Below are 57671 nucleotides of genomic sequence, written 5' to 3'. Positions count from 1 at the left end.
GCGTCGCCAGCACTGACCACTGCTCGGTGAGGGTCCGCTGGATGTGCTTGACCCGGGCGATGGATTTGAGCGCCGGTTGCAGGGAATCCTCGCGGATGAGGCGGCATGCGGATTCGAGCTCGTGGATGACGAGCTTGAACCAGAGTTCGGTGGTCTGGTGCTGGATGATGAACAGCAGCTCGTCGTGATGCTCCGGGCGGCTCACCGGGTGCTGCGCGGTGAGGAGCCGCTGAAGATCGAGATAGGAGCCGTAGGACATCCGGTCCCGGAAATCGCGCTGGATCCCCTGCTCGATCTCGCGCTCATTGCGTGCAGTGGCGCTGTCCTCACGAGGTTGTGCGTCCATGGCTGCAGCCTATTGCGCTTTTGGCGCGGACGGAAGGGTTCCGCAATATGCTGCCTCTGCGGACTGGGCATCGCCGCGTGCCGGTTCGCTCCCCGTCGCCGTTTACAGTGAGAGCACGTCCGGCGAAGGTGCCGGTGCGAGGCGAGGGGGACGGCCATGGGCGATGACGGCGGCAACGAGAACGGCGACGGCACGGTGCGGGTGGATCTGTCCCGCATCGGCGACGGCGTGGCCGTCCTGACGATCGATCGCACCGCGAAGAAGAACGCGCTCTCGGCTCAGCTGCGCACCCGGCTGGCGGCTGCGCTCGCGGAACGTGCCGCCGACGAGCGCTGCCGGGTCACGGTCCTGACCGCCGCCGGTGACCTCTTTGGCGCCGGATTCGATCTGCACGAGTTCGGCGTGCTGGACGAGCGCACCATCTGGTCCTCCGCCGATGCGCTCCACCAGGCCCTCCTGCACCATCCGGTTCCCGTGATCGCGGCACTCGAAGGCCCCGCCTACGCGGGCTCGGCGGACCTCGCGGTGATGGCGGATCTGCGCATCGGAACGCCGCGCACGCTGTTCGCGCACCCCGAGCGCCTCCGCTATCCGGTGGTGTTCGCCCCGCTGGCGGCAGTCGCCGGACCGGCTCGCGCGGCGGAACTGGCCTTGACCGGGCGGCAGGTGGACGCCGATGAGGCCCTGCGCCTGGGCCTGCTGACCGAGGTGGTGGACACCGGCGCCACCGCACGGGCAATCGAACTGGCCGCGGACATCGCCCGTGCGCCCCGCCCGGTGCTGACCGCGATGAAGGCCAAGATGATCCGCGGGCGGGGCGCCGCCGACGTCACCACCCTGGAGATGTGAACCCGCGCTAGCCCGCTGCCGCGGCGCCGCGGAACGTGCGCCGGTACTCGCTCGGGGCCACGCCGACCGCTTTGTGGAACGCCGCGCGGAAAGTGCTGGGACTGGGAAAACCGGTCTGCCGAGCGATCCGCTCGATGCCGTGCTGCGTGGTCTCCAGATACTCCTGGGCGTGGCGGATCCGCACGCCGTTCAACCACACCATGGGCGACTGGCCGGTTTCGACGTGGAACCGGCGGTTGAGCGTGCGCACGCTCATGTGCGCGGCCTGCGCCAGGTCTTCCAGCGTCAGCCGGTGATGCGCGTTCTCCTCGATCCACAGCAGGACGGGCTCCAGGCTCGCCGTCTGCAGGGTCGGGCGGTTCCGCAGGATGAACTGGGCCTGCCCGCCGCTGCGGTGCAGCGGCGCCACTGCGAGCCGGGACGCATCGGCGGCCACGGCGGTGCCGTGGTCTTTGCGGATCATATGGAGGCAGAGGTCGAGGCCGGCCGCGGCCCCGGCGGAGGTGAGGATCTGCCCTGAGTCCACATAGAGCACATCCGCGTCCACCTCGACCTGGGGGTGCATGCGGGCCAGCGTCTCCGCCGCGGCCCAGTGCGTCGTGGCGCGCAGGCCGTTCAGCAGTCCGGCCTGCGCGAGAGTGAAGGCGCCGACGCAGATGGACGCGATGCGGGTTCCCTCCGCGGCCGCGTTCCGCAGCGCGTCCAGTACGGCCTCACCCGCCGGCGGCCGGGGATCGTTCCGGCCCGGCACGATGACGGTATCGGCCTGTTCCAGCGCCTCCAGTCCGTGTTCCAGCCGCAGGGCGAAGGCGCCTGCGCCGACCTCCGGGGCCTCGCCGCAGACGAGGATGCGGTAGGCGGGCCGGCCATCGGGCAGTCGCGCGTGCCTGAAGGTCTCGACCGCCGTGGCCAGATCGAAGGCGATGGTGTCCTGCTGGGCCAGCACTGCGATGGTGTGCATGGTCGCTACTCTACGCAGGTGGCCGGGCACATCGAGGGTTTCGGGGCGGATGGCCATATTCAGGCGATACGTGGCACTCAGGCCACTGGCGTCTTTTCTACACGGCGTCGAGGATGGGGTGCATGAGCGATTTCCTCCTCTCCGTCCACGTGCTGGGCGCGATTCTCGCCATCGGGCCGGTGGCCGTGACGGCGAGCATGTTCCCGGCGGCAGCACGGCGTGCCGCCGCCGATCCCTCCGATTCCCGCGCCCTCGCCGGGGCGCGGATCCTGCATCGCATCACTCGCGTCTACGCCGTCATCGGAGTCGTGGTGCCGGTCTTCGGCGTCGCCACGGCACTGTCGATGGGCATCCTCACCCAGGCGTGGCTGCTGGTGGCCATGGCACTGACCGCGGTGGCGGCGGTGGTGCTGATCGGCATGGTGCTCCCCGGCCAGAGGCGCGTGCTCCAGGCGCTGGAGGACCGCGTCCCGGAACAGGACCGCACACCGGCGGACGAAGACGGCATCGCGGAACGGGACAGCGCGCCCGCCGCCGGCGTGGCGGGACCGGACACTCGGCGATTGGCCATGACCGCCGGAATCTTCAACCTCCTCTGGGCCGTGGTGGTCGTGATGATGATCTACCGGCCGGGGCAGGACGGCTACGTGTGAACCCGGTCGTCGTACTGAAATGGCTGGGCGTGGCCGAGATGGCCACCCTGGCGCTCATGCTGCTGAACATCGTCACCGTGCACGAACCGGCCATCAGCTCGGTGCTGGGCCCTGTACACGGTCTCGCCTACACCGGCACCGTCATCGCCGGCGTGCTGGCCGCTGCCGGGCGCCACCGCATCTGGGTGCTCAGCCTGGTGCCGGGCATCGGCGGCTGGCTCGCCTATCGCAGGGTCACACCAGCCGGTGGTCGTTCTCGCGCTTGACCCGCAGCCAGCGGTAGCCGTACCCGTCCAGCTCGACCTGGACCCGCCGGGAGGCATCGAGCCGGAGACTGCCCTCGCGGAGCAGATCGACGAGGACCGTGCCCTCGGCCTCGTCCGGCAGCTCCACCGGCACCACCACCGGCTCGGGCGCCAGGTTGTGCAGCAGCACCAGGGAGCGGATCTCCCAGGTCACCGCGTGCGCCAGGACGGAGGGTTCGGGGACGTCGATGATCGTGGTGGCGCCCCAGCCGATCTCCGGTGACTCCCGGTAACGCTTGGCCAGCCGGGTGATGTGATTCAGCAGGGATTCCTCGTCCCGCCGGGCCGCGGCGGCGTTGACGTGCTCGGGCCCGTACGGCCCCTCCACCATCGGCCGGGGCAAGCGCGAGGGCCTGGCTGTGGAGAAGCCGCCGTTCTTGTCCCGCGACCACTGCATCGGCGTGCGGACCGCGCCGCGCCCTTCCACGTCCAGGTTCTCCCCCATCCCGAGTTCTTCGCCGTAGAGCAGGACCGGCGTGCCGGGCAGCGAGAACAGCAGCGAGTAGGCCATCGCGATACGGCGCGGGTCGCCGTCGAGCATGGGCGGTAGCCGGCGGCGCAATCCCCGGCCGTACAGCCGCATCCCTTCCTCGGGACCGAAGGCGTCGAACACCTCCCGCCGTTCCTCCTCCGGTAGCAGATCCAGGGTCAGCTCATCGTGGTTGCGCAGGAAATTGGCGTACTGCACATCCGGAGACAGCTCCTCCGGACGGGAACGCAGCGCCTCGGCCAGCGGTGCCGCCTCCTGCCGCGCCAGCGCCAGGAACAGCTTCTGATTTGTATAGAAGTCGAACTGCATGGTCAGCTGATCGCCCTCGCGCCCGCCGAAGAACGTGGCCTGCTCCTCATGCGGCAGATTGACCTCGCCGAGCATGATCGCCGAACGGCTGGTGGAGGAACGGCGCTGGAGGAACGCCCGCAGCGAACGGAGATAGTCGTGCGGCTCCTCGAAGGCGTGGGCGTCCTTGCCGGTCAGGGTCGCCTGATTGATGGCGAACGGCACCGCGTCCACCCGGAACCCGTCGACGCCGAGCTGCAGCCAGAACCCCATCACCTTGGCGATCTCGTCGCGCACCTGCGGATTCGCGGTGTTGAGATCCGGCTGGTGATGGAAGAAGTGATGCAGGTAGTACTCGCCGGTCTTCTCGTCGTAGTACCAGATGCCGTCTTCCGCATCCGGGAACATCGTCTGATCCGAGGTGTCCGGCGGCGGATCCGAACGCCACACGTAGTAGTCCCGGTAGGGGTTGTCCGTGGAGGCGCGCGCCTTGCGGAACCAGGGGTGCTGATCGCTCGTGTGGTTGATGATCAGGTCCACGATCACCCGGATGCCGCGGTCGTGGGCGAGGCGGATGAGCTCGACGACATCGCCGTGGTCGCCGTAGGGCTCGCCGACGCCGTAGTGGTCCTTGACGTCGTAGCCGTTGTCGCGGTTCGGCGAGGGATAGAACGGCATCAGCCAGATGCAGGTCACCCCGATCTCGGCCAGATAGTCGATCCGCTGGCACAGACCGTGGAAGTCGCCCGTTCCGTCGCCATCGGAATCCAGATAGGTGCCCACGTCCAGGCAGTACACGACCGCGTTCTTGTACCAGAGGTCTGCGGTGTCGGCGACGCGCATCAGGACAGCTCCTTCCTCAGTAGCGGCAGGATCCGGTCCCCAGCGATGTCGATCCACGGCCCCTGGTCCTGCCCCACGTGATGCAGGAAGACCCGGTCGAAGCCGTGCGCGCCCCGAGCGATCCACTCGGCGAGCCGGTCCGGTTCACAGGAGGTCCATACCGCCTCACGCACGGTTTCCAGGCGGACGTCCCCGGAGACGGCGTCGAAGTGCTCGGGCGTGGGAAGATCCTGGTCCGCGGGGGGACCGAAGACGTTCGCGCGCCACTGGTGATGGGCGATCTCCTCGGCCTGCCGGGCGGTGGGTGCCCAGGAGAGATGGATCTGCAGCATCGCCGGCCCGGTGCCGCCGGCGTCGCGGTACGCGGCGAGCACATCCCGCTCCGCGCCGCCGGGCTGGTTGAGCGTCACCATCCCCTCCGCCCAGCCGGCCGCGAGGGTGGCGGATTCAGGGGTGATGCACGCCGCGTACAGCGGCACCGGGGTCTCGGGCAGGTCGTACAGCTGTGCCTCGTGAACCCGGACCAGCCCCGAATGGTTCACCCGCTCGCCGCGGTGCAGCCGGCGGATGACCTCCGCGCATTCGACGAGTCGCTGCCGGCGGGTCTGCTGGTCCGGCCAGGGGTCTCCCGTGACGTGCTCGTTCATCGCCTGACCGGCTCCGAGGGCGGCCCAGTAGCGGCCGGGGAACATCTCGCCGAGCGTGGCCGTGGCCTGCGCCACGATGGCTGGGTGATACCGCTGGCCGGGTGCGATGACCGAGCCGATGGGGAACCGGGTGGAGGCCAGTGCCGCGCCGAGCCAGGAGAGCGTGAATCCCGAATGGCCCTGCCGGGTGGACCAGGGCATGAAGTGGTCGGAACTCATCGCGGCGTCGAATCCCGCCTGTTCGGCATGGATCACGTCGCCCAGAAGGCGGGAGGGGGCGATCTGCTCGTGCGATGCGTGGAACCCGATGAGGGGCATCCGACTCAACTCCTCGACGCGCGCGGAACCTGACTACCAGAATAGGAAGTCCGGTCCCGTCCCTCGTGTGCCGCCCCCTGCGCTCGCGACCCGGCTGCCCGGCCCGGGAGGGTCCGGTGCCGGCTGTGCTTCGGTGAGGCGGCACGGTCGTACCGGTCGTACCGGTCGTTCAGATGCGAGGCGCGCCCAGATGCGAGGCGCGCCGGACTGAGCCGGGTGCCGCGTACCCCGCATAAGCTAAATCCTTATAAACTGCTCAATATAAGCGTTATGCTTATGGCATGGCTTCATCTCGTCCGATTGCCGTGATCGCCGATGTGGTGCGCTCGCGCTCCTACGAGGACCGGGACGCACTCCAGCGGCAGATCGAGCGGGCGCTCGCGGAAGGCGCGGTCGCGGTGCCTACGCGCGAAGCCTTCGCCGCTACCGTCGGCGACGAATTTCAGGCCGTGTACGACACGCTTCCCCGTGCTCTGGCCGGTACCCTGCACATCCAGCTCGGGCTTCCCGAAGGTGCCGCGCTGCGATTCGGACTGGGGCGCGGTGAGGTCCGGCCCGTGGCAAGCCGAACCGGCAGAGTCCAGGACGGTCCCGGCTGGTGGCGGGCCCGCGAGGCCATCGAGGCGCTCGAAGCGCAGGAGGCATCGCTGCCGTCTGCGCATTCCAGATTCGCGGGCCCGGATGCGGAAGAGAATGCCCTGGTGAACGCGTATCTCCTGGCGCGCGATCAGCTGCTGGCCGGCCTCAATGTCCGTGCCCGCCGATATGCTCGCCATGCGCTGGAAGGACGGTCTCAGGCGGATATCGCCGCTGAGCTCGGCGTGACCCAGCCTGCGGTCTCACAGGCGCTGCGGCGCCCGGCGACGAGGGCACTGCTGGAAGGGGCCGCGCTCTTCACGGAAGCGTGAACCCGTCCGTGCCAGCCGACGTGGTGGAGGGAGCGAGCGATGGAGATCCTGGCCCTGGTGCTGCTGGGCATCGGCGGCGGCGACGTCCTGCGGGTGCTGCTGCCCCCGCGCGGGGGGCTCCTCGGGGCCGGCGTGCTCTGGGCTGCAGTGCTGACGGCTGCGGTCGCGCTGCCGGAGCAGATGCTGGGCGGCCTGCCGTGGTGGTCTGCGCTCAGCGCGGTTCTGCCCGGTGCCCTGTGGATCGCGGGCATGCCGCGTGAAGCACTCGTTCCGGCATCACCGGCACGCGGGAACGGCGGCCGTGGTCCCTCCCCCGGATATCTCGTGCTCGCCGCTGCCGCCGCGGGGCTCATCGCGATCGCGGCCCTCGCGCTGGGCGAAGCCTCTGGGGCAGCGACATCCGGTGAGGTTCCCTCCCCTGCGGCCTACTCGCCCGCGTTCTGGCTGCTGACGGCAGGCGCGGCGGTCTTCCTGACCATGAGTTCGAACGCGCTGGTCAGGGCCGCCCTGGATCGCAACCGCGGATCCCGGCAGCTGGACGGGGGCCATGTCCTGCGTGCCCCGCAGCTGAAGGGCGGCAGGTGGATCGGCCCGCTGGAGCGCCTCACGCTGGCGGCGCTCCTTTTGGCCGGCGCCTATCCGGTTGCGGCGGGTCTCATCGCAGCCAAGGGCATCGTCCGGTTCCCGGAGATCCAGGCGGACAAAGAGGACGGCAACAAAGCCGAGTACTTCCTGGTCGGCAGCTTCGTCAGCTGGGCACTGGCGATCGCCGCGGCGGGAGTCCTGCGCCTGGCCCTTCTGACCGGGTGAGCCAGGGGGCTGACGCGGCCGGTGAGCGTGGCGTGGCGGTGGCGCGCGCGTGGCCTGGTGCGGCGGGCGTAGCGTGACGGGGGCGGCCGGCGCGGCAGCGGGAATCTCCGAAACAGCCCTTCCCGGTGAAAACCTCGATGTGACAAGCCACCTGAACAAAATGACCATAAATATCAGGGAGCTCATTTCAGGCGTAGGCTGAGAAAGCCTCTCCCCTGAGGCTCCCGTTGTTTCAGCGTCCGGCGCCTCACTGCCGGAAGACAGGAAAACAGAAGAATGAAGAGAACGCTTCTCCCCGCCGGCGTCGCCATCGCCGTCGCGGGTTTCGCCGGAGCCGTCGCAGTCCCCGCGATCGCCGCCCCCGAGCCCTCTCCCAGTGAGACCACGGAGCAGAGGCCGGACGTCTCGCTGAGCACCCTGGAGATCACGGCAGAGGCGCTGGCCACCGAGGGCCTGACGCTGACGCTCACCATCCCCGAAGGCTACTCGTTCGAGCGCACTGAGTTCAGCACCGAGGACGGCACCGCCGTCGAGCTGACGGAATCCGGCGACGGCGATGTGCGCACCTACACGGGTCAGCTGTCCGAGGGCTACACCGGCAACCTGAACGTGACCGCCGTGTTCCTCACCCCCGAGGGCCGCGAGCACAGCGTCGGCACCTTCGTCACCGTGCAGCCCGAAGAGGCCTCGGATGTCTCCGAGGTCGAGCTCTCGGTGGACCGGGCGCAGTACACCGTCGAGGACCTCGCCGAGGACGGCGTGGCGCTCACCTACTCCGGTGTGCAGCCGGGTCAGTCCGTAGACGCTGTCTCCTTCACCTCCGGGGACGAGGATCTGACCGAGCTGTTCCAAGGGGTCGGCGGCAGCGGGGATGAGACCGGCGCCACCACCCTCTTCATCGCGGAACTGCCCGAGGGGTGGACCGGGACCATCACCGCCTCCCTCGACGTCCTCGCCAACGGCGAGGTCATCGACACGGTCTCGACCACCTTCGAGGTCGTCGACGAGGTCACCGAGCCGACCCAGCCGAGCGAGGCCCCGGCCGAGCGCGCCCTGGCGATCGATCCCGAGACCGTCTCCATCGCCGACTTCGTCGACCAGGAGAAGGGCGTCACCATCACCGCGACAGGCTTCGCCGAGGGCGAGGTCGTCACGCTCGAGGTCGTCGCGGGCCCGGAGAACGTCACCGGCATCGAGTTGACCGAGGTCGCCGATGAGACCGGCACGGTCGTCTACCGCGTCTACGGCGCCAACGCCGCCCAGCCCGAGGTCTACATCGGCCAGTACGACGTCGAGGTCACCGGCGCCGAGGACGAGGCCAACGGCGCCGAGCCGCTGACCGGCTCCTTCACGGTCGCTTCCGCCACGAGCGACCCGGGTCAGCCCGGCTCGGGCGAGGAGGAGAACGGCTCCGGCGGTGGCAGCAGCCTGCCGCGCACCGGTGCCGAGCTCGCCGGCCTGGGCGCCGGCCTGGCGCTGCTGCTCGGCGGTACCGCCACCGTGCTGCTGACCATGCGCCGCAGCAAGGTCAGCGCCGATCCGGCCGCGCTCTGACGTCTCACGTCGCTTAAGCGTTCTATGAGGGAATCTAGCTCTGAGGCTAGATCCGAGTAGAAGAGGCTACAGCGAAGGGGACCTGCGAGGATTCGCAGGTCCCCTTCGTCATGCCCCCTCAAACGTCATGCCGGCCAGGCACCGGGCCGTCACAGACACCGGGCCGTCATGCCGGTGGGACAGCGAGCAGAAACCCACGACTGTTCGAAGACATCCACCGGGGATCTGCGGTGGGACACAGCCGTGGGTCTTTGCCGTTCGCGGCAGAGCCGCGCAGCCGATGATCAGCGGATCAGAGCGGCGTCACATAGGCCGAGGTGATGCCGCCGTCGACGAGGAACGTGCTGGCGGTGATGAAGGAGGCATCGTCGCTGGCCAGGAACGCCACTGCCGCCGCCAGCTCCTCCGCCTCGGCGAACCGGCCCATCGGCACATGCACCAGACGACGCTGCGCCTCTTCCGGGTTCTTGGCGAAGAGCTCCTGCAGCAGCGGCGTGTTCACCGGCCCCGGGCACAGCGCGTTCACGCGGATGCCCTCCTTGGCGAACTCCACGCCGAGCTCCCGCGACATCGCCAGCACCCCGCCCTTCGAGGCGGAGTACGAGATCTGCGAGGTCGCCGCGCCCATGAGCGCCACGAACGACGCCGTGTTGATGATGGAACCGGACTTCCGCGGACGCATGTGCTCCAGGGCGTACTTGGAGCACAGGTACACCGAAGTCAGATTGACCTCCTGCACCCGGCGCCAGGCATCCAGGCCGGTCTCGGTGATGGAGGCGTCGTCGGCGGGAGAGATGCCCGCGTTGTTGAAGGCGATGTCCACCTGCCCGTACACCTCCGCGGCGGTGGAGAAGAGGTTCTTCACCTGCTCCTCATCGGCGACGTTGACCTCGACGAAGGTGCCGTCGAGCTCGGCGGCGACGGCCTGGCCCGCTGCCGGGTCCAGATCGCCGATGACGATCCGGGCGCCCTCGGCGGCCATCCGCTGCGCGCTGGCCTTGCCGATGCCCGAACCGCCGCCGGTGATGACGGCGACCTTCCCGGCCAGCCGGTTGGAGACGATTTCCTTTGCCATGGTGGAGTACCTTTCCTTCGGCGTCGCGCCGTATCGAGTGGGAGAACCGGTGAAAAGAGCAGATCAGGGACGAAGCGGACGGCCACGACCGCCCACGGGCAGCCGCAGCGTCCGGGCGATCAGCGCCTGGTGGCGTAGAACACCGTCTTGGTCTCGGTGAAGGCCTCCACGGCGTCGGGCCCGAGCTCCCGGCCGAGGCCGGACTGCTTGAATCCGCCGAACGGCGTGCTGTAGCGCACCGAGGAATGCGAGTTCACCGAGAGGTTGCCGGCCTGCACCGCGCGGGAGACCCGTAGCGCCCGGTCCAGGTCGTTGGTCCAGATGGAACCGGAGAGGCCGTACTCGGTGTCATTGGCGATCCGGATCGCGTCCTCCTCCGTCTCGAAGGGCACCGCGGAGACGACGGGGCCGAAGATCTCCTCGGTGAAATCGGGCGTGGAGGTCGAACCGGGGGTGAGCACCGTCGGCGGGAACCAGAAGCCCGGTCCTTCCGGAGCCCGGCCGCGGAAGGCGACCTCGCCGGCGTCGACGTAGCGGGCCACCGATTCGCGGTGCGCCGCGGTGATCAGGGGACCCATCTGCGCCGACTCATCGGCCGGATCGGCCACGCGGAACGCCGTGACGGCCTTCTCGAACTCGGCCATGAACTCCTCGTACACGCTGGCCTGCACCAGGAGACGGGAGCGGGAGCAGCAGTCCTGTCCCGAGTTGTCGAACACGCCGCCGGGAGCGTTGGCGGCGGCCTCGGCGAGGTCGGCATCGGCGAAGACGATGTTCGAGTTCTTCCCGCCGAGTTCCAGCGTCACCTGTTTGACCTGATCGGCGCAGCCGGCCATGATCCGCTTGCCCACCTCGGTCGAGCCGGTGAAGACCACCTTCCGTACCAGCGGATGCGTCACGAACCGGCTGCCCACCACCGAGCCCTTGCCGGGCAGGATGGTCAGCACACCCTCCGGAAGGCCCGCCTCCAGCGCAAGCTCGCCCAGGCGCATCGCCGTCAGCGGCGTGACCTCGGCGGGCTTGAGCACGACCGTGTTGCCGGCCGCCAGCGCCGGTGCGAAGCCCCAGCCGGCGATCGGCATCGGGAAGTTCCACGGCACGATCACCCCGACCACGCCCAGCGGTTCCTGGTACGTGACGGTGACACCGCCATCGACCGGGATCTGCCGGCCGAAGAGCCGCTCGGGCACCGCCGCGTAGTACTCCAGCACGTCGCGGACGTTACCGGCCTCCCAGCGGGCGTTGCCGATGGTGTGCCCGGCGTTGGCGACCTCCAGCTGCGCCAGGTTCTCCACGTCCGCGTCCACCGCATCGGCGAAGCGGCGCAGCAGCCGCGCCCGGTCCGCCGGTGCGACGTCCCGCCATGACTCATAGGCGCGGTGGGCGCGCTCGATGGCCGCATTGGTGGCGGCTTCATCGGCCAGTTCCACCTGGCGCACGATCTCCTCGGTGGCCGGATTGACGACCTCGTACACAGTGCTCATGGTGCCTTAGCTCCTTTCGTGCGCCTGGTGCCGCCGCATCGTGTCGCGGCGGGGACGTTCCTGCCCGCCGGCATCCGGCGGTGCTGAGGTGCTGATCGTGTCCGCTGGAGCCGGGGGCGTGGCCGCTGAGCCGGCTGAGTTCGATGGGTCCGGCGTGCCCGCATGGCGACGGTCCCGGTGCGCCTGCGCCGCGGCGACGAATGCGGCGAAGAGGCGCAGGTCCTGGACGGTCCGCTCCGGATGCCACTGCACGGCCAGCATCCAGCCGGGCTTTTCCGGCCCGGCGGCGGTGGAGGCGTGCCCGGGGGCCGGGTGCCCGGCGGCGGTGGCCGCGGGGCCGGTCGAGGCGTGCCCGCCGGAGGCGTGCCTCGCGTCCGTCGCAGGTCCCCCGGCATCCGGTATGGCCGCGACGTCGTCCTGGTCCGGGTCCAGTTCCAGGGCCTGGATGACGCCGTCGGCGGTGCGCGCCGTCACCCGCAGGCCGCGGCCGACGCGGTCGACCGCCTGGTGGTGGTAGACCGACACCTCGGCCTCGGCGCCCAGCAGCGCCGCCGCCATGCTGCCGGGCTCGGTCTGCACGCGCATGCGGCCGAACACCCCCGGCGCCGGCTGGTACGCGGTGGTGTCCAGGACATCGGGCAGATGCTGGATCAGGGTGCCGCCGAGGAGCGTGTTGACCACCTGCAGGCCGCGGCAGATCGCGAACAGCGGCAGACCGGCCTTCAGCGCGGCGCCGGCCAGGGCGAGATCGTGATCGTCGCGGTGGGACTGCGGCTGGGTGAGCGGATGCGGCTCGGCGCCGTAGCGCTCCGCCCCCACATCGGAGCCGCCGGCGATGACCAGGCCGTCCAGGTCCTCCACGAGGGTCGGATCGCTCCCGGTCGGCGGTAGCAGGAGCGGGGTGCCTCCGGCGGCGACGACGCAGTCCAGGTAGGTCGAGGACAGCAGCGCGGCCTCCTCATCCCAGACGCCCCAGCGTGCCGGCTGCTGATAGGTCGTGATGCCGATCCGCGGCCGCCTCACCGTGGCACCGGGCGTGTCCGGTTCAGAGACGTTCGAAGCCACGCACGCGCTCCCAGTCCGTGACGGTCTTCTCGAACGCCTCCAGCTCCACGCGGGCGGCGTTGACATAGTGGTCCACCACATCGTCGCCGAAGGCCGCGCGAGCCAGCTCGGAGCGATCCAGCCGCGCGGCGGCTTCGGCCAGGGTGGTCGGCAGCTGGTCCGCCGCCGCCTCGTAGGCGTTGCCGGCCACCAGGGGCGGGCACTCCAGCGCGTTCTCGATGCCGTGCAGGCCGCCGGCGATGATGGCGGCGGTCGCCAGGTAGGGGTTGAGGTCCGCGCCGCCGACGCGGATCTCCGCACGCAGGCTGGGCCCGTGACCCACGACGCGGACGGCGCAGGTGCGGTTGTCGAAGCCCCAGGCGATCGCCGTCGGGGCGAAGCTGCCCTTGGCGAAACGCTTGTAGGAGTTGATGTTCGGGGCGAAGAAGTAGGTCAGTTCGGGCAGTGCCGCCAGGACGCCGGCGATGAACTGCTCCATGAGCTCGGAGAAGCCGTGGTCGCGCTCGCCCGCCATGACCGTGCTGCCGTCGGTGCCGCGCAGGCTCAAGTGGATGTGGCAGGAGTTGCCCTCGCGCTCGTCGTACTTGGCCATGAACGTGATGGCCTTGCCCTCCTGCGCGGCGATGGCCTTGGCGCCGTATTTGTAGATGGCGTGGTTGTCGCAGGTGCCCAGGGCGTCCCTGAACCGGAAGGTGAGTTCGTGCTGGCCGAAGTTGCACTCTCCCTTGGTGCCCTCGACGTAGAAGCCCGACCCGGACATGGCGTTGCGGATCCGGCGCATGAGGGGCTCGACCCGGGTGGAGCCGAGCAGCGAGTAGTCGACGTTGTAGCGGTTGGCCGGCACCAGTTCGCGGTATCCGCTGTCCTGGGCATCCTCATAGCTGGTGTCGAAGGCGATGAACTCCAGCTCCGTCCCGGAGAACGCCTCGAGTTCCCGCGCGGCCAGCCGGTCCTGCTGGCGCTTGAGGATCTGGCGCGGGGACTGGACGACCGGGGTGCCGTCGAGCCAGAGGACGTCGCACACCACCAGCGCGGTGCCCTCCAGCCACGGGATGCGGCGCAGGGTGGCCATGTCCGGCTGGAAGACCATATCGCCATAGCCGCTCTCCCAGGAGGACATGGCATAGCCGTCGACGGTGTTCATCTCCACGTCGACCGCGAGCAGGTAGTTGCAACCCTCCGCGCCGTGCGATGCGACCTCGTTGAGGAAGAAGTCGACACCCAGGAGCTTGCCCTGCAGTCTGCCCTGGACATCGGTGATCGCGACGATGACGGTGTCGATCTCGCCGCTGGCCGCCAGAGCGTGCAGATCCTCCAGGGTCAGCATGCCGCGGGTGCTCGGATCGGACGCAGTGGTCATGGCGATTCGCTTCCTTGTCGATGGACTGTCGATGGAGCTGTCGGTGACGCCGCTGGTGGCGTTGGGCTATGGGCGGAGCACTGCGTGCCCGCGAGAGGGCCGCTCCAGGACAACGTTTAATGGTCTGATTTCACGCCAAATACTGATGTCCAATGTAATTCAGGTCTCATTTTTCCGTCAAGGCGACCGCCCGCCGACCCCGTGAGGGCCGGCGGGCGGCTGGCTGCGCCTCGTGCTGCGCCGTGCACGCCGGCGCTACTGGAGTTCGGACTCTGCCTTCGCCAGCGCGGCGAACTCCTCCTCCGGCGCCCGGGCGATGAGCCGGTGCCGAGAGTGGAACCAGAAGTACGCGATGGCCAGCAGGAAGATGATCGCGGTGATGCCCGCAGCCAGGACATCCACGAAGAACGTCGCCACCACCGCCACGGCGGCCAGGACCAGCGCGATGGAGGTGGTCACGATGCCGCCCGGCGTACGGTAGCCGCGGGGCAGGTCCGGCTCGCGCAGGCGCAGCATGATGTGCGAGAGGTTCAGCAGCACATAGGAGACGGTGGCCCCGAAGACCGCGATGTTGATCAGCAGGCCGCCGTCCTGCAGCCACGCCGCCAGGGCGAAGCCGATGGTGCCCGGCACGATGAGCGCCAGGTACGGCGTCTTCCGCTTGCTCGTCAGGGAGAGCACCGTCGGCAGGTACCCGGCCCGGGAGAGCGCGAACAACTGCCGGGAGTAGGCGAAGACGATCGAGAAGAAGCTCGCGACCAGCCCGAACAGGCCCGCCCAGTTCACGAAGGTCGCCAGTGCGGAGTCGGCGCCGTAGATGTGCCGCAACGCCTCCGGCAGCGGATTGTCCGAGACACCCATCGCATCGGCGCCGGCCGTGCCGGGCACCAGGAGCAGGACGCTGGCGCCGAAGAACAGCAGGATCAGCATGGCGGTGATGATGCCCCGGGGCATGTCCCGCTTGGGGTTGGCGGACTCCTCCGCGGCCAGCGGCACGCCCTCGACGGCGAGGAAGAACCAGATGCCGAAGACCAGCGCGGCCACCGCCCCGGAGAAGCCGAACGGCAGGAACTCCGAGGCGCCGGCGGCCTGGGTCGGCTCGATGTTGAACAGATTGGCGGCATCGAAATGAGGCACGGTGCCGATCACGAAGGCGAGCAGCGCGACGACCGCGACCGCTGTGATGACGAACATGACCTTGAGCGCCTCGCCGACGCCCCACAGATGGATGCCCACGAAGAGCGCGTAGCACAGCAGGTAGACGACCCAGATCGGCACGGACTCCGGCAGGCCGAGGGCCCGCACGTAACCGCCGATGAAGGTGGCGATGGCCGCCGGTGCCACGGCGTACTCGATCAGGATCGCCATGCCGGTGGCGAATCCGCCCAGCGGGCCCAGTGCCCGCCGGGCGAAGCCGTATCCGGCGCCGGCGGTCGGCAGCGTGGAGGAGAGCTCCGCCAGGCCGAACACCATGCAGGTGTACATCAGGCCCATGAGCAGGAAGGCGATCAGCAGGCCGCCCCAGCCGCCTTCGGCCAGGCCCAGGTTCCAGCCGGAGAAATCACCGGAGATGACGTAGGCGACGCCGAGGCCGGCGAGCAGGACCCACCCGGCCGCACCCTTCTTGAGCTGCCGGTTCGCCAGGTAGCTGGAGTCGACGTCGGTGTAGTCGACGTTCTTGCTGAGGGCTTTCTTGAATGCCATGGATACCGCCGTTGGTATGGGAGATCCCGTGCGGTCGGTGCGGGCGGCGCATGCCGTGCCCGCACCGGTGTGCCGGCATCGTCCGTGGGCATATTCGGGAGCCAAAGGTCTGTTTCCGGGCCAAAGGCTGGCTTTAATGTAATCCACGTCTCATCGGTGGTCAAGGAACCAGATGAGGGCCGGCCGGGGTGGAGCCAGCATGAGGCTCGCGCCGCGTTCCGGCAGGTGCCGGAACGGTGGTCGTGCGGGCGCGGTATGCCCCGCCGCCCGGTGGCGGGTGCGCGTGCATGCGCCGGTGACCGCATCGGAGGCAGGGGATGATACACCGCGCGCCTCACGCTATGTTGTGAAGATGAACCCGCACCCGTGCCCGGCGGCCGCCGGACCGATCCCGCCGGGAGGCCCGTCATGAGCGAGGTACCCGGCGTCGGCCCGCTGCTGGGGCCGGTGCGGTCCGGCAACGCCTTCGAGGAGACGATGGCGCGGATGCTCCAGCTCATCCGGCTCGGCTCGGTACCGGTTGGCGAGCGGCTGCCCAGCGAGCGGGAACTCGCCGAGCAGCTGGGCGTCTCCCGGAGCACCCTCCGCGAGGTGATCGCCGAGCTTCAGCGCGCCGGTTACCTGGAGGTTCGCCGGGGCAGGTACGGGGGCGCTTTCGTCTGCGAGCCGCAGGAGGAACCTGAGGGCATCGCCGTCCGGGTGGAGAAGCCCGATCCCGGGGAACTCGACGACGCCCTCCAGTTCCGCATGATCGTGGACACCGCCGCGGCAGGGCGCGCGGCCGCGGCCGCGCTGAGCCCGGCCCAGGTCGAGGCGCTGCGGTCGGCGCTCGCGGACTCCGCCGGCGCCGATGAGCACTCCTACCGCCGGCTTGATTCCCGCCTGCATCTGCTGGTGGCCGAGTGCGCCGGTATACCGAGCCTGCTGCGGGCCGTCGCCGATGTCCGCACCCGGATCAACCATCTGCTCGACATGATCCCGCTCCTGCAGGTCAACCTGGAGCACAGTCAGGAGCAGCACCGGCAGTTGGTCGAGGCCGTCATCGCCGGCGATGCGGCCACCGCCGAGGCGGTCGCCGCCGAGCACGCCGCGGGCACCGAGAGCCTGTTGCGGGGTTTCCTGGGCGAGCAGTCCGGCTGAGCTTCCGGTACGAGCCGGGGTTCAGGGCTGCGGCAGCATCCTGGCCACGGCCACGCGTGAGCTGGCACCGAGCTTGCGCAGCACCTTCGAGACGTGCTCTTCGGCGGTGCGCCGGCTGATCACCAGACGTTCAGCGATGTCCTGATTGCTCAATCCCTCGGCGACGAGCCGGGCGACCTCGAGCTCCCTCGGCGTCAGCCTGCCGGCCGCGGAGTCCCGCACCAGGCGTTCGGCCTCCTCCTGGCCCGCGGCGGCACGCCTGGCCGGGTAGGGCATCGCGAGCTGCTCGTAGCTCTCTCTGGCCTGCGCCAGCAGCGACCGGGCGGTGGCCGGATCCTGCCCGCCGCGCAGCAGCGCCTCTCCCAGCGTGGTGCGCAGCAGAGCGCCCTGGCTCTCCAGGCCGCCGGCATCCGCCAGGGCCAGGCCCTCCTGTGCCAGCCGGACGCCGGTGGCCGGATCTCCGGCCAGGAAGGAGATCGTCGCGGCATCCGCGTAGCGCAGCGGCGCCGTGCCATCGGCCGGCCCGGGCGTGAACGCATAGGGTTCGGCCTCCCCCACGAGGGCGGCCGTGCGGGCACGCGAGGACAGCACGGTGCGCCGCCACCACAGCACGGACGGCAGCGGCGCCTCGCGCAGCTGCTCCAGGCGCAGCCGCATGAGGGACTCGTCGCGCCGCCACAGCGCCGAGAGCGCCTGCGCGGTGCGTGCCATCCCGATCAGATCGGCCGTGCCGGCCCGCCCGGCGTCCTCGACCGCCTGCTCCGCGGCGGCATCGGCGTCCTCCAGCCGGCCGGCCGGGATGAGCGCGAAGGCCAGGGCCGCGCCCAGATTCGCCAGCAGCGTGGTGCGGCCGAAGTGGCGGGCGGTGCGCAGGGCCCGGGTGCCGAGCCGGATCGCCGCCGGCGTGTGATCCAGGATGTACCCGGACCACACCGCGGCCGCCGCCGCGTCCAGGACATCGCGCAGTTCCTCCGGCGGCAGCTCGTGCAGCCCCTCGAGCACGCCGGTGAAGGCCTCCCTGGCCAGCGGCACCCGGCCGGACACCAGCAGCGAGATGGTCCGGAAGGCCGCCGCCGCGAGGGTGTACCGGCGGCCCTCCGCCGCCAGGCGCACCAGCAGATCCTCCGGCACGGGCTCTTCCACCAGCGAGGCCAGGGCGACCCGTTCCATCAGCAGCGCCGGGTCGACGTTCTCGTCGCCGGGATCGTGCAGCAGCGCACTCGCCTCGTCCGGCTTGCCGCTCATCCGCAGCCCGTGGGCCAGCAGCACGCGCGCTTCGCCGGCGTGCTCCGAACGTGTGGCCAGGGAACGTAGCCGTTCGATCGCACGCGCGGTGTCCCCGCACATCATCTCGGCTCGTGCCAGGACCAGCTCCAGGGCCGGGCACCGCCGGTGCGCCGATGCGGGCTCAAGCCAGCGGCGCGCTGTGGCCGGTGCCGCGCCGAGCGCCTGCCGGGCTGCCGTCACCAGTTCGCCCACCTCGTCATCGCTGGCGTGTTCGCGGAGGAACGCGAGGTGCTCGGCGCGTTCGAGCGGGTCGAGGCCGGGCTGCGCCGCGGCGATGCGGTGCGCCTGCACCGCCCAGTCCCGCGGGATGTCCTGGTAGACGCCGGCCCGGATCACCGGATGGAGGGCCTCGGTGCTGGTCACGGCCAGGAGTCCGTGCCGTTGCAGCACCTCCAGCGCCGCGCGTACCGGATCGGGATCCAGTCCGGTCACGGCGCGCAGCCCGGGCAGATCGAGGCGGCCCAGGACGGCGATGCCGCGCAGCACGGTGCGCGCGGAGTCCGGCAGGGAACGGATGTCGTCGGCGACCGCGGCGGCCAGCCCGGCGCCGGGTCCAAGCCGGGCCAGGTCCAGGACGTCGCTGACGTCCCGCGCCTCGGGGTGCCGTTGAAAGGCCGAGATGAGGACGTGCGCGAACAGGGGATTGCCGTCCGCCGAGGCCGCCACGGCCCGCGCTTGGTGCGGTGGCAGGCCCTCTGCCAGGGTCCGGATGGCGGTCTCCGGCAGCGCGCCCACGACCAGGTGCTCATCGCTGGCGCCGGCACGGCGTGCCGCTCTGAGCACCGCGGCGGGCTCCTGGTGCGGACGGTGCGCCAGGACGAGGACGCGGGGTGCTCGCGCCGGCGCGGTGAGGAAGGCCGCGAAGAACTCCTCTGAGGAGGGGTCCAGCCACTGCGCATCATCGACGGCTATGGTCACGGGTTCCTCGCCGAGCGCCTGAATGCAGGCGCGGGCGAGCTGGGCCGGCCCGGCCCCCTCGACCAGGCGGGCAAGGGACTCGTGCAGCAGGGACTCCAGCAGGACGCGGGCGGCGGCAAGCGGTCCGGAGGAGAACATCCGGTCCGCGCGCGTGGCCAGGACGCGGCCCGGCGCCTCGGCCAGGACGCGGGAGAGCAGCGCCGTCTTCCCCGCACCGATCGGCCCTTCGAGGCGGACGAGCCGCAGGGCCCCCGGCGCCAGCCGGCCCCCGGTGATGGCCGCCTGAAGCCGGGAGACGTCCTCGTCACGTCCGATCAGCACAATGCGGTCCCTTTCCCGGTTCGAGTTCACCTCAGCGCCGCCCGGCTCGGGAGGCGGCATTCGTGCGCCGATATATCCGGCTGTGAACAGGATGATTACGGTATATCAGCTTTCTGTCCCAAACACCGGCCACCGTCGGTTTCGTGATGAAACCCGTAGGAATACGGGTATCCCTCCCAGGGCTCCGAGGCGGAGGATGTGGAATGTGGCGCGTCTTCCCGCCGGGGAGGCGCGCGAGTGCTCCCTGACAGCGCGTAAGACAGGCGCATCCCCGAGAGGAACTCATATGCCCGACGACCCCGCCACCCGGAGCCGTGCACTTCTGCCGGCAGGAATCATCGGCGCTCTGCTGGCGCTGCTGCTGAGTCTGTTCTCCGCCGGTCTTCCCGCCAGCGCGGCGCAAGCAGCGCCGCCTTCGGGAACCTATACCGGTACGAGCACGGCGTATACGGGCGCCACGGTGAGTTTCCAGGTCGAGGCCGGCGTGATGTCCGGGTTCGAGACCGAGAGCTATGTCCAGTGCGGGCTCTTCCCGACCCCCATGCAGTGGGCTGGCATGCCCGCTACGCAGGTGACCGCCGGGGAGCCGTTCGATCTGAGTTGGGACTTCGGCGAGGGCGGATCGACCGTCCGGTACGTGCTCGAGGGCGTCGTGGTGAACGCCGATGGCACCGCCTCGGGCGAGGGGTACGCTTCCATGCCTGAGCTTTCCTGCCAGGGTTACCGGTTTACCTTTACGGCGCAGACCGAGGTGCAGCCGGAGCCGACGGAGCCCGAGCCCACGACGCCTGAGCCGACGACCCCGGAACCCACCACTCCGGAGCCGACCACCGAGCCCACGACGCCTGAGCCGACGACCCCGGAACCCACCACTCCGGAGCCGACGACTGAGCCCACGACGCCGGAGCCGACGACTGAGCCGACGACGCCGGAGCCGACCACTGAACCGACGACTGAGCCCACCCCGGAGCCGACGACGCCTGAGCCGACGACTGAGCCCACTCCGGAGCCGATCTGCCAGCCGCCGAGCTTCTGGCTCCTTCCGGCGGAACTGACCGCGTCTGAGCTGCGTGAGGACGGCGTGGCGCTGCTGGGCGAATGCTTCACGCCTGGCAGCACCGTGACGCTGCTCATCGACGGCCAGGAACAGGGCCAGTACTCCACTGGCGATGCCGATGGCGGGTCCGTCCCGGGCGGGTTCTCGCACGAGTACCGCGGCCCTCTGGCGCCGGGGACGTACGAGCTCCAGATGCGCTCGGACGCCGGCGAGCAGGACTCGGCGACGCTGACGGTGCTGCCGGACCCGGACCCGGATCCGGAGCCGACGCCGGAACCCACGACCGAGCCGACCACCCCGCCGACCACCGAACCGACGACTCCGCCGACCACGGAACCCACCCCGGAGCCGACGACCGAGCCGACGGAACCGGAGCCCACGACCCCGGCGCCCACTGAGCCGGAACCGACGGAGCCAGAACCGACGAGCACGCCGACCGAGCCGGAGCCGACGACCCCGGAGCCGACGGAACCGGAGCCCACGACTCCAGGACCCACGGAGCCAGAACCGACGACTCCGGCCCCGACCGAGCCGGAGCCGACGAGCCCGGAGCCCACTGAGCCTGAGCCGACGACTCCCGGCCCGACCGAGCCGGAACCCACCCAGCCCGGCGATGAGGTGAGTGTCGAGCAGGTGTCCGGGAAGCCCGGTGATCCGATCGTGGTCACCGGTCTGCAGGAATACGAGGGGCAGACGGTTTCGGCCGAACTGCACTCGGATCCGGTCGACCTGGGGACCGCCCTGGTCCAGGACGGCACGGCCGGATTCACCGTCCCGGAGGTCGCTCCGGGTAACCACACCCTGTTCGTGTACGACGCCGCCGGCGACGTCCTCTACGAAGGGCCTTTCGAGGTGCTGGCCGCCCAGGTCGAGCAGCAGCTGAGCGTGGATCCGGAACGGATCACCCCGGAGGCGTTCGTCGACCCGGACCGAGGCGTGACGGCGACTGCGACCGGGTTCACCGCCGGTGAGACCGTGACGTTCACGATCGCTCCGGACGGGGAGGCCGTACGTGGTCTTTCGCAGACGGTACCGGTGGACGAGGACGGCACGGCCGCGTTCGTCATCTACGGCGACAGCCCCTCGGATCCGAGCATCTACATCGGGAGCTACACCGTCACGGTGGACGGGACGGACCTGAGCGCCTCCTTCGAGGTCGCGGACGACACGAGCCCGCCCGGGCCCGGTGGTTCGGGTGACGACGGGTCCGGTGGCGGGTCCGGCGGTTCACTCCCGCGGACCGGTGGCGAGTTCGCCGCCTTGGGGGCAGGCCTGGCCCTGATCGCCCTAGGCGGCAGCGCGCTGCACCTTTCCCGGCGGCGCCGCTAGGTGTTCGCCCAGGTCAGCAGGACGGTCGTGGCGCTCATCGCCGTGGCCGTCCTGCTTGGCGGTTGCGTCCGATCAGAAGAGGCCGGCGACGAGCCGGCGGGTCAGGCGCCCGGAACGGCGGAGAGCGAGGCACCGGAATCGCGGTTCATGCTCGCGCTGCGCCGGGTTCCCGCGCCACGCGGGGATCTCTGGATCGAGTTCGGCGACGTCCAGCGGCTCGGCGAACTCGCGGACAGCGACCCCGGCGGCGCCTGGGACGACGACGTCCGCCACCTGGGCCTCGGCGCGCTCGCGCCGCGGGCACATCTGACAGCCGGGCTCGGGCTGGACGTCCGGGCTGCCGAGCTGGCCATCGCCTCCGGTGGCGGATCCGAACGTGCCGGTGCGCTGCTCGGCGGCCAGGACGCCGATGCCGTCTATGCCGCGGCCCGCGCCCAGGGCTGGGAGGGCGAGACGGCGCTGAGCCGGGACGAGGATCCCGCTGAGCCGATGACCACCGCCCTGGGGCATCTCATCGCCCTGCAGGACGATGTGATCTACACCGCGGCCGGAGTGGAACCTTCCTGGGACTCGGTGGAGGATCTCGCTGCGGAGGACCCCGAGATCCGCGCCTACGCCGCCTGCCTGGGCGAGGTCGCCGCCGCCGTCATCGCCGGCGATGTGGCGGTGGGCGTGCGGCCGGATAATGCCGGCGTGCCGGTCACGCTGATGTGCACGTCGAGTCCGGACCCGGATGAGCTCGCCGCCTCGCTCCCGTCCGCCGTCGAGGGAACGAGCCGGGTGATCGAGCCCGGCACGCCGTACTCGCGTCGCGTCGCGCCGCCGGACACGGAGATCCTGGACCAGGGGATGGTCCGGGCGGCGATGCGCCATCGGCCCGGCACCGGCGCCGGATGGATCTTCACGCTGCTGCGCGCCCGCGACCTGCCCGGCACGGTCCAGTACCGCGGCGAGAACTGAACCGTTTTTGAGTATCTACCACCCTGTTCCTGAACGAAACCTCGTGATGAGGTGAGTAAAGGCTGGCCAGGACCTCGTACGTCGTGTGCCCGCCACACTCATTCAGCTCGCACCACTTTCGGGGACGCCACTGTGAAGAAGATCGTGACCTTCCGCCGCCTGCTTGCCGCCGTTGTGGCGATAGTGCTGGTCCTGACCGGTCCGGCCGCCGCCGTCAGCTGGGACGATGTCGAGGCCGGGCAAGGCGGCGCTCCCTCAGCGGAACCTGCTGCACAGCCCCGTTCAGGGTCCCCGGCCAGTTCAGGGTCCCCGGGGCCCGATGAGGCGATGGCCCCTGAGCTGATCTTGCCCAGCTTCACTGCGCGTCAGCCCGCTGCACAGCCCAGGGGGCTGGAGGTCACCTCGGAGCCTGAGGCGGACGCCGCGGAGCTGGAGCTGACGATTCCCGGCGTGACCGAATGGCTGGTCGGCGAGGACATCGAGATTCCCGTGACCGCCACTGCGCCGGAGGGCGTGGACCTCGGGGGCGTCGTGGTGGAGCTCTGGGAGGCGTGGACCATCAGCTATCCAGAAGACGGAGCGCCGGTCTTCGTCGACGGCTATCCGCTGCCGGCGGGGGATCCCGTCACGGCGGTGCTGAACGGCGACGGCAAAGCGACGCTTCTGCTGCCCGCCGGAGTGCTTGAGGCTGCTTTCGGCCTGGACCCGGAGGCGTACCCCCTCCTCACCATGCTCTTCGCCGGAGCGCCCGATGGCGGGGACATCGCCACCGATCTTGCCGTGCGCGTGATCGACCAGGGGCACAGGGGGCTGGCCGACGCTGCCTCGAACGTCACCGCTCTGACGGTGGCGCCGGCCGAGCCCGCTCTCACACTCGACGGACCCGAGGTGCTCATCTGGGGCGAGGACCTGACCCTGACCGCGGAGCTGGGACTGCCGGAAGGCTGGTTCAGCGCGGACGATCTGCGCGAGATCCTGGACTTCATGAGGGGAGGCGGCTTCCCGGTGCCGGACTTCCCGGCGGGTGAGATCACGCTGTACGCCGCGGACGACACCGGCTTCGAGCGACCTTTCGCCTCGGTGGATCTGGCGGAGGCGGATGCCCTCAGCACGGAGCTGGTCATCCCGGCGGCGTCGTTGGCCGACAGCACCGAGTACGAGTTCGTGGCGGTGTTCTCCGGTACGCGGTACTTCACCGAGGCGGTCTCCGCCGGCCATCAGGCGGCGTTCGACCTGGTCGACGTGTCTGTGGCGATCCCGGAGACGTTGAGCTGGTACCCCTTCGACGAGCTGGAGGTGCCGGTGACCGTGACGGCTCCTGAGGGTCTCGGCCTGGAGGGCGTCGTCGTGGAGCTGTGGGAAGAAGCCCACACCGATCTCAGCGGGTACGAGAACGATGAGCGGCGGCTGGAGCTGATCGACGGGACACCGGTCACCGCCGAGCTGAACGCCGACGGCACCGCCACATTCGTGTTGTCCAATCAGGTCGGCGACGGCCCGCCCCCTGCGGAGCTCGCGGCGGCCTTGATCATGGCGTCCGGCGGGGACGTCTGGCCGCTGACCGCCAGGATCCCGGCCTCGGCGGCGCACGGGGTGGCTGCGTCGCGTTCGAATGTGCTGGAAGTGCGTCCTGGGCCCGCCGAGCCGGGCCTCACGCTGGATGGCCCGTCGGCCGCGGACTGGGGCCAGGACGTCGAGTTGACGGCGGAGGTGCTCCTTCCCGAGGAATGGCCCGAGGAGGGCACCCTCCGTGAGCTGCTGAACGAGATGGCCGAGTTCTTTGACGTGAATCCGGACTTCCCGGGCGGGCAGCTGAATCTGCACGAGGCTTCCGATGCGGGGTGGAACAACCCGATCGCCGTCGTGGACCTGGCGGAGACAGATTCTCTGACGGCGGAGCTCACGGTACCGGCTGACCGGCTATCCGCCGGTGAGAACCGCTTCGTCGTGGTCTATTCCGGCACCAGCTATTTCACGCAGGCCCAGTCCCAGACGGTGACCGTGACGGTGACGCTCACCGAGGCCACCCCCGTCGAGCCCGGTTTTGACGAGGAGACGGGCGTGCTGGACATCCCTGAGGTTGAGGGGGTGGAATACCGGATCGGTGAGGACGTCGTGACCGGGACCGTGATCGTCGAGCACGGGAAATCCGTGACGGTCTCGGCGGTTGCCCTGCCCGGTTACGCGCTGGCCGAGGACGCCGCCGCCGAGTGGACCTTCACCCGCCCGGAGGAAGGGGATGGCGGCGGTGAGCCGACGCCGGAACCCACGACTGAGCCGGTACCCGAGCCCACGACTCCGGCGCCGACCGAGCCAGTGCCGACCACGCCGGCGCCGACGGAACCTGCGCCGACCGGACCGACGACTGAGCCGACCGAACCGGAACCGACCGGGCCGACGACGCCGACCGAACCCGGGCCGACCACTGCTCCGACGGAGCCGGGGCCAACCACGCCGACTCCGACCACGCCGACTCCGACCACTCCGGCACCGACGACTGCTCCGACAGAGCCGGGACCGACCGGGCCGACCGAACCTGGGCCGACGACCGTCCCGACCGAGCCCGAGCCCACGACTCCGGCCCCCACTGAGCCTGAGCCCACGCAGCCCGAGCCGACGGAGCCCGAGCCCACTGAGCCTGAGCCGACGCAGCCCGGTGGTGGCGTGAGCGTCGAGGTGGAGTCCGGCAGGCCCGGGGATCCGATCGTGGTCACCGGACTGGCGGAGTACGAGGGGCAGACGGTTTCGGCTGAGCTGCACTCGGATCCGGTCGACCTGGGAACCGCGATCGTGCAGGACGGCACCGCCGTCTTCGCCGTCCCGGAGGACATCGCCCCCGGCAATCACACGCTGTTTGTGTACAGCGCCACCGGTGAGGTGCTCTACGAGGGACGCTTCGAGGTGCTCGCTGAAACCGGTGCGCCAGCTCCAACGGAGCCCGCCCCCGCCGAACCGACACCCGGGGAGCCCGCGCCCGGCGGGCCGGGACCTGACGAGGCCGAGACCAGCGAGCCCGCTCCGGGTGCGCCCGGCGGCTCCGGCTCGGCCGGCAGTTCCGGAGCTGGCGGTGCCGGCGGTGCCGGCGGACCAGCCGGGCCGCTGCCGCGGACCGGTGGCGAGCTGGCGGCATTGGCCCTCGGCCTGATCCTGCTGGCCTTCGGCGGCGGGACCTTGTACCTCGCTCGCCGGCGCCGGTAGGCGTTCAAGGGACGTTGAACAGCACGGCCGCGGCGGATGCTGCCGCGGCCGTGCCGTCGTTGCCCTCGCACCCAGCCTCGGGCCACAGCGAAAAGCGGCTGCGTCTCGGCAGCAGTCCGCGAACGGTCGCCGGCAACCAGCAGCCTCGCGGCCATCCGGCGGAAGCCGTGAGGCGCGGGGACTGGCGGTGCCCGTCAAAGGTCGCCGATGCGCCGCGGGCACTATGACGCGGCGCCCGCGCGTCGTCCCATGACTGTGTATGACGGCCCGTGAAGGCATGTGCCGCGCCGTGTCGGCCGGTATTGCCGCTGGTGCCCGCCGCCGGTCACTCTCGTAGACAGTTCACGCGGCGTAGAGCCCATCGCTCTCCTGCCGCGCCCCCGGAAGGCTCTCGCCGAGAGCCGCCCCGTCTACGAAAGGCAGGCCCGCCGTGCGCCGCATCGTCTCCGGAGTCGCCCTCATCGCCGCTAGTGCGGTCCTTCTGCACGGCTGCGCCGCAGGCGGCGGCCCGGCGGCCACCGGAGACGCGGGAGAGCCGGTCGAGGGCGGTGACTTCGTCTCGGCGCTCTACCTGGAGCCCCGCGGCCTGGACCCGCACCGTCAGGTGTTCTGGGAGACCTACCGCGTCTCCCGGCACATCTTCGAGCCGCTGGTCCAGGAGGACCTCACCCAGACCGAAGGCGTCCCGGATCTGCAGCCCGCCCTGGCGGAGAGCTGGGAGAGCAGCGACGACGGCCGCACCTGGACGTTCACCCTCCGCCAGGATGCCACCTTCCACGACGGTTCCCGGTTCGACGCCGAGGCGGTGCACCAGAACGTCCAGCGGGTCTGGGACGAGGACTACGAGTTCTACGACGAGGAAGCAGCCGGCCGGCTCCAGGTGTGGTTCGGCAACCTGTCCGAAGCGCAGCCCGTGGACGACTTCACCTACGAGTTCACCTTCAGCGAGCCCTTCCTGGGCTTCCCCCGCATCCTGGCGCAGTCGATGTACACGCTGCCCATCGGCAACCCGGCCGTCTGGGAGGAGCACGGCAACGACGCCTTCGCCGATCAGCCCGAAGGCACCGGGCCCTACCGGTTCGTCTCGCGCGCCATCGGCGACCGGATCGAACTGGAACGCAACGAGGACTATTACGGCGACCGGCCCTACCTGGACACGCTCACCTTCCGGATCATCCCGAACAACCAGACACGGGTCGCCTCCCTGCTGAACAACGAGGTCGACCACATCAGCTATGTCCAGCCCGATGACGTGGAGACCCTGGAGAACGCCGGGTTCAACGTGCCCGAGGGAACGGGCGCCCAGCTCATCTATCTCTCCTTCAACTACGACAACCCGCAGCTGCAGGACGAGAGAGTCCGCAAGGCGCTCATCCACGGCCTGGACCGCGAGGCTCTCGCCGAGCAGGTCTTCAACGGCTACGCCTCGCCGCAGTACTCCTTCCTCCCGCCGGGCAACGAGGCCTACGACCCGGCCGTCCGGGACTTCGAGTACGATCCGGAGGCCGCGCGCGAACTGCTCGCCGACGCCGGATACGAGCCCGGCGAACTCCACTTCAACCTCGTCGTCGACGTCGCCAACGAGAACCTCGCCCAGTGGCTGCAGGACGCCTACGGGCAGATCGGCGTGGAGACCGAGATCGTATCCCTCGACCGGGTCAGCTACAGCGCCCGCGTCTACAACTCCGAGGAGGGCGACGGACTGAGCCTCGACGAGTTCGGCGAGACGAACGCCGAGTGGCTGTTCAACGGCTACAACGGCCTCACCGGCCGCGGCCTGGATCAGGACGACTACCCGGAGGTCACCGAAGCCATCCAGGAGGCTCTGTACACCGACGACGAGGACGCCCGCATCCAGCAGTGGCAGGAGGCCGAGGCGCTGCTGCGGGAGAACGCCCTGGTCATCCCGGCGGTGAACCTCACCCGCTACTACGCCACCGGACCGAACGTGCAGGGGTTCACCTTCGCCTCGACCAACTGGTACGACCTGAGCACCGTCTGGCTGTCGGAGTAGCGGGTGGGCACCGTCAAGCGGATCGGATGGCGCCTGCTCCTGATGCTCCCGATCCTCGCGCTGGTCTCCGTGCTGGCCTTCCTGATCGGCGTCCTCACCCCGGGCGATCCCATCGAGGCGCAGTACGCCAACCGGTTCACTGCCGAGCAGCTGGACCAGATCCGCGCCACCTACGGACTGGACCTGCCGCTGTGGCAGCAGTACTTCGTCTGGTTGAAGAACGTGGCCGTCGACGGCGGGGGCATCTCCATCGTGCTGGGCGTCCCGGTGTTCGACATCCTCGGCCCCAACTTCCTCAACACGCTGATCCTCACCCTCGGCGGCGTCGTCGCCTGCGTGGTGTTCGGGATGGCGATCGGCGCGACGGCGGGCATCTTCCACCGCACCTGGATCGACCGGGCGGTGATGCTGATCGTGCAGATCGGCAGCAATCTGTCCATCTACTGGTTCGGCCTGGTGCTCATCATCGTGTTCTCCCTGCAGCTGCAGTGGCTCCCGGTCGGCGGGATGCAGTCCCGGAACGGCGGGGGCTTCGCGGACCTGCTGGCACACCTCGTGCTGCCTTCCCTGGCCGCCGGTCTCATCTCGATGCTGGTGCTGGCGCGGTTCGTGCGGATCGGCATCATCCACGAGGTCGGCACCGAGCACTTCAAGACCTTCGCTTCCCAGGGGATCCCCCGGTGGAAGCTGTACGGCAAGCACGTGGGACGCAATATCCTGCCCTCTGCCGTCAATATCACCGGCCTGGAGATCGGGACGCTCATCACCGGCGTCATCTTCGTCGAGAGCGTCTTCAACTGGCCCGGCATCGGCACCCAGCTGCTGAACGCCGTCAACGGCAAGGACTACCCCGTCATCCAGGGCGGCATCCTGCTGGTCGCCGCCTGCTACCTGGTGGTCAACCTGCTGACCGACATCACCGTCGACAGCCTCAACCCCCGTCTGAGGAGGGCATGATGGCGGATCTCGCGACCGCGCCGAAGAACGCCTCCCGGCTGGTCCCCCTGCCCGGCCGCCGGCCCCGCACCGTCACCGGCCGGAACCTGCAGGTCGGCGTCGCCCTGGTCATCATCGCCGTGGTCGTGCTCTCCAGCGTCTTCGCCCCGCTCGTCGCGCCGCACGACCCCCTGCTCTCCGATCCGGCCAGCAAATACCTGCCGCCCGGGTCGCCCGGGCACCTGCTGGGAACCGACGACCAGGGCCGCGATCTGCTCAGCAGGATCATCTGGGGCGGTCGCACCTCCCTGCTCATCGCCGTCGTCGCGGTGGCGTTCTCCACGGTGGTCGGCAGTGCCCTGGCCATCGTCGCCGGTTTCGCCGGGCCCTTGCTGTCCGGGCTGATCATGCGCACGGTCGACGTGATGTTCGCCTTCCCGGTGATCATCGTGGCCGTGGCCCTGGCGGCGCTCTTCGCGCCGGGGCCGTCCGTGGTGATCCTGGCGATCGCCTTCGCCGTCATCCCCTACGTCTCCCGGGTGGTCTTCGCCGAGGTCAAACAGCAGAAGGGACAGGACTACGTGGAGGCGGCGGTCTCCCTGGGCGCGGGGCACGCCTCGATCCTCTTCCGGGAGGTCCTGCCCAATGTCACGACGCAGATCATCGTGTACGCCACCAGCCTGGTCGGCGGCATGGTGGTGTTCGCCTCCAGCCTGAGCGCGGTCGGCATCGGCGTGCAGCCGCCGACGGCCGACTGGGGGCAGATGATCGCCACCGGCGCTCGCGTCGTGATCTCCGGGAACCTCTACGTGGCGCTGTTCCCGGGGCTCATGGTGCTGATCGTCGCGCTCGCGTTCAACTGGCTCGGAGACGGCCTGCGGGACGTTCTGGACGTGCGCCAGCGCAGCGGGGCACCATCCCGCCGGAAGACCGGAGACGCCGGGGCGGACGGCCGGGATACCCCGGTCGGCGCCGCCGGTCCGGACGGTCACGCCGATGCCTCCGGTCCGGCCGAGGAGGTCCCGCGATGACCGCGTCCGCTCCCCGGCCCGCGGCGGTCGCCCCGCAGCCCGGCCGGCGCCCGGGCGCGGCCGCTGTGCTGGAGGTCGCCGGGCTCTCCGTCAGCTTCGAGCCCAAATCCCCCGGCAGCGAGGTGGTCCGGGACGTCGGCTTCACCCTGTCCGCCGGCGAGGTGCTCGCCCTGGTGGGCGAGTCCGGCTCCGGGAAGAGCGTCACTGCCTCCGCCATCCTGGGGCTCCTGCCCCGTCCAGCGCAGATCACCTCCGGCTCAATCCGGCTGGGCGGTGACGAGCTGACCGGGTTGAGCCAGCGCGGTTTGAGCGCCTACCGCGGCAGGCGGCTGGGCGTCATCTTCCAGAACCCCCTGGCCTCGCTCGACCCCTCCTTCACGGTCCGCAACCAGCTCGGCGAGATCATCCGCCATCACCGCCCCGGCTTGGGCTCCGGCGCCCGGAACGAGCTGGCGGCCGAATGGCTGCGGCGGGTGGGCATCGGCGACGCGGACCGGGTGCTGCGGGCGTATCCGCACGAACTCTCCGGCGGCATGCGCCAGCGCGTCATGATCGCCCTGGCCAGCCTGGCGGAGCCGGCCGTGCTGATCGCCGATGAGCCCACCACGGCGCTGGACACCGTGGTCCAGCGGCAGGTGCTGGACCTGCTGCACGAGGTGGTCACCACCCGCGATGCGGCGCTTCTGCTCATCACCCACGATTTCGACGTGGTGGAGCACATGGCCGATCGCGTGGTCGTGCTGCGGGACGGCCGCGTCGTCGAGGCCGGCGTGCGCTCCGAGGTGCTCCAGCGTCCCCGGCACCCCTATACGAAGCTGCTGCTCTCCTCCGTCCCGCGCCTGGGCGCCGCACCGGCCGGCGCCGGCCGGGGCGCCGCGCAGCCGGGCGCCGATGCGGGCCCTCCTCCCGGTACGGGCAGCGCCGCCGCATCGGAGGGGAACCCCGGCGGGACGGGATCCGCCGATGCGGGCCGGCCCGGCCGCGTGACTTCCGGTGCGAGGACCCCCCTGGCCGGTCCGGCCGATCCGGCCGATCTGACGGAGCCGAACGATCCGGCGGAGGCGGCTGACTCCGAGCGCGGTGAACTGCTCACTGTGCGGGACCTGACCAAGACCTTCGCCCTGGGCGGCCTCGGCACGGGGATGCCCCGCCGGGAGTTCACGGCCGTGAAGGACGTGGCCTTCGCCGTGCGCCCCGGAGAGGCCTACGGGCTCATCGGGCGCTCGGGCTCGGGCAAATCGACCGTGGCCCGCCTGATCGGCGGCCTGCTCCCGGCCACCTCCGGCAGCGTCGTCTTCGACGGGCATCAGATCACCGGGTCCGGCGGCGCCGCACTGACGCGGCTGCGACCCCGGTTCCAGTACGTCTTCCAGGACGCCACCAGTTCGCTCAATCCACGGCTGACCGTCGGTGAGCAGATCCTGCGTCCTCTGCGGCGTTTCGGGCTCGCCGGGCGCGGCCGTGCCGCCGGGCGGGAACTGCTGGAGGAGAAGCTGGCCCTCGTCGGGCTGCCCGCGGAACTCGGCGGCCGCTACCCGCACGCCCTCTCCGGCGGGCAGCGGCAGCGGATCGGCATCGCCCGCGCCCTCGCGCTCGAACCCGAGCTCCTGATCCTGGACGAGCCCACCTCGGCGCTGGATGTCTCCACACAGGCCACGCTGGTCGAGCTTCTCCTGGACCTCAAACACCGCCTCGGCCTGACCTACGTGTTCATCGGGCACAACCTCGCGCTCGTGGAGTGGATCTGCGACCGGATCGGCGTGCTGGAACAGGGCGCGCTCGTCGACGAGTTCGCCACCGACGACCTCTACGACGACACCCGCGCCGAGGAGACCCGGGCGCTGCTCGCGGCGAACCTCTCCACCAGGAAGGCAGGCACCCCATGACGACTGAAGGCCCCACAGGGAACACGACCGGAACCACCACGGGCAGCACGCGGCATCCCGGAACCGCCCCCTTCACCGGCCTCGGCCTGGACGGGAGCCAGGTGCAGCAGCTGCTCCGCTCCACGGCCGCGCTGCAGGCCCTGGCCGGGCTGCCGCTGACGTTCACCGTCCTCGGGCTCGACCGCCTCGTTCCGGTCAGCGCCGCCGAGGAGGCCGACTCCTCCGGCCCGGAGTCCGCGTCCACGCCGCCTGCCCGTGCGCCCGGCCTCCACCTGGACTCCAGCATCGCCGCCACCTATCTGGCGGCCAGCGGGCCGGACATCCCCCTGGTACTGCCCTACGCCCCGCAGCGGGACCACCCCTATAACCTGGCGCGCCGGGCGCAGTCCGCCGATCTGCTCGCGCACGGCACCACCGGCGTGCTCATCGGCGCGGCAGACCGGGCGGCCCCGGCAGGACGGGTCTGGGGAACGACTGCCAGCCAGGCCGAAGCCGCGGCGGACGCCGCCACCCTGCTGGCGGCGCTGGGCCAGAGCTGGCCGGCGGACACGGTCGTGGCCGACCGCGCACGGGACGTCTTCGTCGAATCGGACCGGATCCGGCGGGTCGACCACACCGGCGTCTTCGACTCCGCCGGCCCGCTGAGCGCACCCACCAGCGAGCAGACCTCGCCTGTGCTCTTCTGGTACGCCGCCGGGCCCGGGGAGGCGCTGCTGGCGCCGGAGGCCGTGGACGTCGTGGTGCTCGCCGGCGCCACGGAGGCCGGGGTCGGTCAGATCGCCGCTCGCACCGGCCCGGCCCGGCGGCTGCTGGTCCAGGTCGATCCCGCCCAGGCGTCCCGCGGCCCGGCGCTGCGCGATGCCGGCGCCGACGGCATCCTCATCGCCGCGCCCGGAGCGCCATTGCAGGATCTGCTGGCGGAACTGGCCGGGCTCATTGACCGTGCTCGCAGCACCGGTGCGCCCGGCACGCCTACCGCAGTCAGCCGGCCCGCTCCGCTCAGCTTGCGCGAGAGGCTCGGACTGCCCCAGCCACCGGACCGGCTCTCCGATGCCGCGCCGGCCTTCGCCTCCCCGCTCGGCGCCTCCCGATGAGCCCCGACGAGCCCGCAACCACAGGAGTGACCATGCCCGCAGCCCAGGACGCCCGCACCGCCGTCTCGTGGCTCAGCCCGCCCACCGCCGTCGACGCGGAACTGAGCGATCGCTTCCATCCCCTGTTCGCGCAGATCAAGGAGGGCAACCGCGACCGGGAGCGCGAGCGGATCTTCGCCCACGAGCAGGTCCGCTGGCTGATCGACGCCGGATTCTCCCGCCTGCGCATCCCCGAACGGCACGGCGGCTCCGGCGCCTCCCTGCAACAGGCTTTCCGGCTGCTGGCCGAGCTGGGCGCCGCCGATGCCAATATCGCCCATGTCTTCCGCAACCACTGGGCCTTCGTCGAAGACCGGCTCTACTCCCCGCCGGATGAGGCCGGTGAGGTTTGGCTGGAACGGTTCCGCGCCGGGGACTTCGTCGGCGGCGGCTGGACCGAGGCCAACGGCGGCAAGTTCAGCGATATGCGCACCCGCCTGAGCACGCGTGCGGGCGCCACGTACATCACCGGCGCGAAGTTCTACGCCACCGGCAGCCTGTACGCGGACTGGCTGGACGTCATCGGCGTGGACGAGTCGGGCACGGCGCTGACCGCGCTCGTGCGCCGGGACCAGCCCGGGGTGGAGCTGATCGACGACTGGCCCGGCTTCGGTCAGCGCACCACCGCCAGCGGCTCGGCCCGCTACGATCAGGCTGAGGTCGACCGGTTCGGGCTCTTCCCCGCCGCCGAGCGGTTCCCCTATCAGGGGTTGTTCTACCAGACCAGCCTGCTGGCGATCCTGGCCGGCATCGCCAGGGCTGCGTGGAGCGAGGCGATCGAGGCGCTGAAGCAGCGCCGCCGCAACTACCCCCTCGGGCTGGACGAGGTCCCGGCGCGGGACGCGCAGCTGCTGCAGGTCATCGGCCGGCTCGGCGCGCAGGTGTTCCAGGCGGACGCCGCGCTGCAGGCGCAGACCGCCGCCCTGGACGAGGTGGCCGAGGCCCGCCGGGCCGGCGCCGACGTCAGGGGCGGCGAGGCGCTTCGTACCGCGACGGTGCGCACCGCCGAGGCGCAGCTGGTGATCATCGACGCCGCGCTCGCGGTCACCAATGAGGTGTTTGACGCGCTCGGCGCCTCCGGCACCTCGGAGGCGGTGCTGCTGGACCGGCACTGGCGCAATGCGAGGACCCTCGCCTCGCACAATCCCCGGATCTACAAGGAGCGCGTGCTGGGTGACTGGTACGTCAACGGCACCGACCCCTCGGTGCGGGAGGACCCCTTCTCCGGCGGCGGGCAGGGGGTGTGAGCGATGCCTGAACGGAACGGTCACGTGCTGCTCGGCGTCAACGCGCTCATCCTGGGCTATCTCCCGGCCGCCTGGAAGTCTCCGCGACTGACCGCCGATGCGTTCCACAGCGGGGACTACTGGCGCCAGATCGGCGCGATTGCCGAACGCGGCACGCTCGACGCTTTGTTCCTGGCCGATTCGCCCTCGCTGGGCAATCCCGGCCAGGACGCCAATCCGGCCAAGCTCGACCCGACGGTGACCTGGGCGCATGTGGCCCGCCACACCTCGCACATCGGGCTGATCGCCACGGCGTCCACCACGTTCAACGACCCGTTCGAGCTGGCCGAGCGGATCCTGACGCTCGATGTCGTCTCCGGCGGCCGGGCAGGCTGGAACCTCGTCACTTCCCGGGATCCGCAGGCTGCGGCCAATTTCGGCCTGGACGGCGTTCCCACCCGTGAGGAGCGGTATGCCCGCGGGGCCGAGTTCGCCGACGCTGTCGTGGGACTGTGGGACTCGGCCCGGACGGGCGAGGAGTTGTCCCTGGACGGGGAGCACCTGCGGGTCTCGGGCCGGCTGTGCGCACCCGCCTCCCCGCAGGGCAGGCCGGTGCTCTTCCAGGCCGGCGGATCGCCGCAGGGGCGGGCCCTCGCCGGCCGGCTGGCCGATGGCGTGTTCACCGCCGAGCTGACCACGGAGACGGCGGTTCCGCACTACCAGCTGGTCAAGGACGCCGCCCAGCAGTACGGCCGGACCCGGGACGAGGTGAAGATCCTTCCCGGCTTGCTGCTGAGCCTGGGCAGCACCGAGGAGGAGGCCCGGCGCCGCTCCGACGAGCTGCACGAGGCGAGCCCGGCCGCGTACTCGGCCCGTTGGCTCTCCCAGGCCATCGGCTTCGATGTGAGCACGCTGGACCTGGACGAGAAGTTCCCCTCCGAGGTGCTGGACGCCCCGCTCGACCCGGCGACGTTCACCGGCAGCATCGGCTTCCGCGAATCCATCCTGCAGAAGATCCGCGCCACCGGACCCACCGTGCGGGAGTACCTGCGGGAGACCAGGTACAGCGGGTCCGGGCACGGCGGGTTCGTCGGCACGCCGGAGCAGCTGGCCGACCGGATCGAGGAGTGGTACCGGCTGGGCGCCTGGGACGGCGTGAATCTCCAGCCGGATGTGCTGCTGGAAGGGCTGGAGGTCATCGCCGACGAGGTGGTGCCGATCCTCCGCCGGCGGGGCCTGTACCGGCACGAGTACGAGACCTCCACCCTGCGAGGCCACTTCCAGGCGGCCGGCCCCTCCGCCTGAGGCTTCCCCCTGAAGACGGCGCGCCGGGCCCGCCGCTCTACGTGCCCAAGCTGCAACGTCCCGCCGGCGAACCGGAAACCAGGGTTAGCGTGACGGTCATGAGACGTCTCCTGGCCATCCTCGCCTTCGCCCTGACGACTTCCTTCGCCCTGACCGCCTGCGGCGCCATGCCCGACCGCAGCGAGGGTTCGGGCTCCGGGGTCTCCGCCGATGAAGCGGAGGCCGGGGCGCCAGCGGAGTCCATCGACTCGAACCGCCATGTGATCACCACCGCGCGTGCCACTATCGTCGTGGACGATCCAAGCGCGTCCGCCGAGGATCTGGCCGCGCGCACCCAGGAGCGCGGTGGTCACGTCGACCAGCGCCGGGAGCGTGCCGGTGACGACGGTGCCACGCGTGCCTCGCTCACCGTCCGCGTCCCGGCCGAGGCGCTCGACGCGTTCCTGGCCGAGCTGGACGAGCTGGGCGAGGTCACCGAGCGCAGCCAGAGCGCCCAGGACGTTACCGGCACGGTCCGGGACCTGGATGCCCGGATCGGCGCGCTGGAGGTCTCCATCGACCGCCTGGAAGGCATCATGGCGGAGGCGGGGAACAGCACCGAGCTGCTCGAGGCCGAGGAGATGCTGAGCGAGCGGCAGGGCGAGCTGGAGTCGCTCATCGCCGAACGCAACGCCCTGGGCGAGCAGGTCGAGATGTCCACCCTCGAAGTCGAACTGATCGCGGCTGAAGACCGCGCGGTCGAGCCCGGCGGGTTCCTGGGCGGGTTGCAGAGCGGCTGGAACGCGCTGCTGGGATTCGTCAATGTGCTGTTCGTGGCGCTCGGCGCGCTGCTGCCCTGGCTGATCGTCCTGGCACTCCCCGGGTTCTTGCTGTACCGGCTGCTGCGCAAGCGTGCGCGCCGGCGCGCCGCCAGCAGGCCGCCGATGCCGGTGCCCGCCGGCCATGCGCCCCGCATGGCGCCGGCTCCAGGAGGTCCCGTGCCGGGCGGCGCGGCGTACCCGGCGACGGGACCCGTGCCCCCCGGGGCTCCATCCCCGACGCAGTCCGCGCCCGCATCGCCGCCCGCCGGCGCCCCCGCTCCGCCTCCGCAGACCGGGACGGCTGCTGCTCCCGGCGGCGGGGACGCTCCCCACGGCCCGGCCTCCGGCGACGAGGGCGACCCGCCCCCGGCTGGCCGTGACACCACCCCCTCCTGATCCGCCCCGGCCGGGCGCGAGGCTATCGGCGCGGTCACCGGAGAGACGCTCATCCTGACAATCCCCCGGAGGGGCACGAGACCGCGAGCACCCTGGGAGCCGGGAACTCGGGCGCAGCAGGACCACCCTCCGGTCGGGAGTCGGACACCGGCTCTTCCTGGCGCGCCCGGGTGCCCGGCGCGCCGGAGGTGCCGGCGGCACACCCCAGGATCCCCAGCTACAACGGGCCCCAGGGCTACCCCATCGTTAGCCAAGCTAATGACGTAGGCTAACCTTTACGGTATGAGCGATCAGACCGTCACCACATCGTCCGTCAAGCCCAGAGCACGCCTGGACCTGGCGACGAACCTCCGGCAGGCGGTGCTGCGGCTCTCACGACGGCTGCGGCAGGGGTCCACGCTGGAGGTCTCGCAGGCGCAGTACTCGGTGCTCTCCGCCCTCTTCCACCTAGGCCCCATGACACCCGGCCGGCTGGCCGAGTACGATCACGTCACCCGCCCGTCGATGACGCGCACGGTCGCCTCGCTGGAGGGCCGCGGACTGGTACTGCGTCGGCCGGCGGAAGAGGACCGGCGCTGCGTCCTCGTCGAGGTCACCGGCGACGGCGCCGCCCTGGTCAAAGAGATCAAGCGACGGCGCACGGCCTGGCTGGACAAGCGCCTGGCTCGCCTGACGCCCGCCGAGCGGCAGACGCTCAGCGACGCCGTCGTGATCCTGCGCCGGATGGTGGAGGAATGAGACGCACGTTCCACTCCCTCCGCTATTTCAACTACCGGCTCTGGTTCGCCGGCGCCCTGGTGGCCAACATCGGCACCTGGATGCAGCGGGTGGCGCAGGACTGGCTCGTCCTGACCGTCCTGACCGACAACTCGGGCTTCGCGGTCGGCGTCACGACCGGTCTGCAGTTCCTGCCCATTCTGCTGCTGAGCCCCTACGCGGGGCTGCTTGCCGACCGGCTGCCCCGTCGCGGCATGCTCATGTTCACCCAGGGGGCCATGGGCGTGCTGGCGCTCGGACTAGGCCTGCTGGTCCTCTCCGGGCACGCCGTGCTCTGGCAGGTCTACGGCTTCGCGCTGCTGCTGGGGGTCGTCTCCGCGCTTGACGCGCCGGTGCGCCAGACCTTCGTCGCGGAGATGGTCCCGCAGGAGGACCTGCCCAACGCCGTCGGCCTGAACTCGACCTCCTTCAACGCGGCGCGGCTCATCGGGCCCGGCAGCGCCGGCCTGCTGATCGCCCTCGTCGGCACCGGCTGGGTGTTCATCATCAACGCGGCGTCCTTCGCCGCGACCATCCTGGCGCTGCTGGCGATGCGCGTCGCCGAGCTGCACGAGCTTCCGCACACCGCCCGCGGCAAGGGGCAGGTGCGGGAGGGAATCCGCTATGTGCGACGGCGCAGCGACATCGTCACGGTCTTGGTGGTCGTCGGCGTCGTCGGCGCCTTCGGCCTGAACTTCCAGATGACCTCCGCCGTGATGGCCAGGGAGGCGTTCGGGGTGGGCGCCACGGAGTACGGCATCCTCGGTTCCATCCTGGCCGTCGGTTCGCTCACCGGCGCCCTGGCGGCCGCCCGCCGGAGGACGCCGCGGGTGCGGATCGTGGTGGCCTCGGCGCTGGCGTTCGGCATCGCCATGCTGGCGCAGTCCGTGATGCCGACCTACTGGCTCTACGCCGTGCTGTGCATGCCGGTGGGGTTCTTCGCCCTCACCATGCTCACCGCCGCCAATACCACCGTGCAGCTGGCGACCGCGCCGTCCATGCGCGGCAGGGTGATGGCGCTCTACATGATGGTGGTGATGGGCACCACGCCCATCGGCGCGCCCATCGTCGGCGCCATCGCCGAGGGGCTCGGACCGCGCTGGGCGGTGGGAGCCGGAGGAGTCGCCTCCGTGCTGATCGCCGTGGCGGCCGCGGTCTGGGTGAAGCGGCACTGGGATGTCGAGGTGCGCTATTCGCTGCGGCACCGCCCCCATCTGGCGATGGTCGGTCCGCGCGAGCGGTTCGCCCAGGCCACGGCACAGGCGGGCGTCGAGCCGACCTCGGGGCACCAGTCCGGCGGCCCGGACTGAGTCATCGGCCTGGGATTCCGGCAGGTGCCTTCGCCCGCACCGTGGAGCGCGCGGCCCATAGCAGCAATGCCGTGGTGCCCACCACGGAGATGCCGGGCGTGAAGCCGAGCACGGGAGCCTGGGGAACGGTCGCCAGGATGATCACGCCCAGGGTGGCGAGCCCGGCGCCCAGCACTGCTCCCGCCGAGGCGATAGACAGTGCCGGTGAGATCCTCTCGGCCAGGACCGGTAGCACGATGAGAACACCGCCGAGAGCGGCCAGTGCGGCGAAGACGATGCCGGTCCGGAGCGTCAAGAGCATCGCGTCCAGGCTGCCATCGGGGTCGCTTCCAGGCCGTCCGACGGTCCACACCAGGAACAGCGTCGTGTAGAAGGCGATGAAGATCAGGGTCAGGATGACCGTGACGAGGCTCTGTGTACGCGCGGAGATCATGGTCTCAAGGTACCGGTCCCCTCACCGCCAACCGCCGCGTGTGCCCGGATCGGCACCGCACGAGCTACGCGCGCCCCAGGGGGTACGGAGAAGGCGGCCGGGTGCGGGGTGGCCGGTCCGGAATGGAACCGGAACGAACGGCGGGGCCGGCCTGCCGGACCTCCTTGAGGAAGGAGCTCCGGCAGACCGGCCCCGCAGTGGCGGTGGCGTCAGCCTTTATCAGGCCTTGGCCTGAGCGCTGTCGCCTCCGCCTTCGGTGTCATCCTTGTCCGCGCGAGCGGCCGGGGTCGAGCCCACCGGGCGCGCATCAGCAGGGCGGTTGCTCAGCGGCGTGGACCACGGGTCCTCCACCGGCTGCGACTTCTGCCACAGGTAGTACGCGGCGCCGGCGGCACCGGCGAGGGCGATCGCGCCGATCCAGATGGCCTTGCTGCCGCTCTTCTTGGCCTTGGTGCTCTTCTGGAGTTCCTTGCTGGCCTTCAGCAGCGCCTTCTGCGCCTTCTTCACGGCCTTCTTGTCACCGGTCAGCTTGGTGGCCAGCTTCTCCAGGCCCTCGGGGGTGTTGACGGCGGCGAGGGCGAGTCCGGCAGAAGCGGCGGTGGTGCCGGCCCGCTCGGTGAACTTGGGCAGGTACTCGTCCTGCAGCTTCTTGCGGGCCCCCTCCACCTGTGGCCTGGCCTTGTCGGCGGTGTCCTGAGCCACCTTCACGCCGGCGTCGACGAGGTCGCCCACGCGCTTCAGCCCGCTCTCCACCGTGGGGGCGGCGGCCTGCGCGGCCCGGGCTCCGGCGCCCTTGAGGCTCTCACCGGTGTTCTCGAGGCAATGCAGCAGGGTCATCGGCTCTGTCTTCTTGCGCTTAGCCATGGGTTGAACCTCCGTGGTTGAGGGCGGCGAACAAGATGAGCTTGCTTGTTCTCCCTCCCCAGTCTAGAGCCTCGTACGCTCAATCCGGGCAGGTGGGGCGTCATCGCCGGCAGCGCACAGGAGACTCCCCAGTACGCTCCAGACCACCGCCGGGCGCCGCTACCGGCTGGCTGTCAGGCCCGCGTGCGAGAATATCGCCATGACCGCATATCCCACGCACAAGGCAGTCCTCCACACCTCCAAGGGCGATATCGCCCTGGACCTCTACGGCAACCACGCCCCCAAGACCGTGAAGAACTTCGTCGGTCTGTCCACCGGTGAGATCGAGTGGACCGACCCGGTCAGCGGGCAGAAGACGAACCGGCCGCTGTACCAGGACATCATCTTCCACCGCATCATCCCCAACTTCATGATCCAGGGTGGCGATCCGCTGGGCACCGGCACCGGCGGCCCCGGGTACCAGTTCGACGATGAGATCAATCCGGATCTCGACTTCACCGAGCCCTACGTCCTGGCGATGGCGAACGCCGGCATCCAGTTCGGCCGCGGCACCAACGGCTCCCAGTTCTTCGTCACCACCGCGCCCACCACCTGGCTCCAGGGCAAGCACACCATCTTCGGCAAGGTCGCGGACGACGAGTCCCGTGCCGTGGTGGACGCGATCTCGAGCGTGCCCACCGGCGCGAACGACCGCCCGGTGGAGAACGTCGTGCTGACGAGCGTGACCGTCACCGAGGTCTGATGTCCCAGTCCTCCCCGGGTGCCGGGGGGCAGGCGGAACCTCCCGTCTGCCCCCGGCATCCCGACCGGATCAGCTATGTGAGCTGTCAGCGCTGCGAGCGGCCGGTCTGCACCGAGTGCCAGGTCCCGGCCGCCGTCGGCGTCCACTGCCGCGATTGCCAGCGGCAGGCGGCGGCGCGCATCGCCGCACCCAAGACGGTCGTCGGCGCGCGGCTGAACAGCGGGCGCCCCGTCGTGACCTTCACCCTCATGGCGATCACGGTCGTCGTCTTCCTCCTGCAGTACATTCCCCTGCTCCGGGTGACGGAGTATCTGGCACTGGTTCCCGGCTACACCTTCGTCCAGCCGTGGCGGCTGCTGAGTGCCGCGCTCGTGCACTCGACCCAGAACCCCATGCACATCGGATTCAACCTCCTGGGTCTGTGGATCTTCGGGCAGTACCTCGAGCCGGTCCTCGGTCGTGCCAGGTTCCTGCTCTCCTATCTCGTCAGCGGCCTCGGCGCCTCCACCTTCGTCGTCGCCTTAGCCTCGCTCACGGACGACTGGCTGGTCTGGACGGTCGGTGCCTCGGGCGCGATCTTCGGGCTGTTCGGCATCGCGCTGTTCATCCTGGTCAAGACGCGGCAGAACATGACGCCGATGCTGGTGCTGATCGGCCTGAACGTCGTGATGGGGTTCCTGCTGCCGAACGTCTCCTGGCAGGCCCATCTGGGCGGCCTGATCACCGGGCTGATCATCGGTCTGGCGCTCGTGAAGGCACCTGCGGCGAACCGGTCCATCTTCCAGTTCGGCGCCATCACGGGGCTCGGCCTCGTGCAGCTGGCCATCGTGTACCTCAGCTTCGCGCTCTGACCTCTTGACCGGCGTCCTCTCTGGAGGTCTCGGCAGACGCCCTCGCTGGCTGTCTTGGCCGGCGCTCTGCCTGGCCTGGACGTCGCACCCGGACGCCCCTGTCTGTGCGCTCGCGTTGCATCCGGCCCGCCCCGCGTGGCCGACCTCGCGCACAACCGCGCGGTGCGCGCCAGCGAAGCGTCCGGCCCGCCCGGGTGGCCACCCTATTCTCGGGCCGGCTCGGCCGTGTTCCCCGGCATTATCCACAACACTCATCCACATGTGAACGAGTTACACACATGTAATTCCACAGCTGTGTATGACGGAGAGCCCGCGTGAATACTGGGAATGAGGCGCCTCGATGCCGTTTTCACAGCATGAGCGACGGAGGAGGACGGGTTTCCCCAGCGTTGTCCACAGGACGGTGGAAACCGACAGGTCAGGGGCATTGTCCGTTCGCGACGAGGCTGTTGAAGTGGCGCAGGAAGAACTGCGCCAGTGGCCCGATCGACAGCGCGAACAGGACGGTGCCGATGAAGAACGTCCCCCCAAGCAGAGCGCCGCTGACCACGACCACGACCTCGATGGTGGTGCGGACCGCGAACACGGGAAAGCCGGTGCGCCGGACGAGACCCGTCATCAGGCCGTCGCGCGGACCGGGGCCGAAGTCCGCGCTGATGTACAGCACCGTCGCCGCGGCATTGAGCACGATCCCGCCGATCATGTAGACGCACGCCAGCAAGAGTGGCGGGTGCGCGGGCAGGATCAGGAGCGTCGCATCGATCACGAGCCCCACCAGGATCGCGTTGCTCACCGTCCCCAGGCCGGGACGTTCGCGCAACGGGATCCACAGCAGCAGCACGAGTACCGACACCATGATGCCCACCACCCCGATGCTGAGCGGGATGTGCAGCGCGATGCCCTGGTGCAGCACGTCCCAGGGCATCGCACCCAGGTCGGCGCGGAGCATGAGTCCGGCGGAGAAGCCGAAGAGCAGCAGCCCGCCGTAGAGTGCGCCCAGCCGCAGGGGGAGCGGGTGCCCTGCGAGAGCACGGAAGTTGCGCGAGGAGTCTGCGGCCCGGCCGGCGTCGTCAGCGACCTCAGCCATTCGGCGTCATCGTCGTGTCATCGCCAGCGCGTGGACAGGCCCAGACCGGCCACCAGGAAGGCGAAACCGGCGAGGATGTTCCAGTTGCCCCAGGCTTCGACCGGCCAGCGGCCCTCGGAGATGTAGAACACGATCAGCCAGATCAGGCCTACGAGGAGCAGGCCGAGCATGGTCGGCAGGAACCAGCGCCCATTGGGCTTGGGCGCCGCAGGCGTCGAGCTGCCGGTGTAGGCCGAGGTCTTGCGGCCGGCGTTGCGCTTGGTGCGGGCCGGCGTTGCGCCACCCTTCTTGCCCTTACCGTCCTTGCCCTTGGCGTCCTTACCGTCCTTGGCGGTGGCCTTCTTCGCGGCCGCCTTACCGCTCTTCTCGTCCTTGTCGTCTTTCGCCGCCAGTTTCTTCGCTCCGGCCTTCTCCGCCTTCGAACCCGCCGTGGCGGCCTTCGCAGCCGAATCCTCGGCGCCGTCCTCGTCGCCGGTCTTCTTCGTGGCGCCCGCGCGGGATTTGGCCTTGGTGCCCTTGGCGCCCGGCTTCGCCGCGGCCGCAGGCTCTGCGGCGTCGGCGTCGCCCGCATCGTCCGCGGAGCCCGTGGCAGCATCAGTGCCCGTGGCAGCAGAGCTCTTGGAGCCCCGAGCCCCGGTCTTGGCAGCCGGTTCCGTGGCGGCCGCCGCAGCTCCCCCGGCCTCGTCGGTGGAGGCCTCGTCGGCGGAGGCATCAGCGTCCTGCTCCGCGTGCTCCTCGCCTGCGGCGTCGGCGATCACATCGTCGATCGTCTCGGCAGGAGTCTCCGCGGCATCGTCCGCAGCGGATTCCGCATCCGCGACGGCCTCGTCCGCGGGAGCCTCGCCCGCTGTGTCCGCAGGACCCGTCTCCTCAGCGCTCACAGCGTCGGAGGACGCGGCGGCCCCGGTCTCCTCGACGGACTCGTCGGCGACAGGCTCGGCCTTCTTCGCCGCGGCGTCGGACGCCTTCGCATGGGGATTCCGGGAGGTGGCCACACAAGCTCCTTTGACGTACGCGCTGCACCCCGGCGACGGCTTGAGGACCGTCATGGACCGTGAGGCACCGCGCGGCGGTACTCTGGTATCGGCCCCAGCACGTGGCGGAGTCGACTATGGTCGGCTCAATTGTACGTCGTAGACCCGCCTATGAGGGACCCGCTGCACGGCCCGGGAAGGGGAGCATGCGCGCACGACCGCTCTCGCGCACCCTGGTGTTCCTGGTACTCATGGTGTGCGGCGTCCTCATGGTCGCCTCGGCGCAGACCGCTCAGGGCACTCAGCTGCGCGGCGAGGCGCAGTCGCTCAGCGACCTCGTCCGGGAGCACAACGCCACAGGCGAGGAACTCGAGGACGAGGTGGCGCGGCTGCGCGACGATGTCGAGGTGCTCTCGGCGCGGTTGTCCCTCGGGGACCAGGACGCCGATGCCGCCCGCGCCCAGGCGCAGAACCGTGAGGCCGGCGCGGGGCTCACCCCGGTGGCAGGCACCGGCGTCACGGTCGTGCTGGACGACGCGCTCTCCCAGGGGTCCCGTCCCTCCGGGGTGAGCGCCGACGATCTGATCGTCCACCAGCAGGACGTACAGGGCGTCATCAACGCCCTCTGGGCCGGCGGCGCGGAAGCCGTGGCCATCAACGATCAGCGCTTGGTGAGCACCTCCGCGGTTCGTTGCGTGGGCAATACGCTGCGGGTGAATAGCCGTGTCTACTCGCCGCCGTATAGCATTAGTGCGGTCGGTGATCCGCAGGCACTGCAGCACGCGCTGGATGCCTCACCTGAGATCGCCGCGTACATGGCGTATGTGGACCGCCTCGGGCTGGGCTGGGAGCTCATGCACCACGAGAGCCTGGAGCTGCCCGCATACACCGGCAGCCTGGATTTCCGATACGCAGAAGTAGGCAGCTAGAGGCACATGAACGTCCCCTCGGATCAGCCGCTGACGCGCCGCGAGCGCCGTGAGCGGGAACGCGCCGCCGAGCAGGCCGCTGCGGCGCGCCAGGCCGGAGGGCCGGGCCAGAGTCGTGCCCAGGATGGTCCCGCCGGTCCCGCCCCGGCGTACGGTTCTGCCGCCGCGCCCGGGATCCCGGGGAACGGGGGAGCGAACGGCACCCGCCGGCCCCTGGTGAAACCGGCGGCACGCGAGGGATCGACCGCCCAGCACAGTGCCGCATCCCGATCCGCCGGCTCCTACGCCGCCAGCGGGCCGGTCACCGAGCCGATGCGCTTCAGCGCCGAGCCGGGCCCGGACACCGCGCCGGTGCGCCGGACGAGTGAAAGCGCCCCCGCGGCAGCTGCCGCCGGTTCGGGAACCGGGAACGGCGGGAAGAACCGCGGGAAGAAGGGAGCCGCGGCACCCCAGCGGCAACCGCTGGGGCCGGTGCGTGCCACGGTGCGCACCTTCGGCGAGCTGTGCATCACCGCGGGCCTCATCCTGATCCTCTTCGTGGTCTGGCAGCTGTGGTGGACCGACATCGACGCCAACCGCGACAACCGGCAGCTGGCGCAGGAACTGACCCAGGAGTGGGACCGCGACGCCGACCGTCCCCCGGCCGATCCGGACACCCCGTTCGTGGCCGAGCCGGTGGCGGAGAACTCCGCGTTCGGGCTGATGTACGTGCCCCGCTTCGGAGACGACTACTTCCGCACCATCGCCGAGGGCGTCTCGATGGAACCCGTGCTCAACCGGATGGGCGTGGGCCGGTACCCGACCTCGGCGATGCCCGGAGAGGTGGGGAACTTCGCGGTGGCCGGCCACCGGGTGACCTACGGCAAACCGCTCAATCTCATCGCCGAGCTGCGGCCCGGCGATGAGATCGTGGTGCAGACCGCCGACGGCTTCTACACCTACACCTTCCGCAACTTCGACATCGTCCTGCCCGACGAGGTGGAGGTCCTGGCGCCGGTGCCGGGCATGCCCGACTACCAGGGCAAGGACCGCATCATGACGCTCACCGCCTGCAACCCGATGTTCTCCGCGCGGGAGCGGTACATCGCCTATGCCGAGCTGACGGACTGGCGGCCGGCTGAGGACGGGCCGCCGGAGAGCATCGCCGACAGCGCCGCCTACGCGCAGAACCACGGGGAGGGATAGGATGTACGGACTCATCTGGCGTGCCATCCCCGGCCACTGGACCTTCAAGCTGCTGGTCTGCCTGATCCTGATCGCCGCAGCGGTATACGCGCTCATGCAGTACGTGTTCCCGGAGATCGCGCCCTATATGCCTTTCAACGACGCCACTCTGGACGAGGAGCCCACCGGTTAAATGACCCGCATCCTGGTCATCGACAACTACGACAGCTTCGTCTATACGCTGGTCGGTTACCTGCGGGAACTCGGCGCCGCCGTGGACGTGATCCGCAACGACGACATTCCCGCCGAAAGCATCCCCGAGGAACTGAGCGGATACGACGGGGTGCTGCTCTCACCGGGGCCGGGAGTCCCGGCGAAGGCCGGTATCTGCCCGGACGTGATCCGTTACGCCGCCGAGGCGTCCCTGCCGCTGCTGGGCGTCTGCCTGGGCCATCAGGCGCTGGGTGAGGTCTTCGGCGCGACGGTCTCCCATTCGCCCGTGCTCATGCACGGGAAGACCTCCCTGGTGGAGCATCGGGACATCGGGATCTTCGCTGGCTGCCGGAACCCGCTCACCGCGACCCGCTATCACTCGCTCGCGGTGGAGGACGACACCGTCGACGAATCCGTCTTCGAGGTGACCGCGCGCACGGAGGACGGCATCGTGATGGCGATGCACCACCGCCAGGCGCCCCTGCACGGCGTGCAGTTCCACCCCGAGTCCGTCATGACCCAGGACGGCTACCTCATGCTGGGCAACTGGCTGGAGATCGCCGGGCTGCGCGGGGCCGCGGACGCCGCCCGTGGCCGCAGCCCCCTCTCCCGCGCCGACCTCAGCCGCTGACCCCGTACTTCCGGGAGCGCGGGCCGGACAGGTCGTGTCACTGACCGGGTGCTGAGATCGCCGGGTGCTACTGATCCCAGTTGAAGATGTCGTCCCAGTCGCGCGGTCCGCGGTTGCCGCCTCCCTCGCCGCCGCCGTTGTTCCCGTTGTCGTTGTCCTCCGTCGGGGACGGCTCCGGCTCCGGGGGCTCCACGGCGATCTCCAGGGTGATGGTGGCGCCCTGCTCCACGGTCTCGCCGCCGCTGGTGCTCTGCGAGACCACGGTCCCCGGATCGTGCTCGTCCGTCTCCACGTCTTCCGTGCGGCAGCCGAGCTGGTAGTCGTCGCCCTCCAGGATGCCGCAGGCCTCATCGGCGCTGGCGGCGCCGGTCACATCGGGAACCTCGACGCGGCCGGTGGAGAGCACCAGGTCGACCGTGCTGCCACGGCGGACCTCGCGATCGGCCTCCGGTCTGGTCTCGATCACGTCCCCGGCGCGCACATCGGGGGAGTTCTCCTCGATGTTCGAGCCCGGTTCCAGTCCGGCCTGCTCCAGCAGCTGGCGGGCACGGGACTCCGTCTCACCGGACACGTCAGGCACTGCGATGACATCGGGGCCGGTGGAGACGAAGACGGTCACGGTGGACCCGACGTCCACCAGCGTGCCGGCGGCCGGATCGGTGCGGGTGACCAGGCCCTCGTCGATCTCGTCGCTGGGCTCCTCGTCCTGCGCGACCTCCAAGCCGAGTTCCTGCAGGTACGCCTGCGCATCGGCTGGATCGCGGCGTTCCAGGTCGACAATCTCCACCTGCTCCGGCGGACGCTCCCGGGAGAGCTCGTAGACGAACCAGCCCAGCGCGCCGAGCGCGAGCAGCAGCAGGATCGTGCCGAAGATCCACCATCCCTTGCGGGACTTCTCCTTCTCCTCCAGCTCCTCCTCGTCCTCCGGCGGACGGCCCATCACCTGCTCGAAATTGCCGGTGTCGGTCCCGGGCTCCGCCGCGGCCATGGCCTGCGTGGGGGCGCCGATGGCGGCCGGAGCCAGCCGGGTCGCCTGCGTCATCGCCTGGGTGGCGTCGTCGTCGGGGGAGTCGATGCTCAGCGGCCTGCCGTCGCGGGCGGCCAGGGCGTCTTCCCGGAAGGTGTGCGCGTTCTGGTAGCGGCGGTCGCGGTCCTTGTCGAGCGCGTGCAGCACGAGTCGGTCCACTGCCGCCGGGATATCCGGGACGTGCGCCGACGGCGGCACGGGCGTCTCGCCGACGTGCTGGTACGCCACCGCGAGGGGCGAATCCCCGAGGAAGGGCGGGCGCCCGGTGAGCAGCTCGTACAGCAGGCAGGCGGTGGAGTACAGGTCGGTGCGGGCGTCGACGACCTCGCCGCGGGCCTGCTCGGGGGAGAGGTACTGGGCCGTGCCCACCACGGCGGAGGTCTGGGTGACGCTGCTGTTGTCGGCGATCGCCCGCGCGATCCCGAAGTCCATCACCTTCACGTCGCCCTCAGGGGTGAGCATGACGTTGGCGGGCTTGATGTCCCGGTGGACGATGCCTTGATCGTGGCTGTGCCGCAGCGGCGCGAGCACGCCGGCGATCACGTCGAGCGATTCCTGCACCGTCAGGTGGCCGTGCTCCTGCAGCACCTCGCGCAGGGTCTTGCCCTCGACGTACTCCATGACGATGTAGGGCACGTGCACCACGGCACCGCCGGAGTCGTACACCTGTTCCTCACCGGAGTCGTACACCGCCACGGCGGAGGGGTGGTTGAGGCTTGCCGCCGCCTGTGCCTCACGGCGCAGGCGCTCGTGGAACGACGGGTCGCGGGCCAGATCGGAGCGCAGCAGCTTGATCGCCACCCGGCGGCCGAGCCTGGTGTCGACCCCCTCGTGGACCTCGGCCATACCGCCGCGGCCCAGAAGCCGGTGCACCTCATAGCGCCCGGCGAGCGTACGGATTGCGTCCATCAGCGTGCTTCTCCTTCGCCCCCGCCCAGGCCGGCGTCGTCATCGTTCCCGTTGTCGCCCGCGGGCTCCGTGGTGGGCTCCGGCGACGGCGTCGTGGGCTGCGTGGTGGGCGGTGTCGTGGGCTGCGTGGTGGGGGGCGTCGTCGGTTCCGGCGTGGGCTCCTCGGTCGGCTCGGGTGCCTCCGTCTGCGCCGGGCCCGTGGAGACCTCGATCGTGATCTGGTCGCCCTCCTGGAAGACGTACCCGTTGTTGCCGGCGCGGACCCCGGTCACGAGGCCGGCCCGGGCGTCGTCCTCGACCTCGACGACGTTGACCACGAGCCCCAGGTTCTCCAGGCTGCTGGTCGCGGAGGACTCGGTCAGGCCGATGTAGTCGTCCGGGTCGATCTCGACCTCGGCGGGCGTCGTCTCGACCGTCTCCGGAGCCGTAGGCTCCTCCTCCGGGTCGCCGCCGGCGAAGAACGCGAAGTAGACCAGCGTGCCGATCAGGCCCAGCACCAGCAGCACGGCGATGACGATCGCGGCGATCTTCCCGCCGCGCCCCTTCTGCTCATCCTCCTCGGCCAGGTCCCCGTCCGGGTCGTCGTACATGTCGGAGGCCTGGTACATGCCGGTGGCCGGCACTCCGTAAGCGGGCGTGTTGGTGCCCATCCGCTGGGTCGCGGCGCCGGCCGCGTAGGCCTGCGTCGGCTGCACCTGGGTCGCCTCATCGCCGCGGAAGGCGCGGGTGACGGCGTCGCGGGCCTCCCAGCCGGGGGACATCTGCGGGACGGCGGTCTCGGCGGCGGCGGTGTCGCCGCGGCGCAAGGCGGCAGCGGCATCGGCGAGGGCCTTCGCCGTGGCCGGCCGGCTGGCCGGGCGCTTCTGCAGCAGGCAGTCCACCAGCCGGCGCACCGGCTCCGGCACGCTTTCCGGCAGCGGCGGGTGCTTCTCGTTCACCTGCGCCATCGCGATGGCGATCTGGGAGTCGCCCTGGAACGGCCGCGAACCGGCCAGCGCCTCGTAGGCGATGACGCCGAGGGCGTACATATCGGACGCCGGCGTGGAGGGTTTGCCGGTGGCCTGCTCCGGCGCCAGGTACTGCGCCGTGCCCATGACCTGGCCGGTCTTGGTCAGCGGAGCCTGGTCGGCCATCCGCGCGATCCCGAAATCGGTGAGCTTGGCGACGCCCTCCGGCGTGACCAGGATGTTGCCGGGCTTGACGTCGCGGTGCACGACGCCGGCCTGGTGGGCCGCGTAGAGCGCCGTGGAGCACTGCGCGATCAGGTCGAGCGTGCGGTCCACGCCCAGCGTCCCCTCGCGCTCCATCAGCGCGGAGAGGGGCTCACCCGGGACGAACTCCATCACGAGGTACGGCGACTGGTCCTCCTCGCCGTAGTCGTACACGCTGGCGATGCCCGGATGCGTCACCGAGCCCATGGTGCGCGCCTCCGCGCGGAACCGCTCCAGGAAGCTGGGCTCGCCCAGGTACTCCTCCTTCAGGATCTTCGCGGCCACCGGACGGCCCAGGACGTCGTCCTTGCCCTTCCAGACCTCGCCCATCCCGCCGATCGCGATGCGCTCGGTCAGCGTGTAGCGGTTGCCGAGTCGTGTCCCTGGCATCGGCCTCATGAGTTCACCATCGCTTCGATCATCGCTTTCGCTATCGGGCCGGCCACGCGGCCTCCCGAGGCTTCACTTCCGGCGTCTCCGCCGCTCTCCACCACCACGGCCACCGCGATCTGCGGATCGTCCGCGGGTGCGAACGCCGTGAACCAGGCGTGCGGCGCCGCGCCCTGCGCGTGCTGCGCCGATCCGGTCTTGCCCGCCACGTCGACCCCGGGGATCTGCGCGGCGGTACCGGTGCCGCTCTCCACCACGGTGGTCATCATCTCGGTCAGCTGCTGGGCGGTCTCGGGGCTCACGGCCCGGGACATCTCCCGCGGCGAAGGATCGCTGATGACGTCCAAGGACGTCGAATCCACCACCGAGGACACCAGGTTCGGCTGCATCACGACGCCGTCGTTGGCGATCCCTGCGGCGACCATCGCCATCTGCATCGGGGTGGCCCGCACCTCGTACTGCCCGATGGAGCTCTGCGCCAGCTGGGGGGCGTTCAGCTCGTCCGGGAACGAGGAGGCGGTCACCCGCAGCGGCATCGTGAAACCCTCGTCGAAGCCGAACGCCTCGGCCTGCTCCCGCAGCGCCTGATCGCCGAGCTCCATGCCCATCGCGGCGAAGGAGGTGTTGCAGGAGACCATGAGCGAATGCTGCAGGGTGGCGCGGCCGCCGCTGCCGCAGACCGCCCCGCCGGCGTTCCTGATGGTCGCCGTGGTCAGCGGCAGTTCCAGGGTCGTGGGGGCGTCCAGTTCCGTCTCCGGGGTGTACTGCCCGCTCTCCAGGGCGGCCGCCGCGGTGATCAGCTTGAAGGTCGAGCCGGGCGGGTACAGGTTGCCGCCGATGGCGCGGTTGTACAGCGGACGGGACTCGGCTCCCAGCAGCTCCTGGTACGCCTGGGTGGCCGTGTCGTGGCTGTGGGAGGCCAGGCTGTTGGGGTCGAAGCCCGGGGTGGAGACCATCGCCAGCACCTCGCCGGTGCGCGGGTCCAGCGCGACGGCGGCGCCGCGCTGCCCGCCCATGCCGTTCCATGCCGCTTCCTGGACCGCGGGGTTGATCGTGGTCTGCACGGCCGCACCGGGCGGTTCCTGCCCGGTGAGGTAGTGCGTCAGGTTCCGGTAGAACATGGCGTCATCGGTGCCGGCGAGCATCGAGTTCTCCGCCTGCTCCAGCCCGGAGGGGCCGTAGACCACGGAGAAGAAGCCGGTCACGGCCGAGTACATGGCGGGGTCCACGCCGTCGCCGCCGTAAACGCGCTGGTAGTCGTAGGTGCTGCTCTCGGAGGGCATCGAGGAGGCGACGACGCGCCCGTCGGCGAGCAGGATGGGGCCGCGTTCGCGGCCGAGCTCCTGCTGCAGGGTCCGCGAGTTGAGCGGGTTGTCCCGCAGGCTCTGCGCGCTGAAGTACTGCACGTAGGAGGTGGAGCCGAACAGCAGCGCGAACATCACGAGGGCCACGAGGGCGAGGTGGCGTAGCGGCTTGTTCATGCCTGCCCCCTTTCGCGCGGATCGGATCCTTCGGGGCCGGGGACCTCCTGGACGATCACGGTGGCGTCCTCGCCGGCCGGGGTCTGCCCGGTCCCGGTGTGGCCGGCCTGCTCCTCACGGCGCCGCCGGCGGGGAGAGGGCTCTTCCTCGGTCTCCTGTCGGACGGTGCCCAGCACGCCGGTGTGGAACTCCTCCTGCGGCCTGCGGGCGTTGTCCGAGATGCGCAGCAGCAGGCCGATGATGATCCAGTTGGCCACCAGGGACGAACCGCCGGCGGCGAGGAACGGCGTGGTCAGGCCCGTGAGCGGGATCAGCCGGGTGACGCCGCCGACCACGATGAAGCACTGCAGGGCGATGGTGAAGCTGATGCCGGCGGCGAACAGCTTGCCGAAGCCGTCGCGCACCAGCATTGCGGTCTTCAGGCCGCGGGCCATCAGCAGCACGTACAGCATGAGGATGGCGAACAGCCCGATCAGGCCGAGTTCCTCGCCCAGGGAGGCGATGATGAAGTCGGACTCGCTGTAGGGCACGATATCGGGGCGGCCGCGGCCCAGGCCGGTGCCGATCAGGCCGCCGTTGGCCATCCCGAACAGGCCCTGGACGAGCTGGTAGGAGCCGCCGATCTCGCGGTTGTACATCTCCGGGTCCAGGGCATGGAGCCAGCCGTCGATCCGTTGCTGCACGTGGGAGAACGCCTGCGCGGCCAGCAGCGCGCCGCCGGTGAAGAACACCGCGCCGAGCAGGATCCAGGTGCGTTTGGCGGTGGCGACGTAGAGCACGGCGACGAACAGGCCGAAGATCAGCAGCGAGGTGCCCAGGTCGCGCTGGAAGACGAGGATGCCGACGCTGGCGATCCAGGCGATGACGATCGGTCCCAGGTCCCGCAGCCGCGGCCACTGGATGCCGAGGAACTTCGGCCCGGCCAGGACGATGCTGTCGCGGTACGCCACGAAGTACCCGGCGAAGAAGATCGCGAGCAGGATCTTGGCGATCTCGGCAGGCTGGAAGGACATGCCGAACAGCCGGATCCAGATGCGGGCGCCGTTGATCGTCACGCCCAGTCCGGGTAGCAGGGGCAGCAGGAGCAGCAGGAACGCCGCCAGGCCGGCGGTGTAGGTGTACCGGCGGAGGACGCGGTGATCGCGGAGGGCTATGAGCACGCCGATGGCGAGCGCCACGCCGAGGGTCATCCAGATCAGCTGGCTCCCAGCGGCACCGCCGCCGTCCTCGAGGCGGCCCTTGGCGATGTCGATGCGGTAGATCATCGCCAGGCCGAGGCCGTTGAGCAGGGTCACGATGGGCAGCAGCGTCTGATCGGCGTACCGGGCACGCCACTGCACGACGGCGTGCGCGGCCAGGCCGAGTGCCAGGAGCCAACCGCCGTACTGGTAGACGTTCGCCGGGATCTCGTTCTGCGCGCCCAGGCCCACCAGGGCGTAGGCGACGACGGAGGCGAGTACCGCCAGGAGGATCAGCAGCAGTTCCAGCAGGCGGTACCGGACCCGGCGCGGGGCCCCGTAGTGGACGGCTGCAGGTGCGGGGGCGGACATCAGCGCAGCACCTCCCCCGGGTGCGTGCGGGCGGCGGGCAGGCCCTGCGCATCCTCCTCGGCGCCCGCGCCGCCGTCCGGCTCGTTCTCGGTGGGTTCGGCCGTCTGCTCCCCGGGACCGTCGGCGCCGTCCGTGCCGTCCTCGCGCAGACGTGGGCTCAGCGACTCCTCCTGGCCGCCGGAGTTGGCTGTGGCCTCCTCGCGGAACTCGTCGATGAGCGCTTCGGCCTGCGCCCGGGTGTCCCGCTGGATGCCGCTCTCGACCCGCTGCCGGGTGAACTGGGAGAGGTCCTCCAGCTGAACGTCGCTGACCTCTTCCAGGGTGCCCAGCGAGATGGGGCCGAGGTCCTGGTTGATGCCGCGGAACAGCGCCACGGATCCCTGTTCGGCTCCGACGTAGTACCTGGACTGCGTGTGGTTCCACCCCCACCAGCCGGCGGTGACGACCAGCAGCAGGACCAGGACGCCGATGATCCAGGCGGCCAGGCGCCCCCGGCGCGGCTGCTCGTCCTCTTCGTCGCCCCAGTCCTCGGGGAGCTGGTGGCGCCGGCGGCGGCGTTCCCGGCGGGTCGGCTCGGTCTCCTGGGTGGGGGCGTCGTCGGCGTCCGTGCCGGCGCCCTTCCCGGTCTCGCCGGGGGCGAGTTCGGAGGTGACGGCCTCCACGTCGATGGCCTCGGTCGGGAGGTTCTCCGTCCCGGGGGCGCCGGTGGCGTAGTGGGGATTGATCTGCACCGATCCCACCGCCTGGCCGCTGGCGGCGTCCAGGCTGCTGGGCGGTCCGTCGACCACATCGCCGATGGCGACCGTGATGTTGTCCGCGCCGCCGCCTTCCAGGGCCAGTTCCACCAGCTGATCGGCGCAGGCGCCCGGGTCCTCGATCTCGGCGAGGGTGGCTTTGATGTCGGCGAAGGAGGCGAAGCCGCTCAGGCCGTCGGAGCACAGCAGCCAGCGGTCGCCTATCTGCGCCTCGCGCATGGACAGGTCGAGGTCGGGCGCGGATCCGACATCGCCGAGGACGCGCATGACGACCGATCGCTGCGGGTGGTGCTCGGCCTCCTCTTCGGTGATGCGTCCCTCGTCGACGAGGAGCTGCACGAAGGTGTGGTCGTGGGAGACGAGGGTGAGCTCCCCGTCCCGGAGGAGGTAGGCGCGGGAGTCGCCGATGTGCGCCAGCGCGAAGCGGTCGCCGGTGCGCAGCAGTGCCGTGGTGGTGGTACCCATGCCGGCCAGTTCGGGGTGCGAGCGGACCCGCTCGGCCATGGCCTCGTTGGCCTCCATGATGGCCGCTTCGAGGGTGCTCAGCACATCGGGCCCGTGATCCGGCCGGTCCAGGTGCTCGAGCTTTGCGACCGCGATGGCGGAGGCGACATCGCCGCCGGCGTGACCGCCCATGCCGTCGGCGATCAGCAGGAAATTCGGTCCGGCGTAGCCCGAGTCCTGGTTGTTGGAGCGGATGAGGCCGGTGTGGGACCGCGCCGCCGACCGGAGATGGACCTGCCGGCCGGACCGCTCCGCCTGAGCGTCTGGGGTCACGGTGCCAGCTCCATCACCGTGTGCCCGATGGTGATCCTGGTGCCCACGCGCAGGCGGACCGGTGCCGTGATGCGCTCACCGTCGACAAGGGTGCCGTTGGTGGAGCCTGCGTCCTCGATCCACCAGCCGCCCTCGCCGGGGACGATGCGGGCGTGCCGGCCGGAGGCGAAGTCGTCGGACAGGACCAGGGTGGAGGAATGGCTGCGGCCGATGGTGATAGGCGTGCCGCTCAGCGGGACAGTGGTGCCGGCGAGGGAGCCCTGCACCACGCGCAGGTGCCGAGGCGTGGCAGCGATCTCTTCGGGACGGGGGATGGGGCCGGCCTCGTAGCTGGGCTGTGGCATGGGCTTCGCGGGGCGGGTGGCGCGGCGCCCGGTCTGCGCCCGCGCGCCGAACAGGTCGCGCCGGAGCACTGCGGCGACCGCGAAGACGAAGATCCACATCAGGACGAACAGGCCCAGCCGGAGTGCCGCGATCGTGAGTTCGCTCATCCGCGGGCCCCCGGATCGTGGTACTGGATGCTCACCGAGCCCGCGGTGAGGACGTCGCCGTCCTTGAGGACGACGCTGCTGATCCTGCGCCCGCCGAGTTTGGTGCCGTTCGTCGAACCGAGGTCGGTGGCGATGGCGCGGTCGCCGTCGACCGTGATTTCGAAGTGCCGCCGGGAACATCCGGAGTCGGCCAGGATGATGTCTGCGCTGGCCTCGGAGCGGCCGAAGACGGTGCTGCCGGAACGCAGCGGATGGAATTGGCTGCCGATGTAGACCCCGCGTGCGCTGGCGGTCCGCGGGGTGGCATGCGCGGCAGGCGGGGCGCCGTCGTACTGGCGCGGCCGGCGGGGGACGCCCAGGGACCCCGGCGGCGGGGCATGGGGGCTGCTGGCTCCCGGCGGCTGATGGCTGGTGCGTGGCACGGGGTCGGGAACAACCGGATTCGCGCGGGACTGAGGGTCGTAGCCGCCACGGTCCTGGGGCTGGGCGGCGGAGGAGCCGTCGGGGCGCTTGGTCGTCGACCGGACCCGGAACATGCCGGTGTCCAGGTCGGAGGCCTTCTCGAAGACCACCGTCACGGGCCCGACGAAGCTGTAACCCTGACTGGCGGCATGTTCGCCCACGACCTGCCGCAGGTCGACGCTGAGTTCCTGCTCCAGGTCGGAAAGCCGCTCCAGATCGGATTCGGAGAGTTCCACCGTGTAGGCGTTGGCGGTGAGCGTGCGGCCCCGGGAGACTACGGCCGCCCGGTTGTCGGCTTCGCGGCGCAGGGCGCTGGCGATCTCTACCGGCTGCACCTCCGAGCGGAAGGCTTTGGCGAAGGCACCGTTGACGACGCGCTCGATTCCTCGTTCGAAACGGTCGAGGACTCCCACGGGCGCCTCCTTTCCGGTGCTCGCTGACGCTGATCGGGCTTCAGCATGCCGGCCCGGCGCGGTGGTGGCACCGTGCACGTCATGCGGTCGTTCGGCTTGCGGGCCCCGCCGGCCCCGAGGCTGCCGTCACGGCGGGCCCGGGAGGCCTGGGCCCCTGGAGCGGTCAACTCCTCATGCTACTGCCCAAACACAAGATCATCACTTCTTGGCGGCTGTGGGGCAACTGGGACGGGTCTGCGCGGGGAGTCTGCCCGGTCTCTGGGGCCACGCGTGAGGCGGCGGGTCTGCCCGTGCCGGATCTGAGATCGCCTTCGCCCGTGGGGCCGCCCCGGTGACGCATTGTCCTGCAGAACGCTTGCAGGGCGGAAAGCGAACGCCTGCAGGCGCGGAAAACTGCCTCTCACGGAGCCGATTGGTGCCGGATGCGGATTGTTGCTAGAGTAGCGGTCGCTCCACTTGCGCGAGTGGCGGAATTGGTAGACGCGCTGGCTTCAGGTGCCAGTGCCTTCACGGGCGTGGGGGTTCAAGTCCCCCCTCGCGCACTTGTCCCGGGCGAAGGCCCCGGTGCCGGATCTGATCGATCCGGCACCGGGGCCTTCGTCGTTCCCGCTCCCATGACCCGTCGACGGGCGGGTCATGAGGAGTCCGTCGGTCATCGAGTCCGTCGGTCGGGCATGAGCTTAGCGGCGGCTCCCTATCGCCTCCGGGGAGCGGAGGCCGCTCTCCCGTTGGTAAGCACTGAGGCATCGGCTTCGGCTAGCCGAACAGCAGTGTCAACTTATCTCTCGGTTAGAACGTCTAAATAGAAATACGGCAATGGCCGTACCGGCCGGGCGCTCATCCACACGACTCTGCGTCGCGCGGATGCGCTGCGGAGCACGCTCATCCCGATCAGCACCGTCTTCGCCGAGCACACTGACGCATACATCGCGGGGCTTACCGGGTACCGTGCAAGTCCCCCGGCGATCGATGAGTAGGTGATCGGATTCTCGCAGGCGGCGGAGCAAGCGGGTGGGAAGGCCGTGAAGCTGGCGGGGGACATCGCCGCGCTGGACCGTGAGGTCCGTGACCGGGTCGTAGCCTTCCGCCGCGACCGTGGCCTGAACCCGGCGGTGCCCCGGCGGGATGCTGTCGTGTGGAGAATCCTGGAAACGCTGGCCTCCGATCCGGTTCTCACTGCCAAATCTGTGAGCGAACGTGTCGCGGTGTCGCCGGCTGCGGCGCATCGGGCGTTGACCGAACTGGCGGAAGCGGGGGTCCTCGGCCGTACGAAGGATCAGCGTGGTCGCCTGGTGTGCTGGACGGCGGACCGTCACCTCGCGCTCGTGGCGTTTACGGAACCCGGCCACGACACCCGCGGCGAGGACGCAGCCGCTCACACGCCCGGGTGGGACGCGCATTGACCGACCGAAACCACGGGTCTCGCGCATGAAGTTCCATGATTCCGTCGCTCACTATGATGCCGTGCTGCGATTCTGACGCACACCGGCGTTGCGCTGGCCGGTGTGTCTAGGCTGAGCCTCAGGACGCGTCTATGGAGCTGAAGGGGAACGACGATGGAGCAGTGGGGGAGCCCGCCCGGTCCGGCCGGTTCGCAGGGACCGGGCGGACATGACATACCGATCGGGAGCGAACCCGGTGCGGGGCCCGGCCC

General features: G+C 70.3%; 48 protein-coding genes and 1 tRNA gene (1 of these 49 running past the window's edge). 28 read left to right on the top strand and 21 right to left on the bottom strand.

All coding sequences use genetic code 11. The annotated features are described in order from the left end of the window. Window positions 1-346 carry the beginning of a tryptophan 2,3-dioxygenase gene (gene kynA, locus IEW13_RS11880; RefSeq protein ID WP_188551135.1) on the bottom strand. It extends 536 nt beyond the left edge of the window, so only the first 346 of its 882 coding nucleotides appear in the window; it begins with the start codon at window positions 344-346; the stop codon falls past the left edge of the window. A 156-nt stretch (window positions 347-502) separates the two neighbouring features. Here kynA and IEW13_RS11875 point away from each other — a divergent pair, with 156 nt between their 5' ends. Continuing rightward, window positions 503-1195 (top strand): enoyl-CoA hydratase/isomerase family protein, encoded by a 693-nt coding sequence (locus IEW13_RS11875; protein ID WP_188551134.1) that lies wholly within the window; start codon window positions 503-505, stop codon window positions 1193-1195. A 7-nt stretch (window positions 1196-1202) separates the two neighbouring features. On the opposite strand, the gene IEW13_RS11870 is transcribed toward IEW13_RS11875, so the two are convergent. Further along, window positions 1203-2156 carry a GlxA family transcriptional regulator gene (locus IEW13_RS11870; RefSeq protein ID WP_188551133.1) on the bottom strand — a complete coding sequence of 318 codons (954 nt, stop codon included), beginning with the start codon at window positions 2154-2156 and terminating at the stop codon, window positions 1203-1205. Between the two features lie 122 nt (window positions 2157-2278). Between IEW13_RS11870 and IEW13_RS11865 the strand changes: the two genes are divergently transcribed. Then, window positions 2279-2809: a DUF2269 family protein gene (locus IEW13_RS11865; RefSeq protein ID WP_188551132.1), complete on the top strand. Its 531-nt coding sequence runs from the start codon at window positions 2279-2281 to the stop codon at window positions 2807-2809. Next, window positions 2806-3075, top strand: coding sequence for a hypothetical protein (locus tag IEW13_RS11860; RefSeq protein ID WP_188551131.1), 270 nt, complete (start codon window positions 2806-2808; stop codon window positions 3073-3075). The genes IEW13_RS11865 and IEW13_RS11860 overlap by 4 nt, the downstream gene beginning before the upstream one ends. On the opposite strand, the gene IEW13_RS11855 is transcribed toward IEW13_RS11860, so the two are convergent. Together IEW13_RS11855 and IEW13_RS11850 are read right to left on the bottom strand one after the other, a co-directional pair. Beyond that, window positions 3044-4735 (bottom strand): alpha-amylase family protein, encoded by a 1692-nt coding sequence (locus IEW13_RS11855; protein WP_188551130.1) that lies wholly within the window; start codon window positions 4733-4735, stop codon window positions 3044-3046. The two genes, IEW13_RS11860 and IEW13_RS11855, sit on opposite strands and share 32 nt — an antisense overlap. After that, a complete protein-coding gene (locus IEW13_RS11850; protein WP_188551129.1) occupies window positions 4735-5700 on the bottom strand; it encodes a TIGR03885 family FMN-dependent LLM class oxidoreductase in 966 nt (321 codons plus the stop codon). Before IEW13_RS11850 ends, IEW13_RS11855 begins: the two co-directional genes overlap by 1 nt. A 281-nt stretch (window positions 5701-5981) precedes the next feature. Here IEW13_RS11850 and IEW13_RS11845 point away from each other — a divergent pair, with 281 nt between their 5' ends. The 3 genes from IEW13_RS11845 to IEW13_RS11835 all read left to right on the top strand — a co-directional run bounded on the left by IEW13_RS11845 (window position 5982) and on the right by IEW13_RS11835 (window position 8972). Beyond that, the gene (locus IEW13_RS11845) at window positions 5982-6608 is read left to right on the top strand and encodes a SatD family protein (protein ID WP_188551128.1); all 627 of its coding nucleotides are present in this window, start codon (window positions 5982-5984) and stop codon (window positions 6606-6608) included. Window positions 6609-6647: 39 nt separating this feature from the next. Continuing rightward, window positions 6648-7418 (top strand): hypothetical protein, encoded by a 771-nt coding sequence (locus IEW13_RS11840; protein WP_188551127.1) that lies wholly within the window; start codon window positions 6648-6650, stop codon window positions 7416-7418. A gap of 276 nt (window positions 7419-7694) precedes the next feature. Beyond that, a complete protein-coding gene (locus tag IEW13_RS11835) occupies window positions 7695-8972 on the top strand; it encodes a hypothetical protein (protein ID WP_188551126.1) in 1278 nt (425 codons plus the stop codon). Between the two features lie 292 nt (window positions 8973-9264). On the opposite strand, the gene IEW13_RS11830 is transcribed toward IEW13_RS11835, so the two are convergent. From IEW13_RS11830 to eat, 5 genes are all read right to left on the bottom strand, one after another. Then, window positions 9265-10047 carry a 3-oxoacyl-ACP reductase gene (locus IEW13_RS11830; RefSeq protein WP_188551125.1) on the bottom strand — a complete coding sequence of 261 codons (783 nt, stop codon included), beginning with the start codon at window positions 10045-10047 and terminating at the stop codon, window positions 9265-9267. A 119-nt stretch (window positions 10048-10166) separates the two neighbouring features. Further along, window positions 10167-11531 carry an aldehyde dehydrogenase family protein gene (locus tag IEW13_RS11825; protein WP_188551124.1) on the bottom strand — a complete coding sequence of 455 codons (1365 nt, stop codon included), beginning with the start codon at window positions 11529-11531 and terminating at the stop codon, window positions 10167-10169. A 6-nt stretch (window positions 11532-11537) separates the two neighbouring features. Continuing rightward, complete coding sequence (locus IEW13_RS17495; protein ID WP_229745120.1) at window positions 11538-12596, bottom strand: gamma-glutamyl-gamma-aminobutyrate hydrolase family protein; 1059 nt, start codon at window positions 12594-12596, stop codon at window positions 11538-11540. Further along, on the bottom strand, window positions 12577-13956 hold the full coding sequence (locus IEW13_RS11815; protein WP_229745119.1) for a glutamine synthetase family protein: 1380 nt from the start codon (window positions 13954-13956) through the stop codon (window positions 12577-12579). The genes IEW13_RS17495 and IEW13_RS11815 overlap by 20 nt, the downstream gene beginning before the upstream one ends. A 255-nt stretch (window positions 13957-14211) precedes the next feature. After that, on the bottom strand, window positions 14212-15660 hold the full coding sequence (eat, locus tag IEW13_RS11810; protein WP_188551123.1) for an ethanolamine permease: 1449 nt from the start codon (window positions 15658-15660) through the stop codon (window positions 14212-14214). Window positions 15661-16068: 408 nt separating this feature from the next. Between eat and IEW13_RS11805 the strand changes: the two genes are divergently transcribed. Continuing rightward, the gene (locus IEW13_RS11805; RefSeq protein WP_188551122.1) at window positions 16069-16800 is read left to right on the top strand and encodes a FadR/GntR family transcriptional regulator; all 732 of its coding nucleotides are present in this window, start codon (window positions 16069-16071) and stop codon (window positions 16798-16800) included. A 21-nt stretch (window positions 16801-16821) separates the two neighbouring features. On the opposite strand, the gene IEW13_RS11800 is transcribed toward IEW13_RS11805, so the two are convergent. After that, window positions 16822-19326 carry a LuxR C-terminal-related transcriptional regulator gene (locus IEW13_RS11800; protein ID WP_188551121.1) on the bottom strand — a complete coding sequence of 835 codons (2505 nt, stop codon included), beginning with the start codon at window positions 19324-19326 and terminating at the stop codon, window positions 16822-16824. 286 nt (window positions 19327-19612) lie between these two features. Here IEW13_RS11800 and IEW13_RS11795 point away from each other — a divergent pair, with 286 nt between their 5' ends. From IEW13_RS11795 to IEW13_RS11735, 13 genes are all read left to right on the top strand, one after another. Then, window positions 19613-21712 carry a hypothetical protein gene (locus IEW13_RS11795; protein WP_188551120.1) on the top strand — a complete coding sequence of 700 codons (2100 nt, stop codon included), beginning with the start codon at window positions 19613-19615 and terminating at the stop codon, window positions 21710-21712. Beyond that, on the top strand, window positions 21713-22672 hold the full coding sequence (locus tag IEW13_RS11790) for a hypothetical protein (protein WP_188551119.1): 960 nt from the start codon (window positions 21713-21715) through the stop codon (window positions 22670-22672). A gap of 132 nt (window positions 22673-22804) precedes the next feature. Further along, complete coding sequence (locus IEW13_RS11785) at window positions 22805-25870, top strand: hypothetical protein (RefSeq protein WP_188551118.1); 3066 nt, start codon at window positions 22805-22807, stop codon at window positions 25868-25870. A 430-nt stretch (window positions 25871-26300) separates the two neighbouring features. Continuing rightward, window positions 26301-27884 (top strand): ABC transporter substrate-binding protein, encoded by a 1584-nt coding sequence (locus tag IEW13_RS11780; protein WP_188551117.1) that lies wholly within the window; start codon window positions 26301-26303, stop codon window positions 27882-27884. Between the two features lie 3 nt (window positions 27885-27887). Continuing rightward, a complete protein-coding gene (locus tag IEW13_RS11775; RefSeq protein WP_188551116.1) occupies window positions 27888-28841 on the top strand; it encodes an ABC transporter permease in 954 nt (317 codons plus the stop codon). Continuing rightward, on the top strand, window positions 28838-29851 hold the full coding sequence (locus IEW13_RS11770) for an ABC transporter permease (RefSeq protein WP_229745118.1): 1014 nt from the start codon (window positions 28838-28840) through the stop codon (window positions 29849-29851). Before IEW13_RS11775 ends, IEW13_RS11770 begins: the two co-directional genes overlap by 4 nt. Continuing rightward, window positions 29848-31737 carry an ATP-binding cassette domain-containing protein gene (locus IEW13_RS17685; protein WP_188551115.1) on the top strand — a complete coding sequence of 630 codons (1890 nt, stop codon included), beginning with the start codon at window positions 29848-29850 and terminating at the stop codon, window positions 31735-31737. Before IEW13_RS11770 ends, IEW13_RS17685 begins: the two co-directional genes overlap by 4 nt. Continuing rightward, a complete protein-coding gene (locus IEW13_RS11760) occupies window positions 31734-32831 on the top strand; it encodes an LLM class oxidoreductase (RefSeq protein ID WP_188551114.1) in 1098 nt (365 codons plus the stop codon). Before IEW13_RS17685 ends, IEW13_RS11760 begins: the two co-directional genes overlap by 4 nt. Before the next feature lie 32 nt (window positions 32832-32863). Then, window positions 32864-34117 carry an acyl-CoA dehydrogenase family protein gene (locus IEW13_RS11755; protein WP_188551113.1) on the top strand — a complete coding sequence of 418 codons (1254 nt, stop codon included), beginning with the start codon at window positions 32864-32866 and terminating at the stop codon, window positions 34115-34117. A gap of 3 nt (window positions 34118-34120) precedes the next feature. After that, window positions 34121-35401 carry an NtaA/DmoA family FMN-dependent monooxygenase gene (locus IEW13_RS11750; protein ID WP_188551112.1) on the top strand — a complete coding sequence of 427 codons (1281 nt, stop codon included), beginning with the start codon at window positions 34121-34123 and terminating at the stop codon, window positions 35399-35401. A 98-nt stretch (window positions 35402-35499) separates the two neighbouring features. After that, window positions 35500-36597, top strand: a complete 1098-nt coding sequence (locus IEW13_RS11745; protein ID WP_188551111.1) for a DUF4349 domain-containing protein — start codon at window positions 35500-35502, stop codon at window positions 36595-36597. A 282-nt stretch (window positions 36598-36879) separates the two neighbouring features. Next, window positions 36880-37335 (top strand): MarR family winged helix-turn-helix transcriptional regulator, encoded by a 456-nt coding sequence (locus tag IEW13_RS11740; RefSeq protein ID WP_188551110.1) that lies wholly within the window; start codon window positions 36880-36882, stop codon window positions 37333-37335. Then, window positions 37332-38663 (top strand): MFS transporter, encoded by a 1332-nt coding sequence (locus IEW13_RS11735; protein WP_188551109.1) that lies wholly within the window; start codon window positions 37332-37334, stop codon window positions 38661-38663. Before IEW13_RS11740 ends, IEW13_RS11735 begins: the two co-directional genes overlap by 4 nt. A gap of 1 nt (window position 38664) precedes the next feature. On the opposite strand, the gene IEW13_RS11730 is transcribed toward IEW13_RS11735, so the two are convergent. Together IEW13_RS11730 and IEW13_RS11725 are read right to left on the bottom strand one after the other, a co-directional pair. Further along, on the bottom strand, window positions 38665-39096 hold the full coding sequence (locus IEW13_RS11730) for a hypothetical protein (protein WP_188551108.1): 432 nt from the start codon (window positions 39094-39096) through the stop codon (window positions 38665-38667). Window positions 39097-39315: 219 nt separating this feature from the next. Beyond that, on the bottom strand, window positions 39316-39960 hold the full coding sequence (locus IEW13_RS11725; protein ID WP_188551107.1) for a hypothetical protein: 645 nt from the start codon (window positions 39958-39960) through the stop codon (window positions 39316-39318). 199 nt (window positions 39961-40159) lie between these two features. Between IEW13_RS11725 and IEW13_RS11720 the strand changes: the two genes are divergently transcribed. Together IEW13_RS11720 and IEW13_RS11715 are read left to right on the top strand one after the other, a co-directional pair. Beyond that, window positions 40160-40702: a peptidylprolyl isomerase gene (locus IEW13_RS11720; RefSeq protein ID WP_188551106.1), complete on the top strand. Its 543-nt coding sequence runs from the start codon at window positions 40160-40162 to the stop codon at window positions 40700-40702. Then, window positions 40702-41553 (top strand): rhomboid family intramembrane serine protease, encoded by an 852-nt coding sequence (locus tag IEW13_RS11715; RefSeq protein ID WP_188551105.1) that lies wholly within the window; start codon window positions 40702-40704, stop codon window positions 41551-41553. The genes IEW13_RS11720 and IEW13_RS11715 overlap by 1 nt, the downstream gene beginning before the upstream one ends. A gap of 418 nt (window positions 41554-41971) precedes the next feature. On the opposite strand, the gene yczE is transcribed toward IEW13_RS11715, so the two are convergent. Together yczE and IEW13_RS17475 are read right to left on the bottom strand one after the other, a co-directional pair. Further along, window positions 41972-42640 carry a membrane protein YczE gene (gene yczE / locus IEW13_RS11710; RefSeq protein ID WP_229745117.1) on the bottom strand — a complete coding sequence of 223 codons (669 nt, stop codon included), beginning with the start codon at window positions 42638-42640 and terminating at the stop codon, window positions 41972-41974. 17 nt (window positions 42641-42657) lie between these two features. After that, window positions 42658-43635 (bottom strand): cell division protein CrgA, encoded by a 978-nt coding sequence (locus IEW13_RS17475; protein WP_229745116.1) that lies wholly within the window; start codon window positions 43633-43635, stop codon window positions 42658-42660. A gap of 185 nt (window positions 43636-43820) precedes the next feature. Between IEW13_RS17475 and IEW13_RS11700 the strand changes: the two genes are divergently transcribed. Genes IEW13_RS11700 through IEW13_RS11685 form a run of 4 tightly spaced genes read left to right on the top strand, consistent with a single transcriptional unit; the run spans window position 43821 to window position 46551 of the window. Next, window positions 43821-44543 carry a DUF881 domain-containing protein gene (locus IEW13_RS11700; RefSeq protein WP_229745115.1) on the top strand — a complete coding sequence of 241 codons (723 nt, stop codon included), beginning with the start codon at window positions 43821-43823 and terminating at the stop codon, window positions 44541-44543. Between the two features lie 6 nt (window positions 44544-44549). Continuing rightward, window positions 44550-45728, top strand: coding sequence for a class E sortase (locus IEW13_RS11695; RefSeq protein WP_188551104.1), 1179 nt, complete (start codon window positions 44550-44552; stop codon window positions 45726-45728). 1 nt (window position 45729) lies between these two features. Further along, window positions 45730-45900: a hypothetical protein gene (locus IEW13_RS11690; protein WP_188551103.1), complete on the top strand. Its 171-nt coding sequence runs from the start codon at window positions 45730-45732 to the stop codon at window positions 45898-45900. Beyond that, entirely contained in the window at window positions 45901-46551 is a 651-nt protein-coding gene (locus tag IEW13_RS11685; protein WP_188551102.1) for an anthranilate synthase component II, read from the top strand. A gap of 67 nt (window positions 46552-46618) precedes the next feature. Here IEW13_RS11685 and pknB read toward each other — a convergent pair whose 3' ends face one another. Genes pknB through IEW13_RS11650 form a run of 7 tightly spaced genes read right to left on the bottom strand, consistent with a single transcriptional unit; the run spans window position 46619 to window position 56017 of the window. Then, window positions 46619-48487 carry a Stk1 family PASTA domain-containing Ser/Thr kinase gene (gene pknB / locus IEW13_RS11680; RefSeq protein WP_188551101.1) on the bottom strand — a complete coding sequence of 623 codons (1869 nt, stop codon included), beginning with the start codon at window positions 48485-48487 and terminating at the stop codon, window positions 46619-46621. Continuing rightward, window positions 48487-50088, bottom strand: coding sequence for a serine/threonine-protein kinase (locus IEW13_RS11675; protein ID WP_229745114.1), 1602 nt, complete (start codon window positions 50086-50088; stop codon window positions 48487-48489). Before IEW13_RS11675 ends, pknB begins: the two co-directional genes overlap by 1 nt. A 5-nt stretch (window positions 50089-50093) precedes the next feature. Further along, the gene (locus tag IEW13_RS11670; RefSeq protein WP_188551099.1) at window positions 50094-51569 is read right to left on the bottom strand and encodes a peptidoglycan D,D-transpeptidase FtsI family protein; all 1476 of its coding nucleotides are present in this window, start codon (window positions 51567-51569) and stop codon (window positions 50094-50096) included. Beyond that, a complete protein-coding gene (locus IEW13_RS11665) occupies window positions 51566-53119 on the bottom strand; it encodes an FtsW/RodA/SpoVE family cell cycle protein (protein ID WP_188551098.1) in 1554 nt (517 codons plus the stop codon). The genes IEW13_RS11670 and IEW13_RS11665 overlap by 4 nt, the downstream gene beginning before the upstream one ends. Beyond that, entirely contained in the window at window positions 53119-54651 is a 1533-nt protein-coding gene (locus IEW13_RS17470) for a PP2C family protein-serine/threonine phosphatase (protein WP_229745113.1), read from the bottom strand. Before IEW13_RS17470 ends, IEW13_RS11665 begins: the two co-directional genes overlap by 1 nt. Further along, window positions 54648-55142 (bottom strand): FHA domain-containing protein FhaB/FipA, encoded by a 495-nt coding sequence (locus IEW13_RS11655; RefSeq protein ID WP_188551097.1) that lies wholly within the window; start codon window positions 55140-55142, stop codon window positions 54648-54650. The genes IEW13_RS17470 and IEW13_RS11655 overlap by 4 nt, the downstream gene beginning before the upstream one ends. Further along, window positions 55139-56017, bottom strand: a complete 879-nt coding sequence (locus IEW13_RS11650) for a DUF3662 and FHA domain-containing protein (protein ID WP_188551096.1) — start codon at window positions 56015-56017, stop codon at window positions 55139-55141. Before IEW13_RS11650 ends, IEW13_RS11655 begins: the two co-directional genes overlap by 4 nt. Window positions 56018-56475: 458 nt before the next feature. Between IEW13_RS11650 and IEW13_RS11645 the strand changes: the two genes are divergently transcribed. Both IEW13_RS11645 and IEW13_RS11640 read left to right on the top strand, forming a co-directional pair. Further along, window positions 56476-56559 (top strand) — tRNA-Leu (locus IEW13_RS11645). Between the two features lie 435 nt (window positions 56560-56994). Continuing rightward, on the top strand, window positions 56995-57420 hold the full coding sequence (locus IEW13_RS11640) for a winged helix-turn-helix domain-containing protein (RefSeq protein ID WP_229745112.1): 426 nt from the start codon (window positions 56995-56997) through the stop codon (window positions 57418-57420). Window positions 57421-57671 lie beyond the last annotated feature (251 nt).

The organism is Sediminivirga luteola, assembly GCF_014639315.1.
GTDB classification, from domain to species: Bacteria; Actinomycetota; Actinomycetes; order Actinomycetales; family Brevibacteriaceae; genus Sediminivirga; species Sediminivirga luteola.
This window is presented reverse-complemented; position numbering and strand designations above follow the sequence as displayed.

Coding starts and splice junctions, on each gene's coding strand:
- IEW13_RS11875 (WP_188551134.1), top strand. CDS start 503: ATGGGCGATGACGGCGGCAACGAGAACGGCGACGGCACGGTGCGGGTG.
- IEW13_RS11870 (WP_188551133.1), bottom strand. CDS start 2,156: ATGCACACCATCGCAGTGCTGGCCCAGCAGGACACCATCGCCTTCGAT.
- IEW13_RS11865 (WP_188551132.1), top strand. CDS start 2,279: ATGAGCGATTTCCTCCTCTCCGTCCACGTGCTGGGCGCGATTCTCGCC.
- IEW13_RS11855 (WP_188551130.1), bottom strand. CDS start 4,735: ATGCGCGTCGCCGACACCGCAGACCTCTGGTACAAGAACGCGGTCGTG.
- IEW13_RS11850 (WP_188551129.1), bottom strand. CDS start 5,700: ATGCCCCTCATCGGGTTCCACGCATCGCACGAGCAGATCGCCCCCTCC.
- IEW13_RS11845 (WP_188551128.1), top strand. CDS start 5,982: ATGGCTTCATCTCGTCCGATTGCCGTGATCGCCGATGTGGTGCGCTCG.
- IEW13_RS11840 (WP_188551127.1), top strand. CDS start 6,648: ATGGAGATCCTGGCCCTGGTGCTGCTGGGCATCGGCGGCGGCGACGTC.
- IEW13_RS11835 (WP_188551126.1), top strand. CDS start 7,695: ATGAAGAGAACGCTTCTCCCCGCCGGCGTCGCCATCGCCGTCGCGGGT.
- IEW13_RS11830 (WP_188551125.1), bottom strand. CDS start 10,047: ATGGCAAAGGAAATCGTCTCCAACCGGCTGGCCGGGAAGGTCGCCGTC.
- IEW13_RS11825 (WP_188551124.1), bottom strand. CDS start 11,531: ATGAGCACTGTGTACGAGGTCGTCAATCCGGCCACCGAGGAGATCGTG.
- IEW13_RS11815 (WP_229745119.1), bottom strand. CDS start 13,956: ATGACCACTGCGTCCGATCCGAGCACCCGCGGCATGCTGACCCTGGAG.
- eat (WP_188551123.1), bottom strand. CDS start 15,660: ATGGCATTCAAGAAAGCCCTCAGCAAGAACGTCGACTACACCGACGTC.
- IEW13_RS11805 (WP_188551122.1), top strand. CDS start 16,069: ATGAGCGAGGTACCCGGCGTCGGCCCGCTGCTGGGGCCGGTGCGGTCC.
- IEW13_RS11795 (WP_188551120.1), top strand. CDS start 19,613: ATGCCCGACGACCCCGCCACCCGGAGCCGTGCACTTCTGCCGGCAGGA.
- IEW13_RS11770 (WP_229745118.1), top strand. CDS start 28,838: ATGATGGCGGATCTCGCGACCGCGCCGAAGAACGCCTCCCGGCTGGTC.
- IEW13_RS17685 (WP_188551115.1), top strand. CDS start 29,848: ATGACCGCGTCCGCTCCCCGGCCCGCGGCGGTCGCCCCGCAGCCCGGC.
- IEW13_RS11760 (WP_188551114.1), top strand. CDS start 31,734: ATGACGACTGAAGGCCCCACAGGGAACACGACCGGAACCACCACGGGC.
- IEW13_RS11755 (WP_188551113.1), top strand. CDS start 32,864: ATGCCCGCAGCCCAGGACGCCCGCACCGCCGTCTCGTGGCTCAGCCCG.
- IEW13_RS11750 (WP_188551112.1), top strand. CDS start 34,121: ATGCCTGAACGGAACGGTCACGTGCTGCTCGGCGTCAACGCGCTCATC.
- IEW13_RS11745 (WP_188551111.1), top strand. CDS start 35,500: ATGAGACGTCTCCTGGCCATCCTCGCCTTCGCCCTGACGACTTCCTTC.
- IEW13_RS11740 (WP_188551110.1), top strand. CDS start 36,880: ATGAGCGATCAGACCGTCACCACATCGTCCGTCAAGCCCAGAGCACGC.
- IEW13_RS11735 (WP_188551109.1), top strand. CDS start 37,332: ATGAGACGCACGTTCCACTCCCTCCGCTATTTCAACTACCGGCTCTGG.
- IEW13_RS11730 (WP_188551108.1), bottom strand. CDS start 39,096: ATGATCTCCGCGCGTACACAGAGCCTCGTCACGGTCATCCTGACCCTG.
- IEW13_RS11725 (WP_188551107.1), bottom strand. CDS start 39,960: ATGGCTAAGCGCAAGAAGACAGAGCCGATGACCCTGCTGCATTGCCTC.
- IEW13_RS11720 (WP_188551106.1), top strand. CDS start 40,160: ATGACCGCATATCCCACGCACAAGGCAGTCCTCCACACCTCCAAGGGC.
- IEW13_RS11715 (WP_188551105.1), top strand. CDS start 40,702: ATGTCCCAGTCCTCCCCGGGTGCCGGGGGGCAGGCGGAACCTCCCGTC.
- yczE (WP_229745117.1), bottom strand. CDS start 42,640: ATGGCTGAGGTCGCTGACGACGCCGGCCGGGCCGCAGACTCCTCGCGC.
- IEW13_RS11700 (WP_229745115.1), top strand. CDS start 43,821: ATGCGCGCACGACCGCTCTCGCGCACCCTGGTGTTCCTGGTACTCATG.
- IEW13_RS11695 (WP_188551104.1), top strand. CDS start 44,550: ATGAACGTCCCCTCGGATCAGCCGCTGACGCGCCGCGAGCGCCGTGAG.
- IEW13_RS11690 (WP_188551103.1), top strand. CDS start 45,730: ATGTACGGACTCATCTGGCGTGCCATCCCCGGCCACTGGACCTTCAAG.
- IEW13_RS11685 (WP_188551102.1), top strand. CDS start 45,901: ATGACCCGCATCCTGGTCATCGACAACTACGACAGCTTCGTCTATACG.
- pknB (WP_188551101.1), bottom strand. CDS start 48,487: ATGGACGCAATCCGTACGCTCGCCGGGCGCTATGAGGTGCACCGGCTT.
- IEW13_RS11675 (WP_229745114.1), bottom strand. CDS start 50,088: ATGCCAGGGACACGACTCGGCAACCGCTACACGCTGACCGAGCGCATC.
- IEW13_RS11670 (WP_188551099.1), bottom strand. CDS start 51,569: ATGAACAAGCCGCTACGCCACCTCGCCCTCGTGGCCCTCGTGATGTTC.
- IEW13_RS11665 (WP_188551098.1), bottom strand. CDS start 53,119: ATGTCCGCCCCCGCACCTGCAGCCGTCCACTACGGGGCCCCGCGCCGG.
- IEW13_RS11655 (WP_188551097.1), bottom strand. CDS start 55,142: ATGAGCGAACTCACGATCGCGGCACTCCGGCTGGGCCTGTTCGTCCTG.